Origin of the sequence: Bradyrhizobium jicamae (assembly GCF_018130215.1) — a bacterium.
GTDB lineage: Bacteria > Pseudomonadota > Alphaproteobacteria > Rhizobiales > Xanthobacteraceae > Bradyrhizobium > Bradyrhizobium jicamae_A.
In genome coordinates this window covers 1-56895 of record NZ_JAFCKQ010000042.1, presented here as the reverse complement: position 1 = coordinate 56895, position 56895 = coordinate 1, and the positions used below count along the sequence as shown (strand labels likewise).

General features: G+C 63.7%; 53 protein-coding genes (1 of these 53 only partly in view). 23 read left to right on the top strand and 30 right to left on the bottom strand.

The window, feature by feature from the left end:
* From JQ586_RS31400 to rpiA, 4 genes are all read right to left on the bottom strand, one after another.
* A protein-coding gene (locus JQ586_RS31400) for an amino acid permease (RefSeq protein ID WP_212398508.1) crosses the window boundary here: on the bottom strand, nt 1–876 show its 5' portion. Its footprint begins 582 nt before the window's first position; 876 of the gene's 1458 nt are visible here — the first part of the coding sequence; it begins with the start codon at nt 874–876; its stop codon lies off the left edge, out of view.
* A 524-nt stretch (nt 877–1400) separates the two neighbouring features.
* Nucleotides 1401–2786: a glutathione-disulfide reductase gene (gor, locus tag JQ586_RS31395; protein WP_212398507.1), complete on the bottom strand. Its 1386-nt coding sequence runs from the start codon at nt 2784–2786 to the stop codon at nt 1401–1403.
* Between the two features lie 52 nt (nt 2787–2838).
* A complete protein-coding gene (locus tag JQ586_RS31390) occupies nt 2839–3381 on the bottom strand; it encodes a DUF2059 domain-containing protein (RefSeq protein ID WP_212398506.1) in 543 nt (180 codons plus the stop codon).
* Nucleotides 3382–3404: 23 nt separating this feature from the next.
* Entirely contained in the window at nt 3405–4103 is a 699-nt protein-coding gene (rpiA, locus tag JQ586_RS31385; RefSeq protein ID WP_212398505.1) for a ribose-5-phosphate isomerase RpiA, read from the bottom strand.
* A gap of 237 nt (nt 4104–4340) precedes the next feature.
* Here rpiA and JQ586_RS31380 point away from each other — a divergent pair, with 237 nt between their 5' ends.
* The 5 genes from JQ586_RS31380 to JQ586_RS31360 all read left to right on the top strand — a co-directional run bounded on the left by JQ586_RS31380 (nt 4341) and on the right by JQ586_RS31360 (nt 9502).
* On the top strand, nt 4341–5021 hold the full coding sequence (locus tag JQ586_RS31380) for an HAD-IA family hydrolase (protein WP_212398504.1): 681 nt from the start codon (nt 4341–4343) through the stop codon (nt 5019–5021).
* Between the two features lie 159 nt (nt 5022–5180).
* Nucleotides 5181–5693, top strand: coding sequence for a hypothetical protein (locus JQ586_RS31375; RefSeq protein WP_212398503.1), 513 nt, complete (start codon nt 5181–5183; stop codon nt 5691–5693).
* Between the two features lie 253 nt (nt 5694–5946).
* The gene (moaA, locus tag JQ586_RS31370) at nt 5947–6981 is read left to right on the top strand and encodes a GTP 3',8-cyclase MoaA (protein WP_212398502.1); all 1035 of its coding nucleotides are present in this window, start codon (nt 5947–5949) and stop codon (nt 6979–6981) included.
* 377 nt (nt 6982–7358) lie between these two features.
* A complete protein-coding gene (locus tag JQ586_RS31365; protein WP_212398501.1) occupies nt 7359–7898 on the top strand; it encodes a TRAP transporter small permease subunit in 540 nt (179 codons plus the stop codon).
* The gene (locus tag JQ586_RS31360; RefSeq protein ID WP_212398500.1) at nt 7895–9502 is read left to right on the top strand and encodes a TRAP transporter large permease subunit; all 1608 of its coding nucleotides are present in this window, start codon (nt 7895–7897) and stop codon (nt 9500–9502) included. Before JQ586_RS31365 ends, JQ586_RS31360 begins: the two co-directional genes overlap by 4 nt.
* A gap of 27 nt (nt 9503–9529) precedes the next feature.
* On the opposite strand, the gene JQ586_RS31355 is transcribed toward JQ586_RS31360, so the two are convergent.
* Entirely contained in the window at nt 9530–10858 is a 1329-nt protein-coding gene (locus tag JQ586_RS31355; RefSeq protein WP_212398499.1) for a HAMP domain-containing sensor histidine kinase, read from the bottom strand.
* Nucleotides 10859–10871: 13 nt separating this feature from the next.
* Entirely contained in the window at nt 10872–11546 is a 675-nt protein-coding gene (locus JQ586_RS31350) for a response regulator transcription factor (protein WP_212398498.1), read from the bottom strand.
* Nucleotides 11547–12018: 472 nt separating this feature from the next.
* Between JQ586_RS31350 and JQ586_RS31345 the strand changes: the two genes are divergently transcribed.
* From JQ586_RS31345 to JQ586_RS31335, 3 genes are read left to right on the top strand one after another with little or no spacing between them, the layout of a single operon-like run.
* A complete protein-coding gene (locus tag JQ586_RS31345) occupies nt 12019–13143 on the top strand; it encodes an efflux RND transporter periplasmic adaptor subunit (protein WP_212398497.1) in 1125 nt (374 codons plus the stop codon).
* Between the two features lie 57 nt (nt 13144–13200).
* On the top strand, nt 13201–16446 hold the full coding sequence (locus JQ586_RS31340) for an efflux RND transporter permease subunit (RefSeq protein ID WP_212398496.1): 3246 nt from the start codon (nt 13201–13203) through the stop codon (nt 16444–16446).
* 13 nt (nt 16447–16459) lie between these two features.
* A complete protein-coding gene (locus tag JQ586_RS31335; RefSeq protein WP_212398495.1) occupies nt 16460–17998 on the top strand; it encodes an efflux transporter outer membrane subunit in 1539 nt (512 codons plus the stop codon).
* A gap of 66 nt (nt 17999–18064) precedes the next feature.
* Here JQ586_RS31335 and JQ586_RS31330 read toward each other — a convergent pair whose 3' ends face one another.
* Complete coding sequence (locus tag JQ586_RS31330) at nt 18065–19153, bottom strand: TRAP transporter substrate-binding protein (RefSeq protein ID WP_212398494.1); 1089 nt, start codon at nt 19151–19153, stop codon at nt 18065–18067.
* A 211-nt stretch (nt 19154–19364) separates the two neighbouring features.
* On the bottom strand, nt 19365–20453 hold the full coding sequence (locus JQ586_RS31325; protein ID WP_212398493.1) for a TRAP transporter substrate-binding protein: 1089 nt from the start codon (nt 20451–20453) through the stop codon (nt 19365–19367).
* Between the two features lie 272 nt (nt 20454–20725).
* On the opposite strand from JQ586_RS31325, the gene JQ586_RS31320 reads away from it, so the two are divergent.
* Nucleotides 20726–21370 carry a general secretion pathway protein GspN gene (locus JQ586_RS31320; protein ID WP_212398492.1) on the top strand — a complete coding sequence of 215 codons (645 nt, stop codon included), beginning with the start codon at nt 20726–20728 and terminating at the stop codon, nt 21368–21370.
* A gap of 61 nt (nt 21371–21431) precedes the next feature.
* On the opposite strand, the gene JQ586_RS31315 is transcribed toward JQ586_RS31320, so the two are convergent.
* The 4 genes from JQ586_RS31315 to JQ586_RS31300 form a co-directional block, all read right to left on the bottom strand.
* Nucleotides 21432–23024, bottom strand: a complete 1593-nt coding sequence (locus JQ586_RS31315; protein WP_212398491.1) for an alkaline phosphatase family protein — start codon at nt 23022–23024, stop codon at nt 21432–21434.
* 304 nt (nt 23025–23328) lie between these two features.
* Entirely contained in the window at nt 23329–23715 is a 387-nt protein-coding gene (locus tag JQ586_RS31310; RefSeq protein ID WP_249148419.1) for a hypothetical protein, read from the bottom strand.
* A 79-nt stretch (nt 23716–23794) separates the two neighbouring features.
* A complete protein-coding gene (locus tag JQ586_RS31305; RefSeq protein WP_212398490.1) occupies nt 23795–24925 on the bottom strand; it encodes an Mrp/NBP35 family ATP-binding protein in 1131 nt (376 codons plus the stop codon).
* Nucleotides 24926–24981: 56 nt separating this feature from the next.
* Entirely contained in the window at nt 24982–25419 is a 438-nt protein-coding gene (locus JQ586_RS31300; RefSeq protein ID WP_212398489.1) for a VOC family protein, read from the bottom strand.
* Nucleotides 25420–25619: 200 nt separating this feature from the next.
* On the opposite strand from JQ586_RS31300, the gene JQ586_RS31295 reads away from it, so the two are divergent.
* From JQ586_RS31295 to JQ586_RS31280, 4 genes are all read left to right on the top strand, one after another.
* Nucleotides 25620–26492, top strand: coding sequence for an NAD(P)-dependent oxidoreductase (locus JQ586_RS31295; protein WP_212398488.1), 873 nt, complete (start codon nt 25620–25622; stop codon nt 26490–26492).
* A gap of 128 nt (nt 26493–26620) precedes the next feature.
* Nucleotides 26621–28228, top strand: a complete 1608-nt coding sequence (locus JQ586_RS31290) for a HAMP domain-containing sensor histidine kinase (RefSeq protein ID WP_212398487.1) — start codon at nt 26621–26623, stop codon at nt 28226–28228.
* 61 nt (nt 28229–28289) lie between these two features.
* Nucleotides 28290–28493, top strand: a complete 204-nt coding sequence (locus JQ586_RS31285) for a DUF1289 domain-containing protein (protein ID WP_212398486.1) — start codon at nt 28290–28292, stop codon at nt 28491–28493.
* A gap of 28 nt (nt 28494–28521) precedes the next feature.
* Complete coding sequence (locus JQ586_RS31280) at nt 28522–29091, top strand: TIGR02281 family clan AA aspartic protease (protein ID WP_212398485.1); 570 nt, start codon at nt 28522–28524, stop codon at nt 29089–29091.
* 25 nt (nt 29092–29116) lie between these two features.
* Here JQ586_RS31280 and catC read toward each other — a convergent pair whose 3' ends face one another.
* Both catC and JQ586_RS31270 read right to left on the bottom strand, forming a co-directional pair.
* Nucleotides 29117–29407, bottom strand: coding sequence for a muconolactone Delta-isomerase (gene catC / locus JQ586_RS31275; RefSeq protein ID WP_212398518.1), 291 nt, complete (start codon nt 29405–29407; stop codon nt 29117–29119).
* Nucleotides 29408–29518: 111 nt separating this feature from the next.
* Nucleotides 29519–31096, bottom strand: coding sequence for a 4-hydroxyphenylacetate 3-hydroxylase family protein (locus tag JQ586_RS31270; RefSeq protein ID WP_249148418.1), 1578 nt, complete (start codon nt 31094–31096; stop codon nt 29519–29521).
* A 327-nt stretch (nt 31097–31423) separates the two neighbouring features.
* On the opposite strand from JQ586_RS31270, the gene JQ586_RS31265 reads away from it, so the two are divergent.
* From JQ586_RS31265 to JQ586_RS31240, 6 genes are all read left to right on the top strand, one after another.
* The gene (locus JQ586_RS31265; protein ID WP_312017040.1) at nt 31424–31969 is read left to right on the top strand and encodes an FAD synthetase; all 546 of its coding nucleotides are present in this window, start codon (nt 31424–31426) and stop codon (nt 31967–31969) included.
* Nucleotides 31966–32490 carry a flavin reductase family protein gene (locus tag JQ586_RS31260; protein WP_212398484.1) on the top strand — a complete coding sequence of 175 codons (525 nt, stop codon included), beginning with the start codon at nt 31966–31968 and terminating at the stop codon, nt 32488–32490. The genes JQ586_RS31265 and JQ586_RS31260 overlap by 4 nt, the downstream gene beginning before the upstream one ends.
* Nucleotides 32491–32566: 76 nt before the next feature.
* Nucleotides 32567–33436: a dioxygenase gene (locus JQ586_RS31255; RefSeq protein WP_212398483.1), complete on the top strand. Its 870-nt coding sequence runs from the start codon at nt 32567–32569 to the stop codon at nt 33434–33436.
* 68 nt (nt 33437–33504) lie between these two features.
* Nucleotides 33505–34683 carry a muconate/chloromuconate family cycloisomerase gene (locus tag JQ586_RS31250; protein WP_212398482.1) on the top strand — a complete coding sequence of 393 codons (1179 nt, stop codon included), beginning with the start codon at nt 33505–33507 and terminating at the stop codon, nt 34681–34683.
* A gap of 4 nt (nt 34684–34687) precedes the next feature.
* Nucleotides 34688–34834 carry a hypothetical protein gene (locus JQ586_RS31245; RefSeq protein ID WP_212398481.1) on the top strand — a complete coding sequence of 49 codons (147 nt, stop codon included), beginning with the start codon at nt 34688–34690 and terminating at the stop codon, nt 34832–34834.
* A gap of 24 nt (nt 34835–34858) precedes the next feature.
* On the top strand, nt 34859–35743 hold the full coding sequence (locus JQ586_RS31240; protein ID WP_212398480.1) for a LysR family transcriptional regulator: 885 nt from the start codon (nt 34859–34861) through the stop codon (nt 35741–35743).
* Between the two features lie 185 nt (nt 35744–35928).
* Here the strand turns inward: JQ586_RS31240 and JQ586_RS31235 are convergent, their stop codons facing one another.
* The 7 genes from JQ586_RS31235 to JQ586_RS31205 form a co-directional block, all read right to left on the bottom strand.
* Complete coding sequence (locus JQ586_RS31235; protein ID WP_212398479.1) at nt 35929–36666, bottom strand: ABC transporter ATP-binding protein; 738 nt, start codon at nt 36664–36666, stop codon at nt 35929–35931.
* Complete coding sequence (locus JQ586_RS31230) at nt 36663–37406, bottom strand: ABC transporter ATP-binding protein (RefSeq protein WP_212398478.1); 744 nt, start codon at nt 37404–37406, stop codon at nt 36663–36665. The genes JQ586_RS31235 and JQ586_RS31230 overlap by 4 nt, the downstream gene beginning before the upstream one ends.
* A 2-nt stretch (nt 37407–37408) precedes the next feature.
* Complete coding sequence (locus JQ586_RS31225; protein ID WP_212398477.1) at nt 37409–38407, bottom strand: branched-chain amino acid ABC transporter permease; 999 nt, start codon at nt 38405–38407, stop codon at nt 37409–37411.
* Nucleotides 38404–39273, bottom strand: coding sequence for a branched-chain amino acid ABC transporter permease (locus JQ586_RS31220; protein WP_212398476.1), 870 nt, complete (start codon nt 39271–39273; stop codon nt 38404–38406). Before JQ586_RS31220 ends, JQ586_RS31225 begins: the two co-directional genes overlap by 4 nt.
* A gap of 39 nt (nt 39274–39312) precedes the next feature.
* Nucleotides 39313–40563 carry an ABC transporter substrate-binding protein gene (locus JQ586_RS31215; protein WP_212398475.1) on the bottom strand — a complete coding sequence of 417 codons (1251 nt, stop codon included), beginning with the start codon at nt 40561–40563 and terminating at the stop codon, nt 39313–39315.
* 381 nt (nt 40564–40944) lie between these two features.
* Entirely contained in the window at nt 40945–41958 is a 1014-nt protein-coding gene (gene dusA, locus JQ586_RS31210) for a tRNA dihydrouridine(20/20a) synthase DusA (protein ID WP_212398474.1), read from the bottom strand.
* Nucleotides 41959–42023: 65 nt separating this feature from the next.
* Nucleotides 42024–42611: a TetR/AcrR family transcriptional regulator gene (locus JQ586_RS31205; protein WP_212398473.1), complete on the bottom strand. Its 588-nt coding sequence runs from the start codon at nt 42609–42611 to the stop codon at nt 42024–42026.
* Nucleotides 42612–42695: 84 nt separating this feature from the next.
* Between JQ586_RS31205 and JQ586_RS31200 the strand changes: the two genes are divergently transcribed.
* The 3 genes from JQ586_RS31200 to JQ586_RS31190 all read left to right on the top strand — a co-directional run bounded on the left by JQ586_RS31200 (nt 42696) and on the right by JQ586_RS31190 (nt 45630).
* Nucleotides 42696–43442 (top strand): crotonase/enoyl-CoA hydratase family protein, encoded by a 747-nt coding sequence (locus JQ586_RS31200; protein ID WP_212398472.1) that lies wholly within the window; start codon nt 42696–42698, stop codon nt 43440–43442.
* A 130-nt stretch (nt 43443–43572) separates the two neighbouring features.
* The gene (locus tag JQ586_RS31195; protein WP_212398471.1) at nt 43573–44454 is read left to right on the top strand and encodes an alpha/beta fold hydrolase; all 882 of its coding nucleotides are present in this window, start codon (nt 43573–43575) and stop codon (nt 44452–44454) included.
* 12 nt (nt 44455–44466) lie between these two features.
* A complete protein-coding gene (locus JQ586_RS31190) occupies nt 44467–45630 on the top strand; it encodes an acyl-CoA dehydrogenase family protein (RefSeq protein ID WP_212398470.1) in 1164 nt (387 codons plus the stop codon).
* 63 nt (nt 45631–45693) lie between these two features.
* Here the strand turns inward: JQ586_RS31190 and JQ586_RS31185 are convergent, their stop codons facing one another.
* The 7 genes from JQ586_RS31185 to JQ586_RS31155 are packed head-to-tail and all read right to left on the bottom strand — an operon-like array spanning nt 45694 to nt 52575.
* Nucleotides 45694–46149, bottom strand: a complete 456-nt coding sequence (locus tag JQ586_RS31185; protein ID WP_212398469.1) for a Zn-ribbon domain-containing OB-fold protein — start codon at nt 46147–46149, stop codon at nt 45694–45696.
* Nucleotides 46146–47312: a thiolase C-terminal domain-containing protein gene (locus JQ586_RS31180; protein WP_249148411.1), complete on the bottom strand. Its 1167-nt coding sequence runs from the start codon at nt 47310–47312 to the stop codon at nt 46146–46148. Before JQ586_RS31180 ends, JQ586_RS31185 begins: the two co-directional genes overlap by 4 nt.
* Before the next feature lie 26 nt (nt 47313–47338).
* Nucleotides 47339–48625: a CaiB/BaiF CoA-transferase family protein gene (locus JQ586_RS31175; protein ID WP_212398467.1), complete on the bottom strand. Its 1287-nt coding sequence runs from the start codon at nt 48623–48625 to the stop codon at nt 47339–47341.
* Between the two features lie 55 nt (nt 48626–48680).
* Nucleotides 48681–49904, bottom strand: coding sequence for an ABC transporter substrate-binding protein (locus JQ586_RS31170; RefSeq protein ID WP_212398466.1), 1224 nt, complete (start codon nt 49902–49904; stop codon nt 48681–48683).
* A 34-nt stretch (nt 49905–49938) separates the two neighbouring features.
* Nucleotides 49939–50910, bottom strand: coding sequence for a PDR/VanB family oxidoreductase (locus JQ586_RS40725; RefSeq protein WP_212398465.1), 972 nt, complete (start codon nt 50908–50910; stop codon nt 49939–49941).
* Nucleotides 50907–52226, bottom strand: a complete 1320-nt coding sequence (locus JQ586_RS31160; protein ID WP_212398464.1) for a Rieske 2Fe-2S domain-containing protein — start codon at nt 52224–52226, stop codon at nt 50907–50909. The genes JQ586_RS40725 and JQ586_RS31160 overlap by 4 nt, the downstream gene beginning before the upstream one ends.
* A gap of 25 nt (nt 52227–52251) precedes the next feature.
* Nucleotides 52252–52575: a type II toxin-antitoxin system HicB family antitoxin gene (locus JQ586_RS31155; protein WP_212398463.1), complete on the bottom strand. Its 324-nt coding sequence runs from the start codon at nt 52573–52575 to the stop codon at nt 52252–52254.
* A gap of 188 nt (nt 52576–52763) precedes the next feature.
* Between JQ586_RS31155 and JQ586_RS31150 the strand changes: the two genes are divergently transcribed.
* The gene (locus JQ586_RS31150) at nt 52764–53258 is read left to right on the top strand and encodes a MarR family winged helix-turn-helix transcriptional regulator (RefSeq protein WP_212398462.1); all 495 of its coding nucleotides are present in this window, start codon (nt 52764–52766) and stop codon (nt 53256–53258) included.
* Between the two features lie 15 nt (nt 53259–53273).
* On the opposite strand, the gene JQ586_RS31145 is transcribed toward JQ586_RS31150, so the two are convergent.
* Nucleotides 53274–54470, bottom strand: a complete 1197-nt coding sequence (locus JQ586_RS31145) for a CaiB/BaiF CoA-transferase family protein (RefSeq protein ID WP_212398461.1) — start codon at nt 54468–54470, stop codon at nt 53274–53276.
* 14 nt (nt 54471–54484) lie between these two features.
* Nucleotides 54485–56722 carry an acyl-CoA dehydrogenase family protein gene (locus JQ586_RS31140; protein WP_212398460.1) on the bottom strand — a complete coding sequence of 746 codons (2238 nt, stop codon included), beginning with the start codon at nt 56720–56722 and terminating at the stop codon, nt 54485–54487.
* Nucleotides 56723–56895: the final 173 nt, after the last annotated feature.

The following is a 56895-nucleotide window of genomic DNA, read 5'->3' as shown; positions in this document are numbered from 1 at the left end:
GACGACGCCGGCGACCGCGATATAGAGGATGGTGCAGATCAACAGCGAGCCGAGAATCCCGATCGGCATGTCGGTCTGCGGGTTCTTGGCCTCCTGGGCGGCGGTCGATACGGCGTCGAAGCCGATGAAGGCGAAGAACACGACCGAGGCGCCGCGCATGATGCCGCTCCAGCCGAACTGACCGAAGGTGCCGGTGTTGTCGGGGATGAAGGGATGCCAGTTGGCCGGCGTGACGTAGCCGACGCCGAGCAGGATGAAGGCGCACACGACGGCGAGCTTGATGCCGACCATGATGTTGTTCAGCCGTGCCGACTCCTTGGTGCCGCCGACCAGCATCGCCGTGAGCAGCAGGACGATGAACGCAGCCGGCAGGTTGATGACGCCTGCGACCATCGTGCCGTCCGGCAGCTTGGACTCGGTCCAGGGCGCCCCGGCAAATTGCGGTGGAATGTTGATGCCGAAATTGCGCAGCAGCGAGGCGATGTAGCCCGACCAGCCGACGGCGACGGTGGACGCGCCCATCGCGTATTCGAGGATGAGATCCCAGCCGATGATCCAGGCGAAGATCTCGCCGAGCGTCGCATAGGTGTAGGTGTAGGTGCTGCCGGAGACCGGCAGCAGCGCGGCGAGCTCGGCGTAGCACAGGCCGACGAAGCAACAGGCGATGCCGCCGACGACGAAGGAGATCATGATGGCGGGGCCGGCATAGTGCGCAGCAGCGGTGCCGGTGAGGACGAAGATGCCGGCGCCGATGATACAACCGATGCCGAGTGCCGTGATGCTCAACGCCCCGAGCGTCTTGCCCAGCGCGTGCTCTCCTGCTTCGGCGATGATGGCGGCGACCGACTTTCGCGTCATCAAACCCAGATCACTCATGGCGACGTCCCCTTTCAGATGTAACCGATATCAGCCTCGCAATCAGAATTAGAGTCTTGCGTCGTAGTATTAGGATGATTGTCCTCACATGCCGGTTAGGCAAGTGCTTTTGTTGGACCTGCTTTGCGGCGTAGCAACAATCACAGCGACGCGTCGGGACAATATACGCGCAGCTGTCGCGACTGGTTCCTTAGCCGGCAGTGACCGTTCCGCTCTTCGCTCGCTTCTGTCGCTTCGGCGTTTCGCTTTCGATCCGGTGAAAGCCATCCGCGTGTTGCGCGAGGGCGACGAGATGCGGTCCGCCCCTCCCTGAAATCGAGTGCCGCACTCGCCGCCAGGGGCCGCAGGTCATCCAGGGCTGCGGGCCAGAACAGATCGAGCTATCCGGCAGCCGCTTCCTTCACGGCGCACCCGGGCGCGTTGCCCTCAGCTGTGCGTATGTTCGCGCACGATGTGTGATGGCGCACGGCTGCAGCGGTGGTGCATACGACCGTATTGCGGTCCCGCTTCGGACGACCGGGACGCTACTCCGCCGCCTGCCGCACGTGGCGCGCGGTCGGGGTGCGCATCGTGACCAGCTCTTCGGCGGCGGTCGGATGCAGCGCGATGGTGGCGTCGAAATCGGCCTTGGTCGCCTTCATCTTCACGGCGATCGCGACCGCCTGGATGGTCTCGGCGGCGCTGTCGCCGACGATGTGACAGCCGAGCACGCGGTCGCTCGTGCCATCCACCACGAGCTTCATCAGCACGCGGGTGTCGCGGCCGGACATCGTCGCCTTGATCGGGCGGAAATCGGTCTTGTAGATATCGACGTGGGAGAACTGCGCCCGCGCCTCTTCCTCCGTGAGCCCGACCGTGCCGACCTCGGGCTGCGAGAACACCGCGGTCGGGATCGTAGCATGATCGACCTCGACCGGGCGCTTGCCGAACACGGTGTCGGCGAAGGCGTGGCCCTCGCGGATCGCGACCGGGGTCAGGTTGGTGCGATGGGTGACGTCGCCGACCGCGTAGATGTTGTCGACCGAGGTCTTCGACCAGCCGTCGACCTGAACGCCGCCATTGGCGGGGTTGATCGCGACGCCGGCGGTTTCGAGCCCGAGATTGGCGACGTTGGGATGCCGGCCGATCGCGAACATCACCTGATCGGAGGCGATGCTCGAGCCGCTCGACAGATGCGTGGTGAAATCACGGCCATGCTTGTCGATCTTGGCGACCGTGCAGCCGGTGATGATGGTGATGCCGCGCTTCTCCATCTCGGCGCGCACGTGCTTGCGCACGTCGTCGTCGAAGCCGCGCAGGATGTTGTCGCCGCGATAGATCACCGTGACGTCGGAGCCGTAGCCGGCGAAGATGCCGGCGAATTCCAGCGCGATGTAGCCGCCGCCCTGGATCACGATCCGCTTCGGCAGCTCTTTCAGGTGAAACGCCTCGTTGGAGGAGATCACGTGCTCGATGCCGGGAACGATCGGCCCATGATTGGGCGCCCCGCCGGTCGCGATCAGGATGTATTTCGCCGTAACCTTCTCGCCGGTCGCGAGACGCAGGGTGTGGGCGTCCTCGAGCACCGCGCGGGTCTTCACCACCGTCGCACCGGACTTCTCGACATTTGTGGTGTAGGCCCGCTCGAGCCGGGCGATCTCCTTGTCCTTGTTGGCAACCAGCGTCGCCCAGTCGAACGAAACCTGGCCGATGCTCCAGCCGAAGCCGGCTGCGTCCGCGATCTCGTCATGAACGTGGCTGCCGATGACGAAGAGCTTCTTGGGCACGCAGCCGCGGATCACGCAGGTGCCGCCCATCCGGTATTCTTCGGCGACCATGACCCGGGCGCCATAGCCGGCGGCGATGCGGGCGGCGCGAACGCCGCCCGAACCGCCACCGATGACAAACAGGTCGACGTCATACTGCGCCATGGCAACCTCTCTTCCGCTCGCCCCGCAAGCGGGGCGAGGCTACGCGACGCGATCAGATATCCTTGCCGCGCTTCTTCATCTCGGCCTTGAACTCGGCATTGACGATCACGCCGAACTGCTGCGCCCAGCGCTGGATATAGGTCAGGGAGTCGGTGATTGCCCGGGGCTCCGCGGTCAAAAGCTTCTGACCCAGCGGCGATTTGTAGAACACCACGAGATCCTTCAGCTCCTGCTCGGTGAACTCCGCGGCGTAGATCTTCGCCATGCCCTCGCCGATCTCGTTCTCGCGGCCGGCCATTTTCTTGGCGACGATCACCGAGACCTCTTCGAGATCCTTCTGATAGTTCAGATATTGCTGCAGCAGACCGGTCTTGGTCTTCTCGATGATGCCGGGAACGGCGCCGGCATACATGGCGGACACGTTCTTCATCGCCAGGATTTCCTTGGCGGCCGCGATCGCCGCGGGCGTCGATTGCTTGACGGCGGGCGCTGCCGGCGCATCAGGCACCCGCTCCTGCGCCATGACAGGCGCAGCCGCAAGTGCCAGTCCGGCCGCCACGCTCGCAGCCGCCAAAAGTCCCGAGAAACGCTTCATTCCAAGTCTCCTTGCTTGCGGCGTCATCGCCGTTCAACAACCCGAATTCCCTGTGCGCCGGCCAGAACGGCGCTCGTGCCAAGCCCGATGAACAGACCGTGCTCGACCACGCCCGGAATCACGCTGAGCAAAGCTGCGAGCCGCGGGGCATCGCCGATCCGGCCGAGATGGGCATCGATGATCCAGTGGCCGCCATCGGTGACGAAAGCGTGACCATCCTTGCCTTGGCGGATGACCATTTCGCCTGACGCGCCTGACTGCGCGAAGGCGCGTGCCATCGCGGCCCTGGTCGCGGCGAGCCCGAACGGAATCACCTCGACGGGCAGCGGGAAGCGGCCGAGCACCTCGACCCATTTGCTCTCGTCCGCGATCACGATCATGCGATCGCTCGCGGCGGCTACGATCTTCTCGCGCAGCAGCGCGCCGCCGCCGCCCTTGATCAGGTTGAGTGCGGGATCGATCTCGTCGGCGCCGTCGACGGTGAGATCGAGATGATCGATGTCGTCGAGCGTGGTCAGCGGCACGCCGCAGCGGATCGCATCCGCGCGGGTCACCTCCGAGGTCGGGACGCCCACGACCTTCAGTCCGGTACGGACCTTCTCGCCGAGCAATTCGACGAAATGCTTGGCGGTCGAACCAGTGCCGAGCCCCAGCTTCATGCCGTCGCGCACCTCTTCGAGCGCGCGTGCCGCCGCCTGGCGTTTCAGTGCATCCATGTCCACGTGCCGACCACGCCCCCCGTCCTGCGCCGCGCCGGGGCCTGCAAATCGGCCCCGCCCGGCGGGCGCATATCTAGCGTCGTTTGGCGGGCAGGAATAGCACCCTCAACGGCGTCCGGGACCGATTTAATGACCGATTCCCGGTCGGATTTTGCGCGAAATGGCACCGATTCCGCATCGAGCGCTCCCGGAGTGGCATCTTCCCTTGCATCGCGGCGTCTCACCCGATAGCGAGGAGCAATGCCCGCCTCTTCTCCCCCCACCATCGTATTCGATCTCGACGGCACGCTGGTTGACACCGCGCCCGATCTGATCAGCGCCCTGAATTACGTGCTCGACCGCGAAGGTCTGCCGCCGGTGCCACTCGCGGCCGCGCGCAACATGATCGGCGCCGGCGCGCGCAAGCTGCTCGAGCGCGGGCTGGAGGTCGAGGGACGCACGGTCAGCACCGGCGAGCTCGATCGCCTGACCAAGGATTTCATCGGTTACTACGCCGATCACATCGCCGACGGCTCGCGGCCGTTCGACGGGCTGGAGGCTGCGCTCGACGTTCTCGCGACGAAGGGCCATCGTCTTGCTGTCTGCACCAACAAGCTGGAATGGCTGTCGAAGCTGCTGCTCGAGCGGCTCGACCTGACAGCGCGTTTTGCGGCGATCTGTGGCCCGGACACGTTCGGTGTCGCCAAGCCGGACCCCGCTTTCCTGCGCGAGACGGTGGCCCGCGCCGGCGGCCGGCTGCCGGCGGCGATCATGGTCGGCGATGCCGGAACCGACGTCGGGGTAGCCCGCCGGGCCGGCGTCCCGGTCGTCGGGGTCGATTTCGGCTATACCGACGTACCGATGCGCGAGCTCAAACCGGACCGGCTGATCAGCCACATGCGCGACCTGCCGGAGGCCGTGACCAGCCTCATTTCCGCCTGAGATCCATCCAAGCAATTGATATTGTTTGGGTCATTTCTCTGCGCAAATATTCCGTTAACCAATCTTTAACGAACAGGGCTGGTGCTGTTGCGCCGATGTTGCGACGCCCCTATGGTCCGGTCGGGGATTGTGGCTGATTGCCGCAGTAGAGTGTGGATCATGCGTCGAGTTATCGCGATTGCGGTCGCCGGACTGAGTCTGGGCGGCTGCTCCTCCGTTTCTTGGGATTCCTTCAAATCCGCTCCGCCGCCGATGCAGGTCCAGCTGGACTCCGCACCGCAGGGCGCGGATGCCGTGACGTCGATCGGACCGGGCTGCAAGACGCCCTGCTCGGTATCGATCCCGACGCCGGAAGCCGGTTTCTCCGTCACATTCAACATGCCGAAGTTCCAGCCGATCACGGTGCCGGTGACGGTGACGCGCACGCCGGGCGACTTCACGTCGCCCACGACGACGGTGCTCGACCCGAGCCCGGTGTTCGCGGAACTTCAGCCCGCCGGCCCGCCGCCGCGTGCACCGCACAAGCCGATGCGACCGAAGAAGAAGCGGAAGCCGAAGCCGGCCGCCGCAGCGCCGGCAGCGGATCCGAACGCTGCGCCGCCGCCCGCCGCGGCTGCGCCAGCTGCGCCGCCGCCACCGCCTCCACCTCCGGCTGCGGCGCCGACGCGCTAGCCTCCGCTCGTTTCACATGATTGCACTGCACAAGAGCCCGGCCACCAGCCGGGCTCTTCGCTTTTTGTCGAGTCACCTGGCCGATCATGATCTCAGATCGCGCGATGTCCCTCACCTATCGCGCGAGATGTGCATTGCATGTTGCGGATCATCCTCAAGGATGCATTGTGAGCACGCGGCAACATGCATAGATTGTGACTGGTCGGAGCCGGTCGCGGCTCCGTCGGGGAACAGCTTCAAGGGTCCGGGTTGAATGAACGCATCCACAGAAGCGCTGACTGACACGCTGCTCCGTCCGATGATCGATCCGTTCGGCCGGACGATCCGCTATCTGCGCGTCTCGGTCACCGACCGCTGCGACCTGCGCTGCTTCTACTGCATGTCCGAAGACATGACCTTCCTGCCGAAAGCCGATCTGCTGACCCTTGAAGAGCTCGATCGGCTCTGCTCTGCCTTCATCACAAAGGGCGTGCGCAAGATCCGCCTCACCGGCGGCGAGCCGTTGGTTCGCCGCAACGTGATGGGCCTGGTGCGCTCGCTGTCGCGCCATCTGTCGAGCGGCGCGCTCGACGAGCTGACGCTGACCACCAACGGCTCGCAGCTCGCGCGCTTCGCCCGGGAACTCGCGGACTGCGGCGTGCGCCGCGTCAACGTCTCGCTCGACACGCTCGATGCGCAGAAGTTCCGCGCCATCACCCGCTGGGGCGACATCGACAAGGTCCTCGCGGGGATCGAGGCGGCAAGGGCTGCCGGCCTCGCGGTCAAGATCAACGCCGTCGTGCTGAAGAACATGAACGAGGACGAGATCCCCGCGCTGATGCAATGGGCTCATGGCAAGGGGATGGGTCTGACCCTGATCGAGGTGATGCCGATGGGCGACATCGGCGAGGGCCGGATCGATCAATATGTGCCGCTGTCGCTGCTGCGCGCGCGACTCGAGCAGCACTACACGCTGACCGATCTCGACGACAACACCGGCGGCCCGGCGCGCTATGTCCGCGTCGCCGAGACCGGCGGCAAGCTCGGCTTCATCACGCCGATGACCCACAATTTCTGTGAATCCTGCAACCGGGTGCGCATCACCTGCACCGGCACGCTGCACACCTGTCTCGGCCATGAGGATGCCTCCGATCTGCGCCGGCCGCTACGCGCCTCCGACGACAACGATCTGCTCTCGGCCGCGATCGACCGCGCGATCGGGCTGAAGCCGAAGGGGCACGATTTCATCATCGACCGCCGCCACAACCGGCCGAGCGTCAGCCGCCACATGAGCGTGACCGGCGGCTGATCCGGCTGCCGCGTGAATCATCCCTCGTCTTCTCCATGAGGGACAAATAGTACACCACCCAGCTCTCCCCGACGCCGTCCCATGCCCCGATTTACCAAGCGGGGACAACGGCTTGGCTATAAGTCAATTTGCCCATTTTCCGATTGACGGCTTACCTTCGCGCTGATTTGGTGCCCCGGCTTTCACGCCAGCCCGGTCGGATAGGCCGCTGCCCCCCGACAGGCGCAGCCAATAACGGCGGAAGCGGATTTCGGGGAGGACGAGTGTTTGCAACTGCTCCTGGAAAGTGAGCCGTGGCTCTGCGCGCACTGGCGCGGCGGCCTGATGATGCTTGGCAGATTATTCGGCACGCGCGGCGCGCGGCCGCGGAGACCGTGATGCGTCCTTTGTTGGCTCTCAGTAAAGCCATCGACCAGCTCAACGAGAAGATCGGCAACATCTGCAACCTGCTCGTACTGATCGCCTGCCTGGTCAGCGCGGGCAACGCCATGATCCGTTACGCCTTCAGCTATTCCTCGAACGGCTGGCTCGAGGCGCAATGGTACATGTTCGCGATCCTCGTGATGTTCGGCGCCTCCTACACCTTCAAGCGCAACGAGCATGTGCGCGTCGAGATCCTCTATCTGATGCTGTCCGAACGCGGCCAGCTCTGGCTCGACCTGATCGGCACGCTGTTCTTCCTGATTCCGGCCTGCCTGCTGCTCGCCTACCTGTCCTGGCCATTCTTCTACCAGGCCTACGCGGTCGGCGAGATGAGCGGCAATGCCGGCGGCCTGCTGCGCTGGCCAATCAAATTCGTTATCCCGTCCGGCTTCGTGATGCTGGCGTTGCAAGGCGTCTCAGAGGTGATCAAGCGGATCGCCGCGCTGCAGGGCTATGTGACGATCGACGCGAAGTACGAGAGGCCGACGCAATGACCATTACGCTGGAGATGATGCCGCCCCTGATGTTCGGCGGCCTGATCGTTGCGATGCTGATTGGCTATCCGGTGGCGTTCACGCTCGCCGCGGTGGGCCTGTCGTTCGGCTTCCTCGCCATTCACCTCGGCTTCTTCGACCTCAACTTCCTGCAGGCGATCCCGGGCCGCATCTTCGGCAGCGTGCTCTCCAACGAGCTGTTGCTCGCGATCCCGTTCTTCACCTTCATGGGCGCGATCCTGGAGCGGTGCGGGCTCGCCGAGGACATGCTGGATTCGATGGGCCAGTTGTTCGGCCCTATCAGGGGCGGCCTCGGCTATTCCGTGATCATCGTCGGCTTCATCCTCGGCGCCATCACCGGCACGGTGGCGGCGCAGGTCATCGCCATGGCGCTGATCTCGATGCCGGTGATGATCCGCTACGGCTACAACATCCGCTACATCACGGGCGTGCTGGCGGCGTCCGGCACGATCACCCAGCTGGTGCCGCCGTCGCTGGTCCTGATCGTGCTCGCCGACCAGCTCGGCAAGTCGGTCGGCGACATGTATCTCGGCGCCTGGGGTCCGTCGGTGTTCCAGATCCTGCTGTTCGCCGGCTACACCTTCGTGCTCGGCATCTTCAAGCCGAGCCATGTCCCGGCGGTGCCGAAGGAAGCACGCACGCTGACCGGCTGGGCCCTGTGGAAGAAGTGCCTGCTCGGCATCATCCCCTCTGCGGTGCTGATCTTCGTCGTGCTCGGCACCATGATGATGGGGCTTGCGACCCCGACCGAAGCCGGCGCCATGGGCGCCGTCGGCGCGATCGTGCTCGCGGCGATCCATCACAAGGGCTTCAGCTCGAATGGCCAGAAGATCCTGATCGTCGGCGTCATCACGGCCGGCGTCGGCACCATCATGGCGATGCTGTTCACCGAGGCGAACATCGTCTTCAAGATCTGCTTTGCGATCACCTATCTTGCAGTCGCATGGATCTGCATCGAGGCCGTGAAGATCCCGGACCTGCGGGACCTGATCAGGCAGGGCTACGAGACCACCATGCGCATCACCTGCATGGTCACCTTCATCCTGATCGGATCGACCTGTTTCTCGGTGGTGTTCCTCGGCGTGTCCGGCGGCACCTGGCTGGAGCATCACCTGACGTCGCTGCCCGGCGGCGTCTGGGGCTTCCTGATCTTCATCAACCTCTTCATCTTCTTCCTGGCGTTCTTCCTCGATTTCTTCGAGATCGCCTTCATCATCCTGCCGATGATCGCGCCGATCGCGCAGAAGGTGCTTGCGCCGGTGGTCGGCCCCGACGCGGCGCTGATCTGGTTCGGCGTGATGCTCTGCGTCAACATGCAGACCTCGTTCCTGCATCCGCCGTTCGGTTTCGCGCTCTTCTACCTGCGCGGCGTCGCGCCGAAGGACGTCAAGAGCTCGGACATCTATTGGGGTGCGATGCCCTGGATCGGCCTGCAGGCGATCATGGTGATCCTGGTGATCGCCTTCCCGATCACCGTCACCGGGCTGCTCGAGAAGCCGGCGAATGTCGATCTCGACAAGGTCAAGATCGAGGTGCCGCAGATCGACCTGCCGCCGCTCGATTTCGGCCAGCCCAAGCAGTAGCGGACGCCACGAGCGCTGCGGCCATCCTCACGACGCCGCGGCCGGCTCGGCCCCGGCGAGGTGGAAGCTGAGCGTGAACTGCGCGCCGCCCTTGGGCAGGTTTTCCACCGCGACGGTCGCTGCGTGGTCGTCGACCACGCCCTGTACGATGGACAATCCGAGCCCCGCGCCGTCGGTGCGCCGCCGGTCGCCGCGCCAGAAGCGCTGGAAGATCAGGCTCTGCTCGGCGACCGGAATGCCCGGCCCGCAATCGCGCACCCGCACCGAGCCGTCCTCGCGCACCTCGACGTCCACCGAGGTGTCATCCGCGGTGTACTTGATGGCATTCTCGGCGAGATTGAAGATGGCGCGCTGCAGCATCTCTGCATTGCCCCTGACCCGCACCGGCTCCTCGGTGCCGCGCAGCGCGATATCCTTCTGCCGGGCCAGCGCATAGGGAGCGATCGAGCCGACCACCTCGGCACACACCGCGCGCAGATCGGCGGTCTCGCCGGGATCGAGCACCAGCGTGTCGAGCTCGGCGATCTCGAGCAGCTGGTTCACGATCCGGCTCATGCTCTCGATGTCGGCATGCAGCGCCTCGGACCCCTTGCCCCGATCGAGCGTCTCGATCCTGGTACGCAGGATCGCCAGCGGCGTGCGGAGCTGATGGGCCGCGTCGGCTGTGAACTGGCGCTGCACCCGATAGCCGTCCTCGAGCCGGTCGAAGGCCTGGTTGACCGCGGTCACCAGCGGCACGATTTCGCTCGGTAGTCCTGTTGTCGGTAATCTGATACCAGTTCGTGCCGGCCCGATGTTCCTGGCCTCTTCCGAAGCCCGCAGCAGCGGCGCCACCGCGCGTCGGAAGATCACGATATCGGTGGCCAGCAGGAGCAGCAGGACCGGGATCGTGATCCAGCCGACCCGCCGGAAGAAGTTGGCGACGATGTCGTCGGTGATGACGTCACGATGCGACAGGTCCTCGGCGACGTGGATGCGCATCGCGTCGCCGCCGACGTCCCTGGTCACGCTTGCGCCCGCGATCGTATCCGACGGCGCCTGCTTTGTGCCGGGGCTATGCGACGAAAACAGCACGTGTCCGTCGGCGTCGTAGATGTCGTAGCGGTAGCGGCCATAGGCCTCGGAATAGAGGTCCTTCAGACTCTCGGGCAGGTTGAGCACCACCTTGCCGTCCGGACCGATGGCGAGCTTCTCGCCGAGCACGTCGGCCTGGTCGCGCATCGCCTCGCGATGGAGCTGGTCGATCTCCGAATTCAGCAGCCAGAGCAGCGAGAGCGGCAGGAAGACCGCCGCGATCGTCACCGCGACGATATGCAGGAACACGATTCGCGAGGTCAGCGACGCGAAGCGGAACACGCGATCTCTCCGGTCATTTTTCCTCGGCCATCAGGTAGCCGACGCCGCGGATGGTGTGGATCATGATCCTGGCATTGTATTCGGCGAGCAGCTTGCGCAGGCGCGACACGTAGACCTCGACGGCGTTCGAGGCGACCTCGCCGGACAGCCCGAAAATGTGGTCCTCGACGTTCTTCTTCGGTACGACACGGCCCTGCCGCCGCAGCAGGATTTCGAGCACCGAGGTCTCGCGGGCGGAGAACACCCGCGGGATGCTGTCGATGAAGACCTGGCGGCTTTCGGTGTCGTAAATCAGATTGGCGAGGTTGAGCGAGGAGCCGAGCAACTGGCCGGGGCGACGCAGGATCGCCTCCAGCCGCGCCACCAGCTCTTCAAGCGCGAATGGCTTCGCCAGATAGTCGTCGGCGCCGCTGCGCAGTCCGTTGACCCGGTCCTGAAGTCCGTTCCGCGCGGTCAGCACCAGCACGGGCAACGGGTCCGTCTTGCGGCGGAGCTCGGTCAGCACCGAGAGGCCGTCGCCGTCGGGGAGGCCGAGATCGAGGATCATGGCAGCATAGTTGACGCTGCGCAGCGCATCGCGCGCCTCGGCAACGCCGTGGACAATGTCGGCCGTATATCCCGCCGCCATCAATCCGTTGGCGAGCAGGCGCGACAATTCCACGTTGTCCTCGACGATCAGAAGGCGCATTGCAACAAACCTGTCATCTTCCGGGCTGCCCCCTGTTCGCACACCGGGACGTGATACGCCAGCCACGCAAAAACTCCGGGATTGATCGCCTTTCGGGCAGCGCCCCGTGCAAACGACACCGAATTGTACAAATCACGGCGCACGCGCACGTCACGCTACTATTTCGCTATCTGTGGTCTCGCCATCCCTATAAAAAATAGATGGATGCGCGCTTCCTGCAAGCCTATTTCGTTGCTTGCTAAGGTCGTCGCAAAAAGCGATGTAAGGTTGGCGTAAGCTGTTACTGATAACAGGTTTTTGGCTTTGCGGAGCGCTGACATTCCTGCCGGTGAAACGGCAGGATTTCGCTTTCTGCGCGGCCCCTCCAAAATAGCGACGAAGACGAATCAGGCGGGCGATGTCATCACGGATGAAATATGCGGGTTATGTTGCCTTGCCGGTGCTGGCTGCGATTCTGGCCGGCGGGTGGTTCATGACACGCCCCAGCGGGCTTGAGAGCGCCAAGGCGGCCGCGCCCGCAACGGCGCAGGATGTCAACCTCGAGCAGCAATATGTCGAACTGAACGACAAGCAGGCTGCCACCATGAAGGTTGTCGACGCGGACCAGCGCTCCTTCAGGACGCTGAAGAATGCGGTCGGCAATATCGACTTCAACCAGAACATGCTGGTGCAGGCCTTCACCCCGTACCCGGGCCGGATCGTCGACACGTTCTTCAACATCGGCGACGAGGTCAAGAAGGGCGACCCGCTGTTCACCATCGACAGTCCCGACTTGTTGAACGCGGAGTCGGCGCTGCTGGCCGCGGCCGGCGTGCTCGAATTGCAGACGCGGACGCTCGCTCGCGTCAAGCAGTTGCTCAAGACCGGCGGCGGCGCGCAGAAGGACGTCGACCAGTCCACCTCGGACCAGCAGACCGCCGAAGGCAACTTCAAGGCCGCGCGCGACGCCGTCCGCCTCTTCGGCAAGACCGACGCCGACATCGATCTCATCGTCGCCGACCGCAAGGTCGATTCCATCCTGATCGTGCCGAGCACGATCTCCGGCCGGATCATCGCGCGCAATGCCGCGCCGGGTCTCTATGTGCAGCCCGGTAACGCGCCGGCGCCCTACTCGCTCGCCGACATCTCGACGATGTGGATGATCGCCAACGTGATCGAGACCGACGCGCCGTCCTACAAGATCGGCCAGCCGGTCGAGGTGCAGGTGCCGGCCTATCCGAACGAGGTGTTTCGCGGACGCGTGACCACGCTCGGACTCAACATCGATCCGAATTCGCATCGGCAGCTGGTGCGTTCGGTGATCGATGACCCCCAGCACAAATTGCGCGCCGGCATGCTGGCGAGCTTTACCATCGAGACCGAGCCGCCGAAGACGTCGGTCAGCGTGCCGATCGACGCCGTGGTGCGTGAGGGTGACGGAACGATGACGGTGTGGGTCACCTCCGATGGCCACCGGTTCGACCGGCGCACGGTGAAGATCGGAATGCAGCAGGACGGCTGGCGCCAGATCGTCGATGGTCTCAAGGCGGGCGAGAAGGTCGCCTCCGCCGGCGCGATCTTCCTCAGCAACAAGTTCGCCAACGCCGCCTCGGGATAAACATGGCTTTCGCGCGGCCAGCCACGTCCTCCACGGTTCAAGACCAAGTGTAGTCCATTGATCAAAAGCCTTCTCCAGTTCGGTCTGACCCGAAGCGCCGTCATCGTGCTCGGTCTCGCGGTGTTTTGCGCCGCCGGCTTTGCCGCGTTCACCAAGCTGAACATCGAGGCCTATCCGAACCCGGCGCCGGTCATCCTCGAGATCACGGCGCAGGCCGCGGGCCTGTCCGCCGAGGAGATGGAGAAGTACTACACGATCCCGATGGAGGTCGGGCTCTACCCGACGCCCGGCGTCGTCAACATCCGCTCGACCTCGTTCTATGGCCTGTCGTTCGTGCGGGTCACCTTCAAATACGGCGTGGACTATTACTTCGCGCTCTCGCAAGCCACCAACATGCTCACGCAGAACGTCCAGCTGCCGGGCAACCAGGTGCCGCAAATCCAGCAGTCGAGCCTGGTCGGCGAGATCTACCGCTACCAGCTCGTCGGGCCGCCGAATTTCGGCCTGACCAATCTGAGGACGTTGCAGGACTACGTCGTCACCCGCCGGCTCATGACGATACCGGGCGTGGTGCAGATCAACTCCTGGGGCGGCACCACCAAGCAGTTCAACGTCGACGCCGACCTCACCAAGCTCGAGGCCTACAACATCACCGTGCCGCAGCTGATCAGCGCGCTCGGCAACGCCAACGTCAATGTCGGCGGCCGCGAGATCGCGATCGGCCAGCAATCCGTCAACATCCGCGGCATCGGTCTGATCAATTCCGGCGGCGACGACGACGTCACCAAGGGCTACAGGGTCCAGGACATCGAGAACGTCGTCCTGACGCAATCGAACGGACTGCCGGTCCAGGTCAAGGACGTCGCCCAGGTCTCGGTCGGCTATGTGCCGCGTCTCGGCATCGCCGGAAAGGACAGGGATGACGACGTCGCTGCGGCGATCGTCGTGATGGGACGCACCCAGCACACCAACGACATCGTACCCAAGGTCGAGGAGGAGGTCGCCAAGATGAACAGCGACGGCACCCTCCCCGCCGGCGTCAAGATCGTGCCCTATTACGACCGCACCTCGCTGGTTAGCGTGACCACCCACACTGTGCTGCACAATCTGGTGTTCGGCTGCCTTCTGGTGTTCGTGATCCAGTGGGTGTTCCTGGGCGACCTGCGCAGCGCGCTGATCGTCAGCGCCAACATCCCGTTCGCGCTGTTCTTCGCCATCATCATCCTGGTGCTGCAGGGAGAGGACGCCAACCTGCTGTCGCTCGGCGCCGTCGATTTCGGCATCATCGTCGACTCAGCCGTCATCATGATGGAAAACATCTTCCGCAATTTCCAGTCGACTCCCGAGAGCCGAGCGCGCCTGCTGCAAAACCTCTCGGACGGCTATTGGGGAACCGATCCCACGGCGTCGCAGGGTCATCCGGCCCCCGGATGGACCGAACGGCTGCGCATGATCTTCGTCAGCGCATTGCAGGTCGACAAGGCCGTGTTCTTCACCGCGGCCATCACGGTCACCGCGTTCGTCCCGCTGTTCACCATGCAAGGCGTCGAAGGCCAGATCTTCGGGCCGATGGCGCGGACCTACGGCTATGCGCTCGCCGGCGCGCTGCTGGCGACGTTCACGGTGACGCCGGTGCTGGCATCATTGCTGCTGCCCAGGCACATCGAGGAAACCGAAACCGTCATCGTGCGCTGGCTGCGCAGGACCTACACGCCGGTTCTGCGCTGGACGCAGGACCATGTGAAGATCGCGGTGCTGGCCGGCATCGTCTTTCTCGGCATCAGCACGCTGGCGGCGAGCCGGCTCGGCAGCGAATTCCTTCCCGCGCTCGAGGAAGGCAATTTCTGGATCCGCGCCTCGATGCCGCCGACCATCTCGCTCGAAGCCGGCACCGAACCGACCCGGAAGATGCGTGAGATCCTGCTGCGCCATCCCGAGATCGTCACCGTGGTGTCGCAGCACGGCCGCCCCGACAATGGCAGCGACGCCTCGCCATTCTCGAACGTCGAGCTGTTTGCGCCGATCAGGCCGTTCGATGAATGGCCGCCGGGGCTGACCAAGGAGAAGCTCACCGAGGAGCTGCAGAAGGAATTCGACGAGGAATTGCCCGGCGTCACCTTCAACTTCTCGCAGTATATCCAGGACAACGTCGAGGAAGCCCTGTCGGGCGTCAAGGGTGCGAACTCGGTCAAGATCATCGGTCCGAACCTCGCTGTGCTCGAAGAGCTCGCCTCCAAGGTCTCCCTGGAGATGGCCAAGATCCGCGGCGTCGCCGACCTCGGGATCTTCCACCTGGTCGGGCAGCCCAACCTCAACATCCGGGTCAACCGCGAGAAGGCGGCGCGCTACGGTCTCAACACCGGTGACGTCACCACGGTGGTGCAGGCGGCGCTCGGCGGCACCAGTGCGACGACGGTGCTGGAGGGCGACCGGCAGTTCGGCGTCGTGGTGCGGCTCGATCCGAAATTCCGCCAGAGCATCGATACCGTGCGCGAGATCAAGGTCGCCTATTCGACGCCATCGGGCACCAACGCCTATATCCCCCTGAGCGAGCTCGCCGACATCTCGCTCGATACCGGCGCGTCGTTCATCTATCGCGAGCGCAGCCAGCGCTACATCCCGATCAAGTTCAGCGTGCGCGGCCGCGATCTCGGCAGCACGGTGGCCGAAGCGCAGGCACGCGTCGCCGAGGCGGTGCCGTTGCCCACCGGCTACCGGATGATCTGGTCGGGCGAGTTCGACAATCTCGAGGCAGCCAAGGCACGGCTGATGATCGTCGTGCCCGTGACGCTGCTGCTGATCTTCGTGCTGCTCTACAGCCTGTTCAACTCGCTGCGCGACAGCCTGCTGGCGCTGGCCGGCATTCCCTTCGCGGTCGGCGGCGGCCTGATCGCGCTGTACCTCGCCGACCTCGATTTCTCGATCTCGGCCGCGATCGGCTTCATCTCGCTGTTCGGCGTCGCCGTGATGGACGGCATCCTCAACATCACCTATTTCCGCGAGCTGCGGGCCTCGGGGCTGAGCATCGCGGAAGCGGTGTTCAACGGCGCCGAGCAGCGCATGCGTCCGATGTTGATGACTGCCCTTTCCGCAGGGGTCGGCCTGTTCCCGGCGGCGCTGTCGCATGGTATCGGTAGCCAGGTGCAGCGGCCGCTCGCGACGGTCGTGGTCGGCGGCATGTTCATCGGGCCGCTGCTCCTGCTGATCGTCGCACCGGCACTGCGCAAGATATTCCTGTCGCGCGAGCGTACAGCCTCTCACAGTGAGACGCCTGCCGCCGCACCGCCCGAAGCAGCGCATTAGAGGCGCCCCGTAAATGCACGCCTTCCGCGCAAAAAAGCCTCTTCACGCAGCCGCGCTCCGCGGGCTGGCCGTGGGTGCGAGCGCGCTCGTGCTTGCGAGCTGCGCCGTCGGCCCCAATTTCTCGTCGCCGCCGGCCCCCGATGTCGCCCGCTACACGCCGGAGAAGCTGCAATCGCCCGGTTCCGATCCGGCCGGCCCGCGCGTGGCGGGGCAGCGCTTCGTCAACGGCGGCGACATCCCGACGCGCTGGTGGGCCGCCTTTCGATCCGCGCCGCTCAACGAGCTGATCCGGATGTCGGTCGAGCGCAATCCGTCGCTGCAGTCCGCCGAGGCGGCGATCAAGGTGGCGAACTTCAACGCGCTGGCGCAGCGCGGGCTGTTCTTTCCACAGGTCGGGGCCAACTATTCTCCCTCCCGACAGCTGGTCTCCAACGACGTGTCGGGCCCCGGCAATACGACGCAATCCGAATATTCGCTGCACACCGCGCAACTCAATATCAGCTTCGTGCCCGATGTCTGGGGCGAGAACATCCGCAACGTCGAGAGCCTCGACGCCATCACCGAGCAGGCCCAGTTCCAGCTCGAGGCAGCCTATCTGGCGCTCACCGCCAACGTTGTGACGGCGGCGATCCAGGAGGCCTCGCTGCGTGGCCAGATCGCGGCCACCGAGCGCATCATCAAGATCGAGCGCGACATCCTCGGAATCCTGAAGAACCAGTTCAATGCGGGCCAGGCGGCGCAGGTCGACGTGCTGGCGCAGGAGGCCGCGCTGGCCCAGTCCGAGCAGACCCTGCCGCCGTTGCAGAAGCAGCTCGCGATCCAGCGCGACCTCCTCACCGCGCTGGCCGGACAATTTTCCGCCGACGCGATCCTGCAGAAGTTCGACCTGGAGCGCCTCACGCTGCCTGCCAATCTGCCGGTCACCCTGCCGAGCACCATGGTTGCGCAGCGTCCCGACGTGCGGGCGGCCGAGGCGAGCCTGCACTCGGCGAGTGCTCTGGTCGGCGTCGCGATCGCCGCCAGGCTGCCCAACTTCCTGATCTCGGCCAATGCGGGCAGCACCGCCTTCAACTTCTCCCAGCTGTTCACGCCGGGCACGCTGTTCTACACGGTCGCCGGCAGCGCGACCCAGTCCGTGTTCGACGGCTTCACGCTGTACCACAAGCAGAAGGCCGCCGAGGCCGCGCTCGACCAGGCCAACGCCCTGTATCGCCAGACCGTGATCACCGCGTTCCAGAACGTCGCCGACGCAGTGCGCAGCCTGCAGGCCGACGCCCGCGCCGTGCAGGCCGCGATCAAGGCCGAAAACGCCGCGAAGGCCAGCCTCGATATCATCCAGAAGCAGCTCGTGCTCGGCCAGGTCAACCAGGTCATCGTACTCAACGCGCAGCAGGTCTATCTCAATGCTGCGATCACCCGCGTGCAGGCGGTGGCGACGCGGCTGTCCGACACCGCGGCACTGTTCCTGGCGCTCGGCGGCGGCTGGCCGACCGATTGTCCGACCAGCGACTGGCGGAGCTGCGTGTTCGAGAGCCGCGTCGCGTCGAAGTGACCGGGTCGGCATAAAGCCCCGGCGCCTTAGCTCCGGGGCCTTGGTGTTGCGGCGAAGCAGGCGCGGTCAGCTCTGCGCGTGACGTGCCATGAAGTTGTCGTAGCCGACCTCGGCTACCTGGAACCACTGGTACCCGCTGCTGGAAAACGCGGTCAGCGAGTCCAGCACCCTCTTGAAGTTGGCGTTGCCGGCCGCGACTTCGGCGTGCAGCTCCCGCGCCGCCTTGAAGCTTGCTTCCATGATCGGCGGCGAAAATCCGTGCAGCTTGGCGCCGCCGGCGAGCAGCTTCTTCAACGCCGTCGGATTCACCGCATCGTATTTCGCCATCATCCAGTTGTTGGCGAGGTGGCCGGCCTGCTCGAGGACGCTCTGATAGTATTTCGGCAGGGCGTTCCACTTGTCGAGATTGATCATCGCGAGCAGCATCGGCCCGCCTTCCCACCAGCCTGGATAATAGTAGTGGGGCGCGACCTTGTAGAGGCCGAGCTTCTCGTCGTCGTAGGGACCGACCCACTCCGCCGCATCGATCGTGCCCTTCTCGAGCGCCGGATAGATGTCGCCGCCGGCGAGCTGCTGCGGCACGCAGCCGAGCTTCTGCATCACGCGGCCGGCAAAGCCGCCGATGCGGAATTTGAGGCCCTTCAGATCGTCGACGGTGTTGATCTCCTTGCGGAACCAGCCGCCCATCTGGCAGCCGGTGTTGCCGGCCAACAGCGAGGTGACGTTGTAGCCCTTGTAGAAGTCGTTGAGCAGGTCCTTGCCGCCGCCAAGCATGTACCAGGCCTGGTTGAGGCGCATGTCCGGTCCGAACGGCACCGACGAACCGAAGGTGAAGGTCGGGTCCTTGCCGAAGTAGTAGTAGGACGCGGTGTGCCCCATCTCGACGGTGCCGTTCTGCACGGCATCGAGCACCTGCAGGCCCGGGACGATCTCGCCGGCGGCGAAGGTCTGGATCTGGAACTTGTTGTCGGTCGCCTCGCCGACCGCCTTCGCCATCAGTTCGGCACCGCCATGGAGCGTGTCGAGCGACTTCGGCCAGCTCGTCGTCATGCGCCATTTGAGCTCGGGCATCGATTGGGCGATGGCTGGCGCCGCGACCGTCGCCGCACCTGCGACGCCTAAACCGGTAACCTTGATGAAATCTCTTCGCTTCATGTGTCCTGCCCTTGGGTTGTGTGGCGGAGCGTCGATCGATTTGAAATCGCGCCCGGTTTTCTTGGCCGTCACGATCACTTGGCGATCGAGCGGTGCCTTCGTAGCGAGGCTTGGGCGCGAGCATGGAACATCCCCTGCCCGAACGCCAGACGCAAAAAGCCCGGCCTTCTGACGAAGGCCGGGCTACTTAAGTCGAATCTCCCGACGACGATCAGCCGCGGGTGCGCGAGCGGATCATGAAGCTGTCGAAGGTGTATTCGGCGACCTGCCACCACAGATACTGGTCGGATCGATAGGCCTGCATGGCATCGATCGACTTCTTGAAATCGGCGTTCTTGGCCGAGATTTCGGCCCACAGCTCGTTGGTCGCCTTAAGGCAGGCCTCGAGCACCTCGTTGGTGAACGGACGCAGCTGCGTGCCGCCGGCGACGAGGCGCTTCAGTGCCGACGGATTCTGCATGTCGTAGCGCGCGGCCATCCAGGAGTTGGCGTTGGCCGTCGCGTTGGTCAGGATCGCCTGATAGCTCTTCGGCAGCGCATTCCACTTCTCGAGATTGCAGTAGGCGTGCACGGTCGGGCCGCCTTCCCAGAAGCCCGGATAGTAGTAGTACTTCGCGACCTTCTGGAAGCCGAGCTTCTCGTCGTCATAGGGGCCGACCCACTCCGCCGCGTCGATGGTGCCCTTCTCCAGCGCCGGATAGATGTCGCCGCCGGCGAGCTGCTGCGGCACAACGCCGACCTTCTGCAGGACCTGGCCGGCGATGCCGCCGATGCGGAACTTGAGACCGGAGAGATCGGCAACGGTCTTGATCTCCTTGCGGAACCAGCCGCCCATCTGGGTGCCGGTGTTGCCGCAGGGGAAGCCGATCACGCCAAACTTCTTGAAGAACTCGTTGCCGAGCTCCATGCCGCCGCCCTGATACCACCAGGAATTCTGCATCCGCGCGTTGAGGCCGAACGGCACCGACGAGTAGATCGCGAAGGTCGGATCCTTGCCGACATAATAGTAGGAGACTGTGTGCGACATCTCGACGGTGCCGTTCGAGGTCGCGTCCAGCGCCTGCAGGCCGGGCACGATTTCGCCAGCCGCGAACACCTGGATCTGAAACTTGTTGTCGGTCATTTCGGCGACGTATTTCGCAACCTGGTCCGCACCGCCATAGATGGTGTCAAGCGACTTCGGGAAGCTCGACGTCATGCGCCACTTGATCTCGGGCGACGACTGCGCGATCGCCGGCGAGGCGACAGCCGTCGCGGCAGCACCTGCCGCAGAAACTTTCAAAAAATCACGACGCTTCATCGTAAGGCTTCTCCTTGAGGGGCGTTTCCCGGTGTCCGCAAGCATCTCCTCCGGCTGGGCGACCGGGGCGCTCTCGTCGGGCCCTTTAACACGGAAGTTGCGGCGCGGAAACGCGACAATGGCATGACCTCACTGATTAAACCAAAGTCGTACGGACGCCGAATTCGTTCCGACCGGACCGAACGACAGGTTGCCTTCCGTGGAAAGCGCAGCTTCCGCGATTTCGTACAGATGTCATGGTCCGGCTCAATAACCGGGAGCGGAGGGCAATGATGCGGCGGTTGACGATGGGGATCATGGTTCTGGCGCTGTGCCCGGACGGGGCCATGGCGCTGACTTTCTCCGATGCACCGTCCGACGACGCGATCGAGATCGTATCGCCGGCAGCGCTTGCCGTGCCCGACCATTCTGTCGCACCGTATGAAGCCGTCAAACCTCGGGCCACTGCCGTGCCAGGCGAGGCGCAAACACCGAGCGGCAATCCGCTGTGGGCAACTACGCTCACCGCTTTGTCCGGCACGCGCGAGCGGCCGATCTTCTCGGCATCGCGCCGGCCGCCGGTCCCAGCGATCGCGACGGCCCCGGTCCCGAAGCCCGCCCCTGCACTGAAGCCTAAAGAGCCCGAAACTCCACAGTTCACCCTGGTCGGCACGGTTGCAGCCGGCGGCGAAAGCTTTGGGATATTCCTCGATCCCTCGACCAAGGCGGCGTTTCGGCTGCGGGCGGGCGACTATTACCAGGGCTGGATGCTCGGATCGATTCAAGGCCGCGCAGCGATCCTGCAAAACGATCAACAGAGCGTCACGCTCGCAATGCCGCAGCCCGGAGCCGCGCCGCAGGCCAACGGCGTCGCGCCAGCGCCATCGAACAAGGTGGTATCCGCGATGGCGCCTCCACGGCGCGAGCGCAGTCACTAAAGCAAGGAAAAAGCCGAGGGGCCGCAAGACCCCTCGGCTGCAACCGTCAGGGTCGCGGCATTCAGTCCCAGTGCCCCTCTCGATGATTGTCCCACAGACCCGGCAGCACTGCCGTACGCTCGACGCGCACGGAATTCAGCGCTTCCGGTTCGATGTTGAGCGCCCGCAGGATCGTCGGTGCGACCTGCGACGTCGCGACCGGGGTCTTCAACGTGACGGCCGGCAAGACAGGATTGGAAACAATCAATGCGACGTTGGTGTCGCCAAAGCTGAATCCGCCGTGCTCGGCGTTCTTCTTGGTCGATGAGGTGTAGATGGTGCCGTAGACGGGCTGCACGATGATATCGGGCGTGCGGCTGTCTTGTGCCGGATCGTTGAACTTGAGCTTCAGTTCATCGCCGCCGATGACCTCGTCGATGAACAGGGCCTTGGCATTGGTGTTCAGATAGTCGATCGCGGCCTTGGCCTGCGATTGGTCCTGCAGCCAGATCAGTGCGATATCGTCGTCCTGCACGAAACCGCACGCCCCCGTGGAGCACGCATTGGCCGCGGCGATGGCCTGCGCACCCGGGTTCGTTCCGGAGTCCGGCAGCGCGGCGACGAGATCGGCGAAATGGCCCGGCTTGTTGACCTTGGCCGGGTTGATCGGCGACTGGCCGTGCTTGGCGCCCACGATTAACAGCGTTGACTCATACAAGCCCCGACTCTTGAGCGCCTGGATCATGCTGGCCAGAGCTTCGTCGGTCTTCTGCAGCCCGAAGGCAAGCACCGCAGAAGGCGTTCCGGAGCCGTCGGTGTAGCCGCCGGGCTGGCCGGTGTGGGTGCTCTGCCCGCAGCTGCCGTCCGAGTTATCCTTGGATACCTTTTGCCCGACGCTCACGGCCTGGAAGTTCATGCCGAACAATTTGGGCGCGCCGCCGACCGGCGTGCCATCATGCGTGAAACCGCCGATTTCCTTCAGGATGGCGGCGACCTTCAACTGATCATTCGCGACCGTGCAATCAACGCTGACCGTGGCGTCGAAACCGTTCACATTGGTGATTTCCGGCGTGTAGAGATCATCGACGCCCTTGCCCGACGGACCGTTGACGAGATCATAGGCCGGATGCTTGTCCGCCCACGCCGTGCGGCCGCCCTTGCTCTTGACGACCTCGAAGATCGTGTTGCTGCGGATCGCATTGTGGGGATAGACCGCGACGCACTGGCCAAACTGGTTGCGGCCGCGCGGAAGCTTCGCCGGGTCGATCACGTTCTGGGAGACGTTTTGGCTGTTGTACTTGTCGATGCTCTCGTCGAACACCATCATGTTGCCGGCCTTGCCCCGGCACGTCGTGTTGCCGGGATCATAGAGGGTCCGGTCATAGCTCACGTCATAGAACAGGCCGTGGGTGATCGGCGATCCGCCGGTCACCAGGGCCAGCAACCCGGGAAACGAGTCGGAGTTGGCCGGCGTGCGGGCGTTGCTGTAGGTGATGCCATGACGGGACAATTCGGCCAGGGCAGAATTCGGGTGCCCTTCGACATAGCGCGCGACGTCGAGCGCGTGCAGTCCGTCAACGCTGATGAGCAGGACACGATCGATGTCGGCCGCCTGTGCGGTGACGCTAAGGGCTGTGCCAGTCAGCAGCCCCAGAATTATTTCCTTAAAAGTCATTGGTGTGAACCCTCCGGACATTTTGGTGTGTCGCGCGGCGGAGTGTCGCAGCGCGACATTTCACGCAGATGACCGAATTGTTCGAAGCAGGATCCCGGATACGTATCTCGGTCGACGTTCCAAGGCGCGGCGAAATGGAAGGAAGACGCGTCTGTCGTCAGCCGCTGCGCTGTTCAGGTCCTACGAGCTTTCGCTTGAAAACGCTTTGGAAATAGCTGGTCAGACCGCCGACCATCAGAACACGGCGTGTACTGATCGCCATGGGCCGGAGATCGTTGGGGAATTGCTTGCCGCTGCGCGCCAATCAGCGCTTCGACGTCTCTTTCGCCTTCTTGGCCTGGTTGACCAGATGCCGCCCGCGCCGGATCCAGCTCTGCGCGGTCGTGAAGCTGACGCCAAACGTTTTTGAAACCGTCGTGGCGGCCGCGCCGAGCGATTCAGATTTCTTCGAGATGCTGTACGCCACCCGGGAGGCCTCTTCGCGCTTCTCCCGCGTGAGATGCTTGCGCTCTTTCTTGGCTTCCGGCGCCTTCTTGGCTTCGCGCTTTCCTTCGCGTGGTGCTGCCATGTTGATCGTCGCCTGACGGCCCTTCCCGCAGTTTCGGCTTCGCTCATCCGGCAAGCGGACGGACGAGGTCGGTACGATTCGGCTGTATCCGAACAAACATACAGGCTGGACGCCGTCCGGCAATCATTTCACGGCGACAGTCCTGTGAAGAACCCCCGTCGTGGCATGCAAGGCCTGTCGGCCCGGCGGCGACAGCGCGGCCTCAGGCCGCGGCGATCACGCTCTGGAGCTGCTCGCGGACCTTGGCGCCGATCTCGCGGTAGATTGCCGCGTGCGGCCCGTCAGGCTCGCTCGCCACCACGGGATTGCCTGAGTCGGAGGTGGTGCGGATCGCCATGTGCAGGGGGACCTCGCCGAGGAACGGTACGCCAAGCCGCTCGGCCTCGTGACGGGCGCCGCCGTGACCGAAGATGTCCGAGCGCGTGCCACAATGAGGGCACTGGAAGTAGCTCATGTTCTCGACGATCCCGAGCACCGGCACGTTGACCTTCTTGAACATGGCCAGGCCCCGGCGCGCGTCGATCAGCGAAAGGTCCTGCGGCGTCGAGATGATCACGGCGCCCTTCAGCGGCACATTCTGGGCCAGCGTGAGCTGGGCATCGCCGGTGCCCGGCGGCATGTCGACCACGAGCACGTCGAGGGTGCCCCAGGCGACGTCGCGCAGCATCTGCGTGATCGCCGACATCACCATCGGACCGCGCCAGATCATCGCGGTGTCTTCCTCGACGAGGAAGCCGATCGACATGATCGACAGGCCGAAGCGTTCGAGCGGGATCATCTTTTTGTCGTCGCTGAGCTGCGGCTTCTCGCGGATGCCGGTCAGCCGCGGCACGGACGGCCCGTAGATGTCGGCATCGAGCAGCCCGACGCGCAGGCCGAGATCGCGCAGGCCGAGCGCCAGGTTGAGCGCGGTGGTCGACTTGCCGACGCCGCCCTTGCCGGAGGCGACGGCGATCACGGCCGAGATGCCGGGAATCTCGGCCTGACGCGCCATCGGCGAGCCCGCTCCAGGCGGTTGCGGATGCCGATGCGCCGCGGCGGGCTGCACGCCGCCGGCGGGACGCGACGGCGCGGCGGCACTGCCCGCCCTGCGTTCGGCGGTCAGCGCGATCATCGCGACGCTGACGCCGGGAATGGCGCGCACCGCGTTCTCGGCCTGCACGCGGACGCTTTCCCAGGCGCGGGCTTCAGCGGCGTCGACATTGATCGAGAAGAACACCTTGCCGTCGGTGACAGTGATCGCCGACAGCACATTGGCGTTGGTCAGGGCGACACCGCGCGGCGACACCACCCCGGCCAAGGCATCTAGAACCTGTTGCTGCGTCACGCTCACCGCGCATCTCCTAAAGCAGTTGGGATGCGACCCATAGAGCGTTGCGGCGCAAAAGGCTACCTCGCTCCGACGTCGTCCCTGCGCTCGACCGGGGCCGCACCGTCGTTTTCCCTGGCAGCCTCGTAGTTCAGCTCGATCATGACCCCGTTGGGGTCGTTGACGAAGATCTGCCAGAGATCGCCGCCCGGAACCTGGCGGGAGTCAAATTCCATGCCCTTCGATTCCAGCCGCTTCTTCATGCCGGCAAAGCCCTGGCTGGCGAAGGCGACATGATGCACAACGCCGGAATCCGGCTTCTGTGCCTCGTCGGTCCTGGAAATATCTACCAGATGCACCACAGCCTTGCCCTCGCTGTACATCCACGCGCCGGGGAACGCGAAGTTCGGCCGCGGGCCCTTCTCGAGCCCCAGAATGTCCTCGTAGAACCGGACCGTGTCGCCGAGATTCCGGGTCCGGATGTTGAAATGATCGAGCACACCCACGCTCACGCCCATGCGAGACACTCCCTTTTTTGTGAGGTTCTTTTGGTGCTCCGATCCTAGCACAAAACCGGGACCTGCCATCCAACGAAGCCGTTGCCCTCGGCTGCGCAGGGGGTATGGTGCGGCTCCCTCATGGAAGACATGCCCCGCCCCGTCCAGGTTTCCGGCGCGGCCGCCGGGGCGATCACCAAGGCAAAAACAAGGTAGCACACATGGCTAAAGTCGCTTTTCTCGGTCTCGGCGTGATGGGTTTCCCGATGGCGGGACACCTCGTGAAGAAGGGCGGCCATCAGGTCACCGTGTACAACCGGACCGCGGCAAAGGCGAAGGAATGGGCAGACAAGTTCGGCGGCAAAACCGCGGCCACGCCGAAGGCCGCCGCTGAAGGCCAGGACTTCGTGATGTGCTGTGTCGGCAATGACAGCGACCTGCGCGCGGTCGCGATCGGTCCCGACGGCGCGTTCGCCGGCATGGCGAAGGGCGCGACCTTTGTCGACCACACCACCGCCTCCGCCGAGGTCGCCCGCGAGCTCGATGCCGCTGCCGCCAAGGCCGGGTTCAAGTTCGTCGACGCCCCGGTGTCCGGCGGCCAGGCGGGTGCCGAGAACGGGGTGCTGACGGTGATGTGCGGCGGCGCCGAGGACGCCTATGCGAGCGCGGAGCCGATCATCACCGGCGCCTATGCGCGGATGTGCAAACGGCTGGGGCCGGCAGGCGCCGGCCAGCTGACCAAGATGGTCAACCAGATCTGCATCGCCGGCCTCGTCCAGGGCCTCTCCGAGGGCATCCATTTCGCCAAGAAGTCCGGCCTCGACGTCGCCGCCGTGATCGAAACCATCTCCAAGGGCGCGGCGCAGTCCTGGCAGATGGAGAACCGCTACAAGACCATGAACGAGGGCAAGTACGATTTCGGCTTCGCGGTCGAGTGGATGCGCAAGGACCTCTCGATCGCGCTGGCGGAAGCCCGCCGCAATGGCGCCACCCTCCCCGCTACCGCCCTCGTCGACCAGTTCTACGCCGAGGTCGAGAAAATGGGCGGCAAGCGCTGGGACACATCGAGCCTTCTGGCCCGTCTTCAGCGCTGATCCAACAGGTTAATTTAACCTCCCGTTAACGCGATTTCTTAGCTCTTTAAGTCATCGCTTAAGGATTTGAGAGCACAGATAGACAATGCAAAGGCTCGCGCGGTTCGCGAGCGGGAATTGTGTTGTTTATGAGTGATTCCGCTGAAAAGCCTGAAGTTGTAGCGCTTCCGGCAGGAGTTCAGGTGGCCGCGCCGGTCAATAGCCGGCGCGCCGCCCAGCAGCGGGTGCGCGAGGCGCGGGATCGGTTAACGTCGACAAGCGGAACCCGCCCCGCCTTCGACGCCGAACTGCTCCGCCAATACGCCCAGACCCGGCTGTCGGCGTCCTACGTCGTGATGCTGCTGGTGGTCGCAACCGGCGTGCTGTTTGGCCTCTGGATACAGCCGACCATGGCCGCGGCCTGGACCATCGGCATGCTCTGCGTCCATGCCGCGATCGTCCGCAGTTGCTCCCGCTTCCTCGCCGAGCCCGCCTCGGTCGCGGTGATCCGCAAATGGCGGACCCGCTTCGTGCTGCTCGACCTGCTGTACGGCCTGTGCTGGACCGCGATCCTGATCCATCCCGCGGGCCGCGACCTCGCCTCCAACACGCTTATGATGTTCCTGATGCTGCTGGTCATCGCGGTGTCCAGCATGCTGGCGGCGAGCCTGCCGATCGCAGCACTTGCGGCGACCGTGCCGGTGACGGTCGCGATCGCGCTCGATCTCGTGCTGAGCGGCGCGCTCGACAATTATGTGCTGGCGCTGCTCGCGCTCGCCGCCGAGGGCTATTTCGCGCTGCTGGCCCATCGCCTGCATTCGACCACGCTCGCGACGCTGGAAGCCCGCGCCGAAAAGGACGCGCTGATCGGTGAGTTGGAACAGGCCAAGGCGATCTCCGACGAGGCGCGGCATCGGGCCGAATCCGCCAACGTCGCCAAGTCGCGCTTCCTCGCCCAGATGAGCCACGAGCTGCGCACGCCGCTGAATGCAATCCTCGGCTTCTCCGAGGTCATGAAGAGCGAGATCTTCGGCGCGCATGCCGTGCCCGTCTACAAGGAATACTCCGCCGACATCCATAATTCCGGCGTGCATCTGCTCAACCTGATCAACGAGATCCTCGATCTGTCGCGCATCGAGGCCGGCCGCTACGAGCTGAACGAGGAAGCGGTCGCGCTGGTGCACGTCGTCGCCGACTGCCACCATCTGCTGAAGCTGCGCGCCTCCAACCGCGGCATCACCATCCACGAGGTGTTCGAGCAGGGCATGCCGCGGATCTGGGGTGACGAGCGCGCCATCCGCCAGGTCGTCCTCAACCTGCTCTCCAACTCGATCAAGTTCACCCCGCAGGGCGGCGAGATCTGGCTGAAGGTCGGCTGGACCGCGTCCGGCGGGCAATATCTGAGCGTCAAGGACACCGGAAGCGGCATTGCCGAAGACGAGATCCCGATCGTGCTGGCCTCGTTCGGCCAGGGCTCCAACTCGATCAAGTCGGCCGAACAGGGCGCAGGTCTCGGGCTGCCGATCGCCAAGAGCCTGATCGACATGCACGGCGGCACCTTCACGCTGAAGTCGAAGCTGCGCATCGGCACCGAGGTGATCGTCACCTTCCCGCCGGAGCGCGTCATGAGCGCGCTGGCGCCGATGGCGGAGGACGACGCGCCGCCGATGCAGCCGGAACCAACGGAGACCCCAATGGGCGCCGATCGCAAGCGGGTGCGCCGCAAATCGATCATGGGTGCCGGTACCGGATTGTAGGGACGATCCGGGCACTGCGGCCGGCTTGCGCAAGCGGCCGAAACCGTTCAACACTTCGAGTATGAGCCAGGAAACGCCGTGTATCGCAGTCTGCATGATCGACCCCAGGACCAAGCTCTGCTTCGGATGCGGGCGCACGCTTCCGGAGATCGCGCGCTGGCACAAGATGGACGGCGCCGAGCGGTTGGCGCTGATGGCGACCCTGCCCGCGCGGATGGCGGACGCGGGCCTCGAACGTCTGGAACCACGCCCGAAACGCGCCTGAAGGTGTGTGCGCTGCAGGGAGGTGCGCGGTGAGCCGCATCCTGCTCGTCCTTCTGCTGCTGATGGCCACTGCCTGTGCCGTCGTCGCCTATGGCGACCCCGATCAGATCGCCCGCGCAAGGGAAAACTTCTCGCAGATCTTCGGCGGCAGCAATGCATCCCCCGTCTCCGGCCCCGCCCCCGCGGTGCAGATCGCGCGCAGCCAGGGCGGTGAGTTCGCGTTCCGCGCCAAGATCAACGGCGTCAGCGCACCGATGGTGATCGACACCGGCGCGACCTCGGTCGTGCTGACCTGGGAGACCGCGAAAGCGATCGGCCTGCCGACCGAGATGCTGGAATACAATGTCGACCTCGAAACCGCCGGCGGACACACCAAGGCGGCACGCCTGACGCTCGATCGCCTCGCGGTCGGCAAGCTGGTCGAGAAATCGGTGCCGGCGCTGGTGGTGCAGCGCGGCCAGATGAAGACCAATCTGCTCGGGATGAGCTTCCTCGACCGCCTCGAAAGCTGGGGCGTGCGCGCCGACAAGCTGATGCTGAACGGCTATCCCGAATTATCAGCGAGTCACCACCGGCGCCCGCACACGGTGGTCGATTAGGGCGGACGCACCGCGCAGCACGCCTCTATTGGTCATCGTCGCGGATCGATGACGGATGCCGGCATAGCGGCGTAACCCGTATCTCCATGAACGGAAACAGCGGCAGGCGGGACAGGATGTCGTGCAGCTCCGGCGGACCTGAGACGTCGAAGATACTGACATTGGCGTAGCGGCCGGCGACCCGCCACAGATGGCGCCAGGCGCCGCTGCGTTGCAGCTCCATGGCGCGGACGCGTTCCGCCTGCTTCAGCGCGTCGACCTCTTCGGCAGAGAGAGAGTAGGGAATCCGCACATCCATTTCGACGTGGAACAGCATGGTCATGAGCTCCTTCTAGCGATCGGGCTAGCTGAACAAACGGTGACGCGGAAAACGGACTGGAGCCGCCACTCGATCGTGGCGGCCCCAGCATCACTGCATCGGTCGACGTTAGCCCTGTACGAGGCCGCGGCTGACGAGATTGATGTCGTCGGGGTTGACGAGATCCTTCGCCGTCCAACCCGATACGTCGTAGTCGCCCATGCAGCTGCGCGCAAAATCCTGCATGGCGCCAAGATCGCCCGTCGCGGCCGCGGCCATCAGCGTCTCGACGCGCAGGTTCTCGTAATTGCCGGCATAATTGCGCTCATAGAGCTCGTGGCGTCCGCCAAACTCCGAACCAACCGCATCCCAGAGCAGCTTGAGCAGCTTGATCCGGTCGATGGCGGCATAGCCGTTCGAGCCGCGGACAAACCGGTCCAGGTAGGGTCGGATTGCCTCGCTCTCGAGATCGGCCGAGCTCGACGGCAGATAGATCAGGCCGCTCGCGACATGGCGCTCGATCAGTTCCTTGATCCGTGGATAGGCCATCGGCGCAAAGACGCGATAGGCCAGGCCGTAGTTCAGGTTGGGAAGGTTGTAGCCCTCCGTCCCCTGCCAGGCGATCGGCGACTTCACCATCGCATCCGCAATCCCGTGGAACAGGTTGCGCCATGCGATCACTTCACCCACGGCCGTCTGGACGCCGCGGAAATCCTTCGACCCCGTCGCCTCCACCGCCATCGAGAACAGGCCCGCGATGAAGTCGAGCTTGACGGCAAACCGCGTCACGCCGTGCAACGTGAAGCGCGGAACGAATCCCGACGCCGGGAAGAACTGGTTGATCTTGTCGACGTCGCCATAGATGAAGACGTTCTCCCACGGCACCAGCACCTTGTCGAAGACAAGGATGGAGTCGTTCTCGTCGAAGCGGCTCGACAGCGGATAATCGAACGGCGAACCGGTCGCTGCTGCCGTAAACTCGTAGGACGAGCGGGCGATCAGCTTGACGCCCTTTGCATCCATCGGTGCCGTGAAGATCAGCGCGAACGACTTGTCCTTGATCGGGATGCCGTAATGCGCGATGAAGTTGTAGTGGGTCAGCGCCGAGCCTGTCGCGACGACCTTGGCGCCCGAGACGATCAGGCCCGCGTCGGTCTCCTTCTCGACATGCATGAAGACGTCGCGCACATCCTCGATCGCACGGTCGCGGTCGATCGGCGGATTGACGATCGCATGATTCCAGAAGTCGAGCCGCTCCTGGGTTCGCGCGTACCACTTTTTCGCGTTACCGGCATACTCGCCGTAGAAGCCCGAGTTCGCGCCCAGGGTTCCGAGGAACGACGCCTTGTAGTCCGGCGAGCGGCCCATCCAGCCGAACGCAACCTTCTGCAGCTCGGCAATCGCATCGCGGCCCTTGATCAGGTCCTCGGCCGTTCTCGACCCCAGGAAGAACGGATGGGTCAATTGTCCCGAGCCCGTGTCGGTCAGGACACCGATCTCATCCTTCTTCTCGTGAAAGCGGTCGTACCATCGCGCCACCATCCGCGCCGAATTTCGAAAGGCGGGATGCGTGACCACGTTCTTGACCCGCTCGCCGTAGATGTAGATTTCGCGCCCGTCCTGGATGCTTTCCAGGAATTCCGAGCCTGAATAGACGCCGGTCGTCGACGCGGGCATGTCAGCCCGCAGGGCCGCTGCAGTAGTCATGGACGTTTTCTCCTCCGCTGCGTCGGACGGGCAGCCGCTGCCACCCGTTCCGCGATCATCTCGCCACGCTCTTGCTCGGCGTGACATCGTGAGGAAAAACTACGCGCATGTTCGGAGCGAACGGAAGGTATCACACAATACCGGGCAGACCGCCGCACCTCGCGCTATGACTCAGGCGGCGCTCGGCAACGAAGGTCCAGCCGACGCCAGACCGGTGCGGACAACGCATTCGCAACACGGGCAAGGGAGCGAACCATGGGCAAGGGTCTTGAAAGCTCGGCTACCGCTTTCCATCGCGACGGGGAACTGACCCTCGGTGCGAGCGTCGTGACGATCGGCGCGTTTGATGGCGTTCACCGCGGCCACCAGGAGCTGCTCCGTCAAACCATTGCGGCGGCGCAACAACGTGGCCTTCCCGCAGTGGTCTACACGTTCGATCCGCCGCCCAAGGTCTATTTTGGCCAGGCCGAGGCCTTGAACTCGCTCGCCGAGAAGCTCGAGCGCATCGCAACATTCGGCCCCGACCACGTGATCGTCGCGGATTTCGACCGAACATACATCCGGCGCACCGCGGCAGACTTCATCGCTGAGCTGGAGAGGCTTCATCCCCATGAGGTCATCGTCGGCGAGGATTTCTGCTTCGGATCCTGCAAGAGCGGCACCGCATTGTTGCTGGGCCAGCATTTCAACACACGCATTCTTCAACCGGTAAGGTGCAGCGACGGCGAGATCGTCTCGAGCAGCCGCATCCGCACCCTCAGGCGATCAGGCCTTGCTGCCGCGGCCGCGTCGCTGGAGAACTGGAAGGATGTCCTGACGGCGCCATCGGCCACGCTGTCGAACCTGGCCCGGCTTCGGGTAGCCAACCAATGACCGCGATCGATCCACGCGAGTTGCGCAATGCCTGCGGTCAGTTCGGCACCGGAGTCACGATCATCACGACGCATTGCGAGGGACGGGATCACGGCATGACCGCCAATGCGTTCATGTCGGTCTCGCTCGATCCGCCGCTGGTGGCGATCTCGATCGCAAGGAGCGCAAGGATGCTGTCCAACATCCAGAAGACCAGCCGCTTCGCGGTCAGTGTCCTCGCCGAGGGCATGGAGGATCTCGCCTGGCATTTCGCCGGCAAGCCCAGGCTCGACCTCTGCGACGTCTTCGAGCGACGCAACGACCTGCCCGTCATCGCCAACGCGGCGGCGTATTTCGTGACCGATCTCGCGAGCGAAATCGTGGCGGGAGACCACACCATCTTTCTCGGCCACGTCCGCGAAATGTCGCTGGAACAGGACAAGAGACCGCTGCTGTTTTTCCGGGGCCGCTTCGGCGGCCTCGCCGACCCGCACCCTGCACCTGCATTGCTCGAGAATGCCGGCTACGAGTTCATCTGGTGAAGGCAAGGCGCGGCCTCGATCTTGCCGGAAGCGAGAAGCAAACCTGGTTCAACTGCAACAAAAGGAGGAAACGACCATGCTGAACGTCAACAAGGACAGTATCACGGATCTCGTGATCGCAGCGCTCGACAAGGACATCCCACCGCGCAATCGCCGGATCCTGACCAGCCTGATCCGCCATCTCCATGACTTCTGCCGCGAGGTCGATCTGAGCTTCAACGAATGGTTCGCCGCCTGCGAATTCCTGCGGCGCGCCGGCGACATCTCGGACGAGAAGCGCAACGAGTTCATCCTGATCGCGGACATCCTCGGTGTCGAGGTGCTGGTCGACATGCTCGACCACCGCATCACCGACGGCGAAAGCGAATCCACCGTCCTTGGACCGTTCTATCGGGAAAACCCGCCGGTTCTGCCCAAGGGGGCGTCCATCATCAAGAAGACGTTCGACAACGCGCAGACCGTCAGGGTCACCGGCCGGATTACCGACACGAACGGAAAGCCGATCGAGGGCGTCACCATCGACGTCTGGGAGGACGCACCGAACGGCCTCTACGATCTGCAGGATCCGGAGCAGCCGGCCTACAATCTGCGCGGACGGCTCATGACGGACGCCAACGGCGAATACGCATTCGTGGCGCTTCGTCCCGAGCCCTACCCGATCCCGTATGACGGTGCCGGCGGCGAGCTTCTGAAATACATGGGTCACCATCCATGGCGGCCGGGCCACATCCACTTCATGCTCTCGAAGGACGGCTATCAATCGTTGATCTCGCAGATCTACGATTCCGAAACCAAGTACCTCGACAACGACTCGGTGTTCGCCGTCAAGCAAAGCCTGATCGGCCAGTTCAGGAAAGCGCCGGCCGGCGCCGATACCGATCTCGTTCTCGATTTCGGCTTCAAACTCAAGAAGGCAGCAGTCGAGCGATTGGTCGCAGCCGAATGATACGCGTTACGCTCTGCCGGGCACCAATACCCCGGCAGGGCCTTGTTTGAACTGACTTGCGAGGAACCATGGGTCGTCCTGCAATCGACATCGCCGAGCCGGTGAAGCCGGCACGGGCATTCGCAAAGGATACTGCGATCCGAAGCGTCCGGGCCACCATCGTGGATGCCCCGACGCGCCGGCGGCACAAGCTTTCGAACACGGAGGTCACGCATCAGGGCTACGTGCTGGTGCGGATCCTGCTCGACAACGGCGTGTCCGGTATCGGCGAGGCTTCGACGCTGGGCGGCCCACGCTGGGCCGAGGAAAGCGTGGAGTCGATCCATGCGGCAGTCATGAATTATCTGGCGCCGGCGCTCCAGGGCCAGTCCGCCCTCTCCTTCGAGGCCAACGCCATCCGCATGAGCAAGGCCGCCAGCCGAAATTTCGCGGCCAAGGGCGCCGTCGAGTCCGCCCTGCTCGACGCCGCCGGCAAGACGCTCGGCCTGCCGGCCAGCGCGCTGCTCGGCGGCGCGGTTCGCGAGCGCATGGAGGTGATCTGGGCATTGGCGTCGGGCGACAGCGGTCAGGAGTTGGAGGAAGCCCGGGAAAAGCTCCGACATCGCGAACATCGGCAGTTCAAGATCAAGTTCGGCTTCAACCGGCCGCAAGCCGATCTGATCCGCCTGCAGGCCCTGCGCAGCGGTCTTGGCGATGAGGTGCGGCTGATCGTCGATGTCAATCAGGGCTGGACCGAGTCAGAATGCATCCGTTTCATGCCGGCCCTCGAGGAGCTCGATGTCGCCCTCGTCGAACAGCCGGTCTCGGCGCTGCAACTCGAAGCCATGGCCCGCGTTGCGAGGCGCAGCTCGATCCCGCTGCTTGTCGATGAAGCGGCGTTCGCCAAGGAAGAAATCGCTCGCGCGGCCAGCATGGGTTGCGGCAGCGTCTACTCCCTGAAGCTTGTCAAAAGCGGCGGCCTGTTCGAAATGAAACGCGCGGCAGCCGTCGCGGCCGCTCATGGTCTCGAGCTCTATGGCGGTTGCCTGCTGGAAAGCAGCATCGGCGCGGCAGCGCATCTGGCCGCATTCGCGACCTTGCCCAGGCTCGAATGGGGCACCGAGCATTTCGGTCCCCGGATTCTCGTTGAGGACCTCGTCACCAATCCAATCAGGTTCGATGAGTTCGAGATCTGCGTCCCCGATGGCCCGGGCCTCGGCGTAGAGATCGACGAGGACAAGGTCCGCGCCTATGCCCGGAAGGAGTAGCCGGATGGCGCCGTACCTGCGTGCAATTGACAAACCCGCGATGCACGCCCAGTCTTCACGCTGGGACCATCATTTCAACCTTGCGCCGATGCCCGCTGGTTACGAGACCCGGCAAGCTTCCCTGGAAGCGCGCGAAGACACACCAGGCTAGCCCGTGACCGGTCGCGACGATGTCATGGATCTCAGGCGACTGGCCTATTTCGTCGCCGTTGCCGAGGAATTGCATTTCGGCCGGGCGGCATCGCGGCTTGCGATCGCTCAACCGCCACTCAGCCGGCAGATCGCCCAGCTGGAGTGCGACCTGGGGGTGATGCTGATTGACCGGAGCCGAAGCCAGATCCGACTGACCCAGGCCGGCAGCGTTCTTCTTGAGCGTGCGCGCGATGTCCTCGATCGACTCGACCGGACGCAGCGCGAGATCAAGCGGATCGGAGAAGGCTTTTCGGGTCACCTGCGGGTCGCCTTCGTCGGATCTGCGACCTATGGCGCCCTGCCAAACGTGATCAAGGCGTTTCGCTCCGCCTATCCGGACGTGGAGCTCGCGCTATCGGCGATGAACAACGCGGAGCAAAAACGCGCCGTGATCCAGCGCGAGATCGACATTGCCATCGCCCGTCCCTCGCTCGAGGACGAGGAACTCAAGTCGGAGCCGCTTCTGCACGAGCCGCTTATCCTCGCGCTGCCCGACACATCATCCCTGCTCGAGCAGCAGGTCACGCGGCTGTCTGCGCTCAAGGCGGAGACGTTCATCCTCTATCCCCGCAAGCCGCGCCCAAGCTTCGCCGACCACATCCTCAACATCTGTCTCGAAGAAGGATTTATCCCGAAGTCGCAGGTCCTGGCCCAGGATTATCAGACCGCGATCAGCCTCGTTTCCGTCGGCGTCGGCATCGCGCTGGTGCCGCAATCGGTTTCGCAGTCGGAACGGCCCGGCGTCACATATCGTGCCTATGAGGGACATAACCCCGGCACGGCACTTTCCATGAATTACCGGCGCGACAACCGGATGCCGCAGCTCTTCAACTTCCTGAAGACCGCGCAAAAGGTCACGCGGCGTTAGCGTGTAGCGGCAGGAGGAAGCGGCGGCCGTCAGGCGCGCCTTTGATGGAAGTGATAGAGCAGGATGGCCATCGCGATCGCGGCAATCACGTAGAACATCATGGCATCGGCGTTAGGGTGTCCTTCGACGAAGGTCAGCATCCTTCTCCTCCTTGCAGTGAAGCTCGCAATAATGATCCGGCATCGTCACATCGCACCCGGCTGGTCGCCCCTCGCCCATTCCTTCGCGCTGGCGCCGGCCATCGAGCGGACCCGCTCCTCGTCGTTTGCGAGCTCGGCGGCACTGCCGTTGTAGATGATGGCTCCGTCGTCCAGCACATAGGCACGATCGGCGATGGCAAGGCTGACGCGAACGTTCTGCTCGACCAGCAGCACCGAGATCCCCTCCTTGCGCATGGTCTGGATGATTTGAAAGACTTCCTTGACGATCAAGGGAGCGAGACCCTGACTCGGCTCGTCGAGCAGCAGAAGCTTCGGATTGAGCAGCAAGGCTCTCGCGAGCGACAGCATCTCCTGCTCGCCGCCGGAAAGCTGACGGCCGCGATTGTCCCGCCGTTCCGCAAGACGCGGAAAGGTCTCGAACACGCGCTTGGTGTTCCATGGACCGGGGCGCGCGACCGGAACCCGCAAATTGTCCTCGACGGTCAGGTTGGCGAAGATCTTGCGGCCTTCCGGCACGTAGCCGACGCCGAGTGCCGCGACCTGATACGGCGACATCCGGGTCGCGTCGACCCCGAACAACCTCACATTGCCTTCGCGCGGCGGGGTCAGTCCCATGATGCTGCGGAGCGTGGTGGTCTTGCCGGCGCCATTGCGGCCGAGAAGCACCACGATCTCGCCTTCGTTGACCGTCAGGCCGACGCCGTGGAGGATGTGGCTCTTGCCATAGAAAGTTTGCAGGCCCGCGACCTCCAGCGGTGTCATCGGCTCTCTCCAAGATAAGCGGCCTGTACCGCCTCTGAGGCCGCGATCTCGTCGGGCCTTCCCTCGGCGAGCAGGGCGCCCTGATCGAGCACCGTGATGTAGTCGGCCAGGTGAAACACCACGCGCATGTCGTGCTCGATCAGCACGATGGTGTAGTTCCTTTCCTTGTGCAGGCGACGGATCAGCGCCGTGATCTCATAGGTCTCCTGATCGCCCATGCCGGCCGTCGGTTCGTCGAGCAGCAAAAGGCGCGGCAGCTGCGCCAGCGCCATCGCGATCTCGGTGGTTCTCTGGTCGCCATGGGAAAGCTCCCCCACCAGCCGGTCTGCCTTGGCGGCAAGCCCCACCAGCGCCAGCATTTCGCTGGCGACGTCGTTGGCAAGCTTGGCGTCCGCCCGGCTCGGCAACATGCGCAGCGTCTGTCCTGCGGCGACCTCGGCCGCGGTGAGCACGTTCTCGTGGACGGTCAATTCCGGAAAGACCTCGGTGATCTGGAACGTTCGGCCCATGCCGAGCCCGACCCGCTGATGCGCCGATACCTGGGTCACGTCCCTGCCCTGAAACAGGATCGAACCCTTGGTCGGCGGAAAGTAGCCGCTGATCATGTTGAAGAAGGTCGTCTTGCCCGCGCCGTTCGGACCGATGATGGCGCGCAATTCGCCCGTCTTGACGGACATCGACACGTCCTTGACGGCAACCAGGTTGCCGAAGCGTTTGGTGATGTTGCGAACCTCCAGCATGGCTATGCCGATCCGCGTCGGCCGCGCATGCCGAGCAGGCCGCGCGGGAAGAACAGCACGACCAGCACGAAGATCGCGCCGACGAACGACATCCAGTTCACGGTCATCGACGAGATGTAGTCCTGCAGCACCACGAACACGGTCGCTCCGACCAGCGGCCCCCAGAACGTCCGCATGCCGCCCATGACGCACATCACGACGAAATAGCCTGACAGCGAGTAGTGCAGCGCCAGGGGATCCGCAAAATTGTTGAGCAACGCATAAAGCGTGCCCGCGAGCGCGGTGAAGAAGCAGGAGATCGAGAACGATAGCCAGATTTGGCGCTCGACCGGGATCGCCAGGAAGCGGGCACGACGTTCGTTCTCCCGGATTGCCCGCAATGTGTGCCCGAACGGGGAGCGGACCAGGAGGCCCAGCAGGCCCACGGCAAGGGCGAAGACGGCAAGAAGAAAGAAATAGAACCGGTTGCCGCCATCGGTGATGTCGAGCGTCAGCCCTCCAAGGCCGATCGGCTCGCGATGGAAATCGCGCAGACCGTCGAAGCCCCCGGTGAAGTCGTTCCAGCTGTAGGCCAGGTAGTACCACAGCTGCCCGAACGCAATCGTGCACATCGCGAAGTAGACACCGCGGCGGCGCACGATCAGCAGGCCGAACAGCGTGCCGGCCAGACCGCCGAGCAGCGTTCCCAGCAGCATCGCCAGCGGAGTGCTGTGCGCGAGATATCGCAGCGTAAGACCGGCGCCGTAGGCGCCAAGGCCGAAATAGGCGGCATGCCCGAAGCTGAGGACGCCGGTAAATCCCAGCAGGAGGTTCAGTCCCATCGCAGCGAGCCCGAACACCAGCACGCGCCCCGCAAGCGCAGTGTAGCCGCCGAGCAATGGAAGCCAGTAGGGAACCGCGATCAGGATGGCCCAGACCGCGATCAGCATGACCCATCGCGGAACGGCCGGCGTTCGCCCTGCCCCGACCACGGCGGCGTTTGTGCCGGCTTCGGAGCTCATGCCATCATTCCTTCCTCGCCCATCAGCCCTCGCGGACGAACAAGAAGGACGATCATCATGATGGCATAGATGACGGCCTCGCTCGCGCTCGGAAAGAACACGGTCGTGAGAGCCGCGGCCACCCCGATCAGCAGTCCGCCAAACAGTGTGCCGATCAGGCTGCCGACACCGCCGACGATGATCGCGATGAAGCTCGGCATCAGCAGGTCGTCGCCCATGTTGGGATTGAGACCGATTTGCCCGGCGGCAAGGACTCCGCTCAGGCCGGCGAGCAGGCAGCCGAGCGCGAAATTGAAGGTCCGCAACAGGCTGATATTGACCCCCAACGAGGCCACCGTCTCCAGGTCCAGCGTGCCGGCCCGGATACGAACGCCAACCTGCGTGTAGCGCAGAAACGCGAACAACCCGAGCACCGCGATGATCACCACCGTGACCATGAATACGCGATACCAGGTGATGAAGAACAGCGTCGGGCTGATCGGCTGCGACAGGAACTCGGGCAATCCGAGCGGCAATCCGTTGGGTCCCCAGATGTAGCGGGCCGCATCCTGCATCACGAACGCGAACCCGAAGGTGAGGAGCAGGCTGTAGACCGGGTCCCGATTATAGACCCGCCGGATCATCAACCGCTCGACCGCAAGACCGATCAGCGCGGTAATCAGCGGCGAGACAAGCAGCGCGCCCCAGTAACCCAGCGCCGGCGACAACGTGAAAGCAAGATAGCCGCCGAGAGCCAGGAAGTTGCCGTGAGCGAAATTGATGACGTTGCTGAGATTGAGGATCAGCGACAGGCCCAGCGCCATCAGCACATAGAATGCACCAATGATGAGTCCATTGGTGACGTTGAACAATATGACCTGGATCATCCTGCCCTCGGCGTTGCCGCTCGTTCAGCCAGTGTTCGCTCAGGCCGGCTCCACCATCTTGCAACCGGTGTCCGCCACCGAGCCCGCCGCCTCCTCGCCGGGGACCAGCGCTGCGGGCGTGAAAAGATCATCCGGCTCGGACTTTGGCGGATGAACCTCGCCGACAAACAGGTTCGGCATCAGCTCATGATCTCCGGCGCGATAGCGCACCTTTCCCGGCTGCAACGCGACGTCAGGCGGCAGCTCGAGGTCCTCCAGCGCCTTCGCCATCTTCGGACCTTCCAGTGACTTCGCCCTCTCGGCCGCAAGGCGGACCGTATGCATCGCCACATAGCCGAACCAGTCGCGCGCGGACGGCGTCTTCTTCCTGGCGCTGCGGAAATCGCTCACGAATTTGACGACCTCGGGCACCTTGGGCTGGTTCCACCACCACTCCATGGTCCACCAGCCGGTCTGGGCATCGGGCGGACATCCCTTGATGCTCTCGAGCTCGAACAACGCGCCGCCGAGCGCCATCTCCTTCTGCATTCCGAACTGCGTGAATTGCTTCATGCAATTGATCTGCGTCAGGCCGCCCATGTTGTTGAGCAGGACGTTGGGCTTGTACGCCTTCGCCTTGATCAGCGTCGCAGAGAAATCGGTGTTGTTGATCGGCAGCATATCGCCCTGGAATTCGCCGCCGGCCTTCTTCAGCGCCTTGATGAAGGCGTCCTGCAAAGTGTGACCGTAGGCATAATCCGGCGTAATGAAGAACCACTTCTTGCCGAACTTCTTCACCAATTCCGGCGTGATCGCGTTGGCGTCCATCGTCGTGGTGTTGCAGATGCGGAACACGTTCCATTTGCAGTTCGCGCCGGTGATCGGATCGGTGTGACCACCGGGAACGATGTGAAAGACCTTCTTCTCGTTGGTGACTTGCGACATCGCATAGGCGATGCCGGAATTGACGTCGCCGAAAATGACGGAGACGTTGTCGCGATCGATCAGCTTTCGGGTCTTCTGCACGCCGGTACCGACGTCGTTTGCGGAATCCTCGACGAGGAGCTGAACCTGGCGCCCCAGGATGCCGCCCTTCTTGTTGATCTCGGCTTCGGCGTATCTGGCACCGTCGACCTCGCTTTGTGCGAGAGCGGAGAGCACGCCGGTCAGGGGATCGACCATTCCGATCTTGATCGGCTCGTCCGCAAGCGACCTGACGACAAACGGCGCACCCAAAACCTGGCTGCTGGCCAGCGCGACGCCGGACTTGATGAGCGTGCGACGATTGATCGAAAGCCGAATCGTACCCATTCCAGACCTCCCGGTATTGTCGTTTTTTTGCGGACGTTATTTCATCAAGACAAACTCGTTGCTGTTGCCCAGATGGTCTCGAAGAGATCGCGGTCTCGGAGATCAAGGGCGATATGATATCGCAGTTTGGAATTGAGCGCGTGTGCGGCTCTCTCTGTTTTTCCTGCATCGCAGGATGCGGTTGCCGCAGCGCCCGGTGCGGCAGAGTGCCTCACTCTCCGTGCAGGACAAATTCACAATTGGTCTAACCGACCGAGCGCCACCACCGTCAGGCGGCTTGCTGCTGCGCAGCATTGATCATCGCGGAGGCAACATCGACCCGGCGCGAGTGGTCGGCTCCTGGCTTTTCCCTGGGCGGCCCGGAGGTGCGAGCGGATCGGCTCAGGCCGCAATCGACGCCGGCACGCGCTCCCCAACCAGCGCGATCGCATCGCGCAGCACATCCGCGCCGGCGCCTGATCTGACGCCGTTCTCCGCCAGGTGGCGGCGGAATGCGCGCGCACCGGGGACGGCGTGAAATGCGCCGACGAAATGCCGTGTGATGGCGTGCAGCCGCGTGCCCTTCGCCAATTGCGCCTCGATGTAGGGCATCATCGCCGCAAACACGTCCTTCATCGTCGCATGCGGCGCGCTCTCGCCGAACAGTTCGGAATCGACCGCTAGCAGCCGCCACGGATCCTGATAGGCCGCGCGCCCGAGCATGACGCCGTCGACATGCGCAAGATGCTGCTTCGCCTCGGCAATATCGGCGATGCCGCCATTGATGATGACGGGCACAGCAGGCATGGCCGCCTTCAGGCGATAGACGCGATCGTAATCGAGCGGCGGGATGTCGCGGTTTTCCTTCGGCGACAATCCGTTGAGCCAGGCCTTGCGTGCGTGCACGATCAGCACATCCGCACCTGCCGCAACGACGCCGCGCGCGAGGACGTCGAGCGCGATCTCGGGATCCTGGTCGTCGATGCCGATCCGGCACTTCACGGTGACTGGAATTTTCACCACGCGCTTCATCGCCGCGACACCCTCGGCGACCAGCGCAGGCTCTGCCATCAGGCAGGCACCGAAGCGGCCGTCCTTCACACGGTCGGACGGGCAGCCGACATTCAGGTTGATCTCGTCATAGCCGAAATCCTCGCCAATGGTCGCGGCCGTAGCCAGATCGTGCGGATCGGATCCGCCGAGCTGCAACGCCACCGGGTGCTCGCTCGGATCGAAGCCGAGCAGCCGCGCCCGGTCGCCGTGGATCACCGCGCCCGTGGTCAGCATCTCAGTATAAAGCCGCGCCCGCCGCGACATCAGCCGATGGAAGACCCGGCAATGCCGGTCGGTCCAATCCATCATGGGGGCGACGGAAAATCGATGCGCTAAGATGTTGATGTTGTTTCGCTTTATCATCTCGTCCGGTATAGCTGATTTTTGCGCCGACAGAAGTTTCATCTGACAGTTGAGGCATTTTCCTTTCACTTCAAGTGCTTACATGCTGCCTCCAGCAGTCGGGCCAATTCCACCGCCGCAACTTCGATGGGTCTTCCGCTTCGTTCGACGCGTGCCTGGATCAGCGCCCCTTGGAGCGACGAGGTGCAGAGTACGGCCAAGGCTTCGGCGCGCGCCTGAGCGAATCCGTCTTCAACCAGCTTCCGGCTCAGAATCGATATGCGTGCCGCATAGGCTCTGCGTCCAGCATCCGCCACGGTCCGCTCGCGCGGCGCGAGCTCCAACAGGACGGTGGTGATAGGGCAGCCGTCGCGAAATCCCGACTTCAACATCCATCCCGCCAATAGCCGCGCATGCGCCCGAAGCAGTTCGCTGGTCGAACCGCACTCTGACGCCAACTTTTCGAGAGTCGCAACCTGCCGGCGGCCTGCCTCCTCGACCGCAGCCACGGCGATCGAGGATTTTCCGAGCGGGAAATAATGATAGAGCGACCCCTTGGGCGCCCCACTGAAGTCGACGATGTCGTTCAACCCCGTTCGCGCAAATCCCTGCCGGCGGAACAGCGTCAGAGCGGCATTGATGATGGGCTGGCGGTGCTTCGGAACTGCCGGCAATAAAGCCTCCTCATACCGACGAATTATATTGATTGGTCTACATCAGCCCCTCAAGGTCAAGCCGAAATCGGCGAGGAGGATCAAATGACCGGGAGAGTCAGCTGTGAGGTGAGCGACGGGGTCGCCCACATCAACCTCAATGACGGCAGGGTAAATGTCATGTCTGCTTCCATGCTGGGCGAGATCAGAAGGGCGCTCGACCGTGTCGAAGGGAACACCGACGTCGTGGTCCTGCGTTCTGGCCGCCCCGGCATTTTCTCAGCCGGTTTTGACTTGAAGGTATTCGCGGCCGGAGACGCATCACGAAGCCTCGAAATGGTGCGAGCGGGTGCGGAGCTCGCGCTGCGCCTCATGTCCTTCGCATCTCCGACTATCGGTGTCATGGAAGGTCACGCCTTCCCCATGGGTACGTTCCTGCTTCTGGCGTGCGACTTCAGACTTGGCGCAAGGGGGCCCCACCGGATGGGGCTCAACGAAGTCGCCATCGGGATCGCGCCGCCAAGCTTCGCCATCGAGCTCGCGCGAAGCCGCCTTCATCCTGCCTGGCTCAGCCGTACTACCACCCTTGGCGAGATGTACGAGCCGGACGACGCGCTTGCAGCAGGGTTCCTCGACCGCATCGTCGCACCGGAACTGATCGACTCGACACTTGCAGAGGTTACGACAGCGCTTCGATCGATCCACAAGCCATCGCATTCGACCGCGAAGAAGCGGTTGCGTCAATTGACCATGGAAGCAATGCGCGCAGCAATCGAGAGGGAGCTGACCATATCGGCCTACCAAGCGAGTAACTCAGCTCGCGCGGCGGTGGTCATGCCAGGGGCTGGCTGACAGTTTCGACGGTCTCGCGCCAGAGGCCAACGCGGGGAAAAGGCTGCTCATGTCAAAGGAAACCGCAGGTGAGCAATCGTCGACGCGACGAACTTTCTGAAGCGAGCCCTGGCAAAGAAGGAGAGTGTAGATGTTTGAACACTTCTCGAGCCGAACGATCGGTGTCGGCGATGCCGAGATTTCGTGCGTCGTCGGTGGATCGGGGCCGCCTCTTCTGCTGCTTCATGGCTTTCCGCAAAACAAGGCGATGTGGGCCCACGTGGCACCGAGGTTGGCCGCGAGCTATACCGTAGTCTGTGCCGACCTCAGGGGTTATGGTGACTCCTCAAAGCCGCGTTGCCTCCCCGACAAATCGAACTATTCCTTCAGGGCAATGGCGGGCGATCAGCTGAACCTCATGCGCGCACTGGGTTTCGAGCGCTTCCACGTGATAGGGCATGATCGCGGGGGTCGTACCGGACATCGGCTTGCTCTCGATCATCCGGACGCCGTCCTCAGCCTCACCGTGATGGATATCGTTCCAACCTACGCCATGTTCATGGATACCAACCGGAAGGTCGCCGGCTCCTATTGGCATTGGTATTTCCTCTCGCAGCCAGAACCCTTTCCAGAACGTCTGATTGGCAATGATCCGGACTTCTTCTACGAGACCTGTCTCGTAGGATGGGGAGCAACCAGGATTTCGGATTTCGACCGGGAGATGCTCGCCGATTATCGCCGCTGCTGGCGAGATCCCGCGATGATACACGGTTCGTGCTCCGATTATCGCGCTGCGGCCTCTATCGATCTAGAACATGACGCTGTTGACATCGACCGCCGAGTAAATTGCCCAACGCTGGTATTCTATGGGTCCACCGGACAAATGGGGCAACTCTTCGATATCCCGGCTGAATGGCGCAAGCGGTTCAGCAACCCCAAAGACGCTTCCCTGCCTGGCGGACATTTCTTCGTCGATCAATTTCCTCACGAAGTTACCCAGACGCTGAGCAATTTCCTCGCTCCTGCAGCTTGATGGAGGTACGCATTGGCTTCGAAGAACTCCTCGCATGGTGTTTCCGGTCATCTCGCAAGATCCGAGATCGAAAGAAGAGTTCACTCAGCGTGCAACAGGATCTCGAGCCTCGATGTTGGCAAGTTCGTCGACGCCAGCACCCCGTTGAAAATTCTGTCTGAGGAAGGGCTTCTTCAGCTTGGCTTCCTGAGCGGCGACGTAGCGGAAATCGGGCCCGACGATATCGAACAGGCTTGTTGGACACTCGAGTTTTTGGCCGGTAGTTCAGCTGGCGCCGCATCGGCGTACATGGTGAATACCGTCCTCGGTGCGGCCGTCATCGCCATGATGGGAACGCCCGAACAAAGGAAAGACCTGTTGCGGCGCGCCAGTTCAGGCGACCTTCAGCTGGCCTTTGGGATGACCGAACCGAATGCAGGCTCCGATGCGGGAAGCATGGCGACGACCTGCTTGAGCGTGGATGACGGTTTCGTTCTCAACGGCGACAAAATCTACACCACGGGGGCAGCGTCTGCCGATTTCCTTCTCGTCGTTGCGCGCAACGCTGGTGGAGACGCAAACGATCGCTCGTTCAGCATCCTCCTCGTACCCGGGAAGGCTCAGGGGTTGACCGTCAAACCATTGAGGAATCTTGCCGGTCACGCCCATACTTCCTGCGAAGTGGCCCTCCGCGACGTGCGTGTTCCGGCGACCAGCGTCTTGGGCGGCTCCAAAGGCTTCGGCAAGGCCTGGGCCACTCTTCGGGAGACCGGATCGCTCGAACGGCTTGTGGTATCCTTCTTGGCTCGAGGGCTCGCCCGCTCGATCGTCGGCCGCGCGGTGGAATTTGCCAAGCAGAGGCAGCAGTTCGGAAAGCCTATTTCGAGCTTCCAGGCCATTCAGCACACGCTGGTCGAGATGACGGTCATCGAGCACGCCATGCAGCTGTTCTGCGAGGGGGCGCTGTCTTCGCTGAAATCGGGCGCTGATACGACAAGAGAGATCCCGATGGCGAAGTACTTCTGCTCGGAACAGCTTCAACGGCTCATTTCGCACGGCATGCGCGTGATGGGCGGCCGCGCGTATTTCGATTTCGAGGAGATGGCCCGGTACTACCTTGAGGCTCCGTTCAGCCTGTACGCAGGCGGCACTGTCGAAATCCAGAAGATGTTGATTGCGCGCACGATGGGAATTTGACGAAAACGCTTACGAGTGATGCCGTCGGCCGGTTGCGCCTTCCCAACCCAACCGACCTGGACTTCAAGGTCGCAGTCGCCATTGCAACAGCGAAAACGCCGGATTCGCTGTCGGATGATGTTCGAAGACTCCCTCGACCTCTGCCCCGATCGCGACGGCCTGCATGGGATCGCCGAGCAAATTGCCCACCATCCGAATGTTGCCCGCATGGGGCAATTCGACGAGGACCGCGACATAGGGACCATGCTGCTTCAATGCCGCATGCGATGGATGCCACGCCCGCTCCCAACTGAATATCCGCCCATGCGGCTCGACTTCGGTCCAGGCGGGATCGAAAGCGTGACAGCGATGGCACAGCCACTCCGGCCCGAACTGCCAGGTTCCGCAATGCGCGCAGCGCTGCACGAGCAGCCTGTTCTCGCGCAGCCCGCCCCAATAGGGTGCAGACAGGCCATCAGCTTCCGCCACCGGAATCGGCAGGCCCGCGGGAAGATAGGACGAACTCGTCGTTCGATTCACAACGTGGCCTCCGAACCGAGCACGAGATTGCTGGCCGGCGTGACCATGGGCCCGCCGATGACCATCGCCACGTCGCTTCGCGCGGCCTGACACGTCGATGTGCCACGCACTTGACGCACAGCTTCCAGGACGAGCTCGAAGCCGTGCATGTAGCATTCCGCGAGATTGCCGCCGCTGGTGTTGAGCGGCAGCCGGCCAGACGGCGCGATCAGGTTTTCGACCGTCAGGAAATCGTTGGCTTCCTCCGGCCTGAAGAACCCGTGCTCCGCCAAGGCCATCACGACGCCGCCGGTGAAGTTTTCGTAGCACTGGACCACGCCGACATCGGACGGGCCGACTCCCGCCATGCGATAGAGATCCGGCGCGACCGTATCGAAGCTGGCACCGGCGTAGAGCGTCGCATTGTGTGCAACAGCGCCCGCGCGATGGCCGGAGCCAACTGCCGCGCCGAGCAGATAGACGGGCTTGTGCCGAAACTCCCCGGCACGTTCTTCGGCCACCAGCACGATGGCCGCGGCGCCGTCATTTTCCATGCAACAGTCGTAGAGATGGAACGGCTCGACAATCCAGCGCGAGGTATCGTATTTGTCCGCATCGAGTGGCTTGCCATGCATCACCGCGCGAGGATTTGCCTGGGCGTGGTGATAGGACGCCAGTGCGACGGCGCGCAGCGCTTCCTGCCGGACGCCGTGTTCGTGCATGTAGCGCTGGACCCGCATCGCGAAGCGTTGCGGCGGCGCCAGCACGCCATACGGCATCAGATAGGCCTTTTCGCCGGAGATCGTCTCGATCGCACCAGCCTGCCCGAAACGGCCATACTGGCCCTGCGCCAGCGATCGGAAGACGACGACGCAATCCGCGAGGCCAGCCACGATCGCGGCGGCGGCATTGGCAACGGCCGCGCAGCAACCGCCACCTCCTCCACCCCATTGCATCGTGGCCGTCCGCAGCCTTCGCGTCCCCAATGCGGCAGCCAGCCGGGATGCCTCGCTCCTGTCATCGCTGTAGGACGAAAACCCGTCGATATCGCGCGGGTCGATCCCGGCGTCCGCGCAAGCGGCCAGGATCGCCTTGAGCGCAAGCTTGAATTCCGGATCGGGCGACGCACCGTGGCGATAATAGGTGGTTTCACCGATCCCGACCACGGCGACGCGGCCCCTCATCGTGCGCTCGCTTCGTGCCTGCACGGTCACGCCCTGGTACCCCGTCGCGAGGGTACGGATTCACCAAAGGCTCCGCTCTGGGCAAGCCGCGCCAGCCGCTCGTCGTCATAGCCGAGCAGCTGACGCAAGACGCTGTCGGTATGCTGCCCAACCGCGGGCGCCGCAACGGGATCGACGATCGGCATGCGCGAATAGCGGATCGGCAGGTTGATGTTCGGGACCCAGCCGACAGTTTCGTGGGGAATACGTGTCACAAGCCCGCGCTCCCTCGCTTCCGACGAGCGTATCGCCTCGCCGACGGTCCGAACCTGCCCGCAGGGCACACCGGCCGCGCGCATCCGCGCCTGCCAGTGTGACCAGGGCCGCCGCGCGAATGCCTCCCCGAGGATCGCGAACAATTCTTCCCTCCGCCGGATCCGATCAGTGCCGGTTGCGTAGATTTCGGCCTCAGCGAGATCGGGACGATCAACCACCTGCGACATCAGCCGCTGGAAGATCTTGTCATTGCCACAGTTGATGTAAAAGGAACAATCCTCGGCCTGGAACACGCCCGAAGGGCAGGTATCAGGACTGGTGTTGCCGTGTCGCTGCGGATCTGTGCCGCTGAAGAGGTGCTGCATCGTGGCATAGCCCGTCATCAGCACGGCATTGTCGAACAGCGATACCTCGATCGACTGGCCAAGGCCGCTGCGTTCCCGCGCTACCAACGCACCGAGGATCGCATTGCAGGCCATCATCGCTGTGCTGATGTCCATGACCGGCGACAGCGCTCGCACACCCTCGCGATCGGCGTAGCCGTTCATCGACACGAACCCGCTCTCGACCTGCGCAATCGGATCGAAGCCGAGCCGGTCCTTGAAGCTTCCTTCACGCCCATACGCCGAAACGGAACAATAAACGATCTCGGGTCGGATCTTGCGGCAGGACTCATAGTCGAGCCCGAACCGCTCCATGACTCCCGTCGAGAAGTTCTCGACCACCACATCAGCAGTCGCAATCAGCTCGCGTGCGATCGCGACGCCCTCGGATGCCTTGAGATCAAGGGCCACGCTCCGCTTGTTGCGGTTCGTCCAGGCGAACGGTGCGCCGTGTCCGAGCTCCGCATGCACGGGCGGATAGCGGCGAAGGTCGTCGCCGCGGCCGGGCGGTTCGATCTTGATGACCTCCGCGCCCATGTCGGCCAGGATCATCGTTGCGAAGGGGCCGGCGATGAAGTGCGAGAAATCGACGACCCGTATCCCCTCGAGGGCCCTCGGCGCATGCGACGGGCGCGGCGTGTGCTCGGGAAAGTCCGCTTCGATATTGTCCAACATGTCCTCATCCACTGGTTTGCCGCGCCGCGGCCGTGAACATCGATTTCTGGGAGCGTCAGTTGCTTTTCGACTGTTCCACCATCGGGCATCCGCCCTGATCCATGGGACGGAACGCCTCCGGCCCGCTCAGCACGCCGACGTTCTCCAGGAGATCCCACTTGCCCTTTGAGAGTTTCGGCTCCTTCGCCTTCAGGATGTACATGTTGTGGATGGCGCGGCCGTCGGCACGTACGACGACCGGTCCGAACAGAGCATCGTCGATTGGCTTCTCCTTCAATTTCCGGATCACCGCCTGCGCGTCGTTGGTGCCGGCGGCCAATGCCGCGTTCAGATAGGCCAGCACCGACGAATAGACTCCCGCATGGAACGCGGTCGGCAATTGCCCGTGTTGCCGTTCGCTGAACCTCGAGGACCACGCCCGACTGGCATCATTGAGATCCCAGTAGAACGGCTGGGTAATGATGAGCCCCTGGCCGACCGCAAGGCCGCTCGCCTCAACGTCATTCGTCGTGGTCAGGAGCGCCGCAAAGGTCCGGCCGCTCTGCTTCAGCCCGAATTCGGAGGACTGCTTGATCAAATTCACGGTGTCGCCCCCTGCGGTCGCGAACGCGATCACGTCTGCGCCCGAGCCGTCCGCCTGCAGGATGAACGACGCATAGTCCGAGTTGTTGATGGGAACGTTGACCGAACCAAGGACCGTACCGCCGCCTGCGTCGATGACGGAGGTTCCGTCGCGCACCATCGACTTTCCGAGGGCATTATCGGTCGCGATGAAGTACCACTTCTTGCCTCCATGGCGCACGAGGTAGCTGCCGATCGTGTGCGACGCCGCCCAGGTGTCGAACGTCCACTGGATCGTGTTGGGGGAGCAGTATTTGCCCGTCAGGTCGGATGAGGCTGCGCTGGACGCAATCAAGGCCACCTTGCCGCCGCGGACGACCTCGTTGATGGCGAGGCCAACCGCCGAGTTCGGGACGTCGGCAATCGCATCGACGTTGTCCTGATCGATCCACCGCCGCGCGATGGCGGCTCCCACATCCGCCTTGTTCTGATGATCCGCCGAGACGATCTCGACCTTGAAACCGGGATGTTGCAGCATGAAGTCTTCGGCAGCCATTTTTGCCGCCGTGACCGATCCCTCACCCGCATTGTCGGAATACGGGCCGGACGCATCGTTGAGGATACCGATCTTCATTGCACGTGCCGTTTCGGCAAGAGCCGGAGCGCTGACACCGACGGCGAGGAGGGACAAGCCGAGAATGCTCGAGAGGATTTTCATGTACTTCCAGCCCTTTGTTGATGTTGTTGTGCGTTCAGAGATCGAGCACCAGCGCACTCGATTTTGCCCCTGAACAGCAGATCATGATCGTCTTGTTCGCGGCCTGCTCATCCTTGCTCAGAAACTGGTCGCGATGATCGGGTACGCCGTCGATCAGGCGCGTCTCGCAGGTGCCGCAAACCCCTTCCGCGCAGGCATGGTTGGCCGCTATCCCGGCGGCCAGCAGCGCGTCCAGGATGGTCTGCCCCGGCTCGACCGCAATCGTGCGATTGCTGCGCGCCAGCTTGACTTCGAAGCCGCCTGCGGTCGCCGGTGCTTCCCTGGCCTGAAAGTACTCAACATGCACATGCCCGATCGGACGATCGGCCGTTGCCGCCTCGAATGCTCCCAGCATGGGTACCGGACCGCAGCAGTAGAGATGCGCCGACGCCGGCGCCGCATTGATGATGGCTGCGAGATCGAACACCTGGCCCGATCGTTCGTCGTCGAAATCGACGTGTATGCTCGAACCGGCGCATGGTCGAAGCGCCTGGAGTTCGTCGAGAAAGGCGGCCGCACGGCGAGTCCGCGCGGCATAGAACAGCTTCCAGCGGCGTCCCTGCGCCTCGAGCCGGCGGATCATCGACAGCAGAGGCGTGATCCCGATCCCGCCCGCAATCAGCACCGACAGTTCGGCGTCCTCGCAAAGCGCAAAGTTGTTGCTCGGCTCGGACACGGCAATGACATCTCCGGCCTTCAGATTGTCGTGGACAAAGCCGGAGCCACCCCGCCCCGCCCCATCCCTGTTGACAGCAATGACATAACGGTGCCGCTCGCGCGGGTCGTTCAGCAGCGAGTAGCTGCGGATCATGCCGTTCGGGAGATGCAAGTCGAGGTGGCTGCCCGCGGAAAACGGCGTGAGGTTGCCGCCGGCCGCGGGCACCAACTCGTAGGAGTTGATGCACTCGGCCTCATAGGTGATCCGCTTGACCCGCACCTCGATGAGGTTCTGCCGCGAAGCGCTCACAGTTCATACCCGAAATCGGCGCCGAGTTTTGCCCGCATGAACGGCGCTCCGACATCGACCCAGGAATCTTCGGGCGGCAAGCGTAGCGAGACGGCCCGGACCATGAAGACGTCGGGATCGGTCACGCCCTTGGGCCTCACGGCGTGATCGCGGTAGGCGCCGAGCGCCTCAAGAATGAAACGCCGCGTCATCGCAATTCCAGTATCGCTCGAGCAGAGGTTTTCCCTGGTGCGATCGAAAATCGGAGACACGCCGCTCTGGCAGGCGCCGTCCTGTACCCAGAGCCCGGGCAAGCCTGAGAACCAGGTGGTCTGCTGCGCCTGGTAGTCAAACTGGAAGCCGTTCTGCGGGTTGTATTTCGTCCAATAGCCCGCATACGGGACGGTCACCGGATGCTGGACCAGCGCGTTGCGGCTCGCATGGCCGCTCTCCCGGCCTTTGTGTCCTTCGGCGAAGACCTGCCGCGTCTTCGGTAGCAGCGGCTCGGACGGGTGATAGGAGAACATGATGCACAGCGTGTTCTCGTCGTCGATCGGCACCCAGGCGTGGCCGCTCAGGTCCGGAAACGGAGACAACGGAGGCACCAGCGTATAGAACGGCAGCAGGAACTGATTGACGCGCCAGTACAGCGTGTTGGCGTCATAATTGCGCCGCGCCGCGATACTCATCCCGAAGTCCTGCTTGATGCATTCAAAGGTCGGGCGGAGGTCACGTTTCTGGATCCAGGCACTCGTCGTCCCCTGGGAATCCAGCCGTCCGTGCAGCAGAGGCGCGTGCGCCGAGTCGATCTCGCCCTCGACCGCCTGCAGCCAGTTGCACTCCTGGACCCGCAGTGAGATGTGAACCTGATCCTGCGGCACCAGATTCCATTCGAGGTTCGGCAGCGGCGGAAGGTCGGCCTGGTCCGGCCCCATATAGGTCCAGATCATTCCGTTGCGCTCCCTGCACGGGTAGGCCTTGATCCGCACCCGCTCCTTGAGGCGGCTGCGAACCGGCTCCGCCGGCATGTCGGTGACGGCGCCGGTCACGTCGAACTTCCAGCCGTGATAAACGCAGCGCAGCCCGCAATCCTCGTTGCGTCCGAAGATCAACGGTGCGCCGCGATGCGGGCATGCCTGGTCGACCAACCCGATCCGGTCATCCGTATCCCTGAAGGCGACCAGATCTTCGCCAAGCAGGCGAACACGCTTCGGTTGTCCGTCCCTGGTCAGGTCCGCCGAAGGCAGGAACGGAATCCAGTACAGGCGGAAGAGATCCCCGAGCGGCGTGCCCTTCCCGACCCTCACCAGGCGTTCATTGTCTTCGTGCGAGAGCATGAGCTTTCTCCATTGAAATGCGTGGTCAAACGCCCTGCGTCGCAGCTGCGCCGTTGAGCAGCGCAGCCACACGAGCGGAAACCCCAAGGTCATCAGCCGTCCAGAGCGGATCGGCCGCCGCGAGCGGCGCGCGCGGGATGGGAGGCTCCTTGCCCTGTTCGACGAGGCTGACGATCATTTCGATCCGCCGCCGCTCCAGGTCCTTCAGGGCGTCTTCGACGACTGCGCCTTCCGCGGTGCACCCCGGCAACTCGGGATAAGCGAGGCGGACCAGCCATTGCCCCGGCTCGGTCTCAACCGCCTCCGCCTCAAGCAGATAGGGAATCGAAAGCAGCTCACGCAGGTTCAAGACAACCTCCCGAAACGACGTCTTCCGCATCGCATTTGATACGTATACGTACTACATGGCTTGGCCGCTGGCAAGGGCTCAAGGAGCCACCCGTTGCTTTCGATCCACGATTCAGCGGCCAGTTGAGACCAAGCGGTCAAGCTGCTAACGGCTAATGCGAATTCGTTCGGACGGGGATCAGCGACGACATGGCTGCCAAGAAGGGAATCAAGGCGGGTTCCGCCACGGACATTGCCCGCAACTGGCAATTGGAAGGGGGCGTCGGGTTTCTGCTCCGCCTTCTGGAGGCCCGTTACGACGGCCTCTATCAAAGCCTGACCCGGCAGTCCGACATCACGCCACGGCAGTTCGGCGTGCTGATGGCGCTCTATCAATTGGGCCCACTGACACCGTCGGTCCTCGCAGACCGCATCAACTGCGACAAGAACACGCTCAGCGAAATGCTCAAGCGGATGACGGCGCGCCGGCTGGTCTCAAAGAGGAGCAATCCGGAAGATCGCCGATCCGTCCAGGTGCAAATGACGGCCAGCGGCGAAGAAGCCCTTTTGGCGGTCATCCCGGCTGCGGCCGAGTTGCAGGACATCATGCTGGCTCCCTTGCGCAAGGAAGACCGTGCGCATTTTCTCAAATGCTTGCTGGCGATCGCAAAAGCCCGGCCGCCGGATTCCTCCGCCGGCGCGTGAGCGAGGCTGCGCCTCTCAGGCGGTCGTGCTCCCGAACGCGCCTGTCTTGCCAAGGTCGGTGATCGCATCCGCAGACAGGCCGAGCACCTGCGTCAGCACCTCATTTCGGTGCGCACCGATCGCAGGAATCTCGTACTGCATGGACGTCTGCGCGCCCGACATCTTCCAAGGTGCATTCACGCCCTTGAACTCGCCTGCCCCGTCGGCAATCGACGCGAACGACCCACGCTCCAGCAGGTGCGGATCTGTCAGCGCCGCACCGGGATCGCGATATTCGGCACAAGGAACACCGGCGCGGTCGAGCGCGGCCATGCACGCGCGGACCGTATGCTGACTAGTCCAGCGCTCGATCACCTGCATCATGGCCGTCCAGTTCGCGCCCCGCCCCGGCACCGTCTTGAATCTGATGTCGTCGGCCAGCTCGCTCTGTCCTGTTACCTCGCACAACGCCGCGAAGTTCCGCGGCGTGATAGGCGCAATCAGGATGTCGCCATCCAGGGTGCGCACCGGGCCATAGGTCGGCCGCGGCACGCGGGTCGGGAATTGCGCCTCCTGCAGTTCGTAGACGAGCAGATTCAGCATGCAGTCCATCAGCGCGACGTCGATCCGTTGGCCTGCTCCGGTCCGCGCGCGCTGGACCAGGGCCGTCTGGATCGCGGAATAGCCGAAGATGCCGCCGAGCACGTCAGCGACAAAGATCGCGCCGGAGGCCGGCCGGTCTCGATCACCGGCATAGCGCATCAGCGAGCGGTCGAAGCCGCTCTCGGCATGCACGATCATTGCATAGGCGGCGCGCTCAGCGGCCGGACCGGACTGTCCGTAGCCCGAAATCGAGCAATAGATCAGGCGCGGATTGATCGCGCGCAACGCCTCATAGCCGAGGCCGAGCCGATCCATCACGCCGGGCCGGAAATTCTCCACGACGATATCCGTCTCGGCCACGAGTTGATGCACCAGCCTGATCGCGTCGGGGTTCTTGAGGTCGAGCGCAAGGCTGCGCTTTCCCGCATTGAGCTGGCCGAAATAGGCGCTGTGCCCTTCGCGGAGTGGCGTCCGCAACCGCATGTCATCGCCTTCCGGTGGCTCGATCTTGATCACGTCGGCGCCGACATCGGCGAGCAGCCGCGCACAATACGGCCCCGCCAACATGATCGAGAAGTCCAGCACCCGCATGCCGGCGAGAGGCGAAGCGGCGGATTTCTGCTCCAGCATACGAACTACTCCTGCTATCTGGGCAATCCGAGCGCGCGCTGCGCGATCAGGCTGCGCTGGATCTCATTGGTGCCGATGCTGATAACCCACATCAGCGAATGCCGAAGGTTCTGTTCGAACCGGCCATTATCGATCGCACCCGGCATCTGCTCGGACAGCGCCGCGCGCATGCCGAGAATGTCGAGCGCCGCCTCGCCGAAACGCTCCATCAATTCGCTGGAGAAGACCTTGCTGATTGCACCGTATTCCGGCGGCGTAGCGCCGTTGGCGGCGAGTTCCGCGCAATGCATCATCAGGAGCCGTCCGACCTCGATCTCGGCCGCCAGCGTCGCCATCCTGTCGCGTACGATTGGATCGTCGGCCAGCGCAGCGCCGGCATCGTCCCTTGCCATCACGTGACGGCGCAGCTGTTCGAATGCGTGGGCGACCTTCAGGACAATGCCCCCGCCAACCAGCCCGCGTTCGAAGGCCAGTGCGCCGGTCAGCACCTTCCACCCGCCATTGACCTCACCGACGAGGTTCTCCAGGGGAATGCGAACATTGTCATAGAAAATGTTCGCAAAGGAACCGTCGTACATCGTGGTCGCCGGCCGGATCGTGATCCCCTCGGCATTCATTGGGACGATGAACATGCTGATGCCGGCGTGCGGCTTTGCGCCCCTGTCCGTTCGCGCGGCAAGGAACATGTATTTGCCCCACCATGTCGTCGTCCAGATCTTCTGGCCGTTGATCACCCAGTGATCGCCGTCACGCACCGCGCTGGTGCGCAGTGCTGCGAGATCGGAGCCGGCCTGAGGTTCGCTGTAGCCCATGCCGTGCATGGCTTCGCCGGATAGAATTTCAGGCAGGTACCTGCGCTGCTGCTCGACTGTCCCGAACATCATCAAGGCGTTGGCCTGGATGGCAGCCCCGAACCGCGGTGCCTCGGCCCGCTCCATCGTCTCCATCAAGGCAATCTGCTCGAGCGGCGAGCGCGCCTGTCCGCCGAATTCCGCTGGCCAACCGAGACCGATCCAGCCCGTCCGGCCAACGTCGCGGGCAAAATCGGCATCGAACTCCCGTTTCGCGAACGGCTTGCGGTCGAATTCGGCCTTCCTGTCACTCGACCAGTTCTGCTCCAGCCACTGCCTGACCCCCTCGCGCAGCCGATTACCCGCCGGGCCGAGATCGTTTTCGGGCAGGCCAGCACTCCGCGGATCGAACAGATCCGACGCCACGCCCCGTTTCGCATGCTGCAGACCGCCAAGCGCGATCATGTCCAGATGCACCCGCCTGAAATGCAGCGGCGCTTCATGTTCGTCGGCGTAGCCGATGGCGCCGAACGTATGGTGGGTCTCCAGCGATACGTGGCGCAGGGCGCTGCTCGCGAAGGCCACGGCGCAATTGACGAAATAGCGCCAGTCGTCGTGGTCGCGGTCGTGCAGGCTCGCCGCATGATCCAGGATCAGCCGCACACCCTCGAGCGCGATGAGGCCGTTCGCGAGCTTGTGCTGGATGGCCTGGAATTTTCCGATCGGTTGCCCGAATTGTTGACGCTCGCGCGCGTACTCCGTCGCCAACTCGAAGGCACGCCGGGCGGCGCCATGTGCGCGGGCGGCCAGGGCTAACTTGCCCTTGAGAAGAAGATCGTCGAGCATACCGTCATGCACCGCAATCGAGGTCACCGGCGCCATGTCCAGGCGCGCCTCGCAGAAGCCCCACGCGCCCATCGCACGAGCCGGCGAGACCTCGACCCCCGGGCCATTCAACGCAACAATGCCAAGTGTGGACCGGGCAGTCGCGACGAGTAGATGCGTGCAGCTTGCGGCGGCCTCGACGAAACGAAGCAGCCCTGTCGCGCGGTCACCCGTGACCTCGATATCGCCGCTCCCGAGATCCGGATCGAGCGTTCCAAACGAGAATGTGGCACGCGCGGAGCCCGCATGAACCGCCTGCAGCAGGTCGATCGCAGCAGCCGACGGCGAGGCCGCGAGCGCGAAATTGGTGAGAGCCGCGGACCACATCGGCGCCGGACAGGCAGCCCGGCCTAGCTCCCCAAGAACGACCGACACCTCGCGCAAACCGCCCTCGGCGGGATTGCTGCCGAGCGTGGCAACGCCCTGCCCGACCAGCATCGACCATATCGCCGTGATCTCCCCCGGAGCGGCCCCGCGCCTGACACTATCGGCATTCCAATGCCCGCCGAGAAACCCGCGCAGGGAATCCCGGAGCATGTCCCTGACGTCGTCGGAGGGGAGCTCGATCGCATCCATGGGGCGCACTAGCTCTGGCCGAATTTCGGCTTCCGCTTCTCCTTGAACGACATCGTCGCCTCCTTGTGGTCGGCGGTCTCGAACGTCACCTGCTCGAGCGCCATCGACGCCTCGAGCAGCATGTTCACCCGATCCTTGACGATCTGGTTGATCGACAGCTTGGTCCAGCGAAT

What these genes read in the sequence shown, in the direction of transcription:
- JQ586_RS31325 (WP_212398493.1), bottom strand. Translation starts at nt 20,453, where the DNA reads ATGAAGCGTCGTGATTTTTTGAAAGTTTCTGCGGCAGGTGCTGCCGCG.
- dusA (WP_212398474.1), bottom strand. Translation starts at nt 41,958, where the DNA reads ATGATAAAGCGAAACAACATCAACATCTTAGCGCATCGATTTTCCGTC.
- catC (WP_212398518.1), bottom strand. Translation starts at nt 29,407, where the DNA reads ATGCTGTTCCACGTCGAAATGGATGTGCGGATTCCCTACTCTCTCTCT.
- JQ586_RS31330 (WP_212398494.1), bottom strand. Translation starts at nt 19,153, where the DNA reads ATGAAGCGAAGAGATTTCATCAAGGTTACCGGTTTAGGCGTCGCAGGT.
- gor (WP_212398507.1), bottom strand. Translation starts at nt 2,786, where the DNA reads ATGGCGCAGTATGACGTCGACCTGTTTGTCATCGGTGGCGGTTCGGGC.
- JQ586_RS31375 (WP_212398503.1), top strand. Translation starts at nt 5,181, where the DNA reads ATGCGTCGAGTTATCGCGATTGCGGTCGCCGGACTGAGTCTGGGCGGC.
- JQ586_RS31160 (WP_212398464.1), bottom strand. Translation starts at nt 52,226, where the DNA reads ATGCTCTCGCACGAAGACAATGAACGCCTGGTGAGGGTCGGGAAGGGC.
- JQ586_RS31250 (WP_212398482.1), top strand. Translation starts at nt 33,505, where the DNA reads ATGGGTCGTCCTGCAATCGACATCGCCGAGCCGGTGAAGCCGGCACGG.
- JQ586_RS31255 (WP_212398483.1), top strand. Translation starts at nt 32,567, where the DNA reads ATGCTGAACGTCAACAAGGACAGTATCACGGATCTCGTGATCGCAGCG.
- JQ586_RS31295 (WP_212398488.1), top strand. Translation starts at nt 25,620, where the DNA reads ATGGCTAAAGTCGCTTTTCTCGGTCTCGGCGTGATGGGTTTCCCGATG.
- moaA (WP_212398502.1), top strand. Translation starts at nt 5,947, where the DNA reads ATGAACGCATCCACAGAAGCGCTGACTGACACGCTGCTCCGTCCGATG.
- JQ586_RS31380 (WP_212398504.1), top strand. Translation starts at nt 4,341, where the DNA reads ATGCCCGCCTCTTCTCCCCCCACCATCGTATTCGATCTCGACGGCACG.
- JQ586_RS31345 (WP_212398497.1), top strand. Translation starts at nt 12,019, where the DNA reads ATGACACGCCCCAGCGGGCTTGAGAGCGCCAAGGCGGCCGCGCCCGCA.
- JQ586_RS31300 (WP_212398489.1), bottom strand. Translation starts at nt 25,419, where the DNA reads ATGGGCGTGAGCGTGGGTGTGCTCGATCATTTCAACATCCGGACCCGG.
- JQ586_RS31315 (WP_212398491.1), bottom strand. Translation starts at nt 23,024, where the DNA reads ATGACTTTTAAGGAAATAATTCTGGGGCTGCTGACTGGCACAGCCCTT.
- JQ586_RS31145 (WP_212398461.1), bottom strand. Translation starts at nt 54,470, where the DNA reads ATGCTGGAGCAGAAATCCGCCGCTTCGCCTCTCGCCGGCATGCGGGTG.
- JQ586_RS31195 (WP_212398471.1), top strand. Translation starts at nt 43,573, where the DNA reads ATGTTTGAACACTTCTCGAGCCGAACGATCGGTGTCGGCGATGCCGAG.
- JQ586_RS31180 (WP_249148411.1), bottom strand. Translation starts at nt 47,312, where the DNA reads ATGAGGGGCCGCGTCGCCGTGGTCGGGATCGGTGAAACCACCTATTAT.
- JQ586_RS31390 (WP_212398506.1), bottom strand. Translation starts at nt 3,381, where the DNA reads ATGAAGCGTTTCTCGGGACTTTTGGCGGCTGCGAGCGTGGCGGCCGGA.
- JQ586_RS31220 (WP_212398476.1), bottom strand. Translation starts at nt 39,273, where the DNA reads ATGATCCAGGTCATATTGTTCAACGTCACCAATGGACTCATCATTGGT.
- JQ586_RS31260 (WP_212398484.1), top strand. Translation starts at nt 31,966, where the DNA reads ATGACCGCGATCGATCCACGCGAGTTGCGCAATGCCTGCGGTCAGTTC.
- JQ586_RS31245 (WP_212398481.1), top strand. Translation starts at nt 34,688, where the DNA reads ATGGCGCCGTACCTGCGTGCAATTGACAAACCCGCGATGCACGCCCAG.
- JQ586_RS31350 (WP_212398498.1), bottom strand. Translation starts at nt 11,546, where the DNA reads ATGCGCCTTCTGATCGTCGAGGACAACGTGGAATTGTCGCGCCTGCTC.
- JQ586_RS31175 (WP_212398467.1), bottom strand. Translation starts at nt 48,625, where the DNA reads ATGTTGGACAATATCGAAGCGGACTTTCCCGAGCACACGCCGCGCCCG.
- JQ586_RS31170 (WP_212398466.1), bottom strand. Translation starts at nt 49,904, where the DNA reads ATGAAAATCCTCTCGAGCATTCTCGGCTTGTCCCTCCTCGCCGTCGGT.
- JQ586_RS31235 (WP_212398479.1), bottom strand. Translation starts at nt 36,666, where the DNA reads ATGACACCGCTGGAGGTCGCGGGCCTGCAAACTTTCTATGGCAAGAGC.
- JQ586_RS31150 (WP_212398462.1), top strand. Translation starts at nt 52,764, where the DNA reads ATGGCTGCCAAGAAGGGAATCAAGGCGGGTTCCGCCACGGACATTGCC.
- JQ586_RS31240 (WP_212398480.1), top strand. Translation starts at nt 34,859, where the DNA reads ATGGATCTCAGGCGACTGGCCTATTTCGTCGCCGTTGCCGAGGAATTG.
- JQ586_RS31140 (WP_212398460.1), bottom strand. Translation starts at nt 56,722, where the DNA reads ATGGATGCGATCGAGCTCCCCTCCGACGACGTCAGGGACATGCTCCGG.
- JQ586_RS31285 (WP_212398486.1), top strand. Translation starts at nt 28,290, where the DNA reads ATGAGCCAGGAAACGCCGTGTATCGCAGTCTGCATGATCGACCCCAGG.
- JQ586_RS31230 (WP_212398478.1), bottom strand. Translation starts at nt 37,406, where the DNA reads ATGCTGGAGGTTCGCAACATCACCAAACGCTTCGGCAACCTGGTTGCC.
- JQ586_RS31225 (WP_212398477.1), bottom strand. Translation starts at nt 38,407, where the DNA reads ATGAGCTCCGAAGCCGGCACAAACGCCGCCGTGGTCGGGGCAGGGCGA.
- JQ586_RS31320 (WP_212398492.1), top strand. Translation starts at nt 20,726, where the DNA reads ATGCGGCGGTTGACGATGGGGATCATGGTTCTGGCGCTGTGCCCGGAC.
- JQ586_RS31365 (WP_212398501.1), top strand. Translation starts at nt 7,359, where the DNA reads ATGCGTCCTTTGTTGGCTCTCAGTAAAGCCATCGACCAGCTCAACGAG.
- JQ586_RS31290 (WP_212398487.1), top strand. Translation starts at nt 26,621, where the DNA reads ATGAGTGATTCCGCTGAAAAGCCTGAAGTTGTAGCGCTTCCGGCAGGA.
- JQ586_RS31270 (WP_249148418.1), bottom strand. Translation starts at nt 31,096, where the DNA reads ATGACTACTGCAGCGGCCCTGCGGGCTGACATGCCCGCGTCGACGACC.
- JQ586_RS31200 (WP_212398472.1), top strand. Translation starts at nt 42,696, where the DNA reads ATGACCGGGAGAGTCAGCTGTGAGGTGAGCGACGGGGTCGCCCACATC.
- JQ586_RS31360 (WP_212398500.1), top strand. Translation starts at nt 7,895, where the DNA reads ATGACCATTACGCTGGAGATGATGCCGCCCCTGATGTTCGGCGGCCTG.
- JQ586_RS31215 (WP_212398475.1), bottom strand. Translation starts at nt 40,563, where the DNA reads ATGGGTACGATTCGGCTTTCGATCAATCGTCGCACGCTCATCAAGTCC.
- JQ586_RS31335 (WP_212398495.1), top strand. Translation starts at nt 16,460, where the DNA reads ATGCACGCCTTCCGCGCAAAAAAGCCTCTTCACGCAGCCGCGCTCCGC.